Source organism: Porphyromonas sp. COT-290 OH3588 (genome assembly GCF_000769075.1).
In the GTDB taxonomy this organism is placed as follows: domain Bacteria; phylum Bacteroidota; class Bacteroidia; order Bacteroidales; family Porphyromonadaceae; genus Porphyromonas.
This window is the reverse complement of record NZ_JRFC01000014.1, coordinates 115344-173014: the sequence shown is the minus strand read 5'-3', so window position 1 is coordinate 173014 and position 57671 is coordinate 115344. Positions and strand designations below refer to the sequence as shown.

Annotated in this window: 44 protein-coding genes and 3 tRNA genes (2 of these 47 cut by a window edge); 34 read left to right on the top strand and 13 right to left on the bottom strand. The window is 49.0% G+C overall.

Translation table 11 applies throughout. The features are described from left to right. The 8 genes from HQ48_RS02520 to HQ48_RS02485 all read left to right on the top strand — a co-directional run. A protein-coding gene (locus tag HQ48_RS02520) for an outer membrane beta-barrel family protein (protein WP_081969693.1) crosses the window boundary here: on the top strand, positions 1-1040 show its final stretch. 1237 nt of this gene lie to the left of the window's left edge; the window shows 1040 of its 2277 coding nt (coding positions 1238-2277); its start codon lies beyond the left edge, outside the window; it ends in the stop codon at positions 1038-1040. A 1492-nt stretch (positions 1041-2532) separates the two neighbouring features. Next, positions 2533-4125 carry a thiol-activated cytolysin family protein gene (locus HQ48_RS02515; RefSeq protein WP_044231538.1) on the top strand — a complete coding sequence of 531 codons (1593 nt, stop codon included), beginning with the start codon at positions 2533-2535 and terminating at the stop codon, positions 4123-4125. A 304-nt stretch (positions 4126-4429) separates the two neighbouring features. Next, on the top strand, positions 4430-6343 hold the full coding sequence (gene dxs, locus HQ48_RS02510) for a 1-deoxy-D-xylulose-5-phosphate synthase (RefSeq protein WP_044231537.1): 1914 nt from the start codon (positions 4430-4432) through the stop codon (positions 6341-6343). A 4-nt stretch (positions 6344-6347) separates the two neighbouring features. After that, on the top strand, positions 6348-7703 hold the full coding sequence (trkA, locus tag HQ48_RS02505) for a Trk system potassium transporter TrkA (RefSeq protein ID WP_044189094.1): 1356 nt from the start codon (positions 6348-6350) through the stop codon (positions 7701-7703). 51 nt (positions 7704-7754) lie between these two features. After that, positions 7755-9161, top strand: a complete 1407-nt coding sequence (locus tag HQ48_RS02500) for a TrkH family potassium uptake protein (protein WP_044231536.1) — start codon at positions 7755-7757, stop codon at positions 9159-9161. 315 nt (positions 9162-9476) lie between these two features. Beyond that, entirely contained in the window at positions 9477-10691 is a 1215-nt protein-coding gene (locus HQ48_RS02495) for a hypothetical protein (protein ID WP_152568293.1), read from the top strand. A 159-nt stretch (positions 10692-10850) separates the two neighbouring features. After that, positions 10851-12527 (top strand): OmpP1/FadL family transporter, encoded by a 1677-nt coding sequence (locus HQ48_RS02490; protein WP_152568292.1) that lies wholly within the window; start codon positions 10851-10853, stop codon positions 12525-12527. 129 nt (positions 12528-12656) lie between these two features. Beyond that, a complete protein-coding gene (locus HQ48_RS02485) occupies positions 12657-13433 on the top strand; it encodes a transporter substrate-binding domain-containing protein (RefSeq protein ID WP_044231534.1) in 777 nt (258 codons plus the stop codon). A 200-nt stretch (positions 13434-13633) separates the two neighbouring features. Here HQ48_RS02485 and HQ48_RS02480 read toward each other — a convergent pair whose 3' ends face one another. Together HQ48_RS02480 and HQ48_RS09480 are read right to left on the bottom strand one after the other, a co-directional pair. Then, positions 13634-14956, bottom strand: a complete 1323-nt coding sequence (locus tag HQ48_RS02480) for an McrC family protein (RefSeq protein WP_044231533.1) — start codon at positions 14954-14956, stop codon at positions 13634-13636. Then, positions 14934-16700 (bottom strand): McrB family protein, encoded by a 1767-nt coding sequence (locus HQ48_RS09480; protein ID WP_052408938.1) that lies wholly within the window; start codon positions 16698-16700, stop codon positions 14934-14936. The genes HQ48_RS02480 and HQ48_RS09480 overlap by 23 nt, the downstream gene beginning before the upstream one ends. A gap of 1036 nt (positions 16701-17736) precedes the next feature. Here HQ48_RS09480 and HQ48_RS02465 point away from each other — a divergent pair. The 5 genes from HQ48_RS02465 to HQ48_RS02445 all read left to right on the top strand — a co-directional run bounded on the left by HQ48_RS02465 (position 17737) and on the right by HQ48_RS02445 (position 23963). Further along, complete coding sequence (locus tag HQ48_RS02465; RefSeq protein ID WP_044231529.1) at positions 17737-18570, top strand: 1-acyl-sn-glycerol-3-phosphate acyltransferase; 834 nt, start codon at positions 17737-17739, stop codon at positions 18568-18570. Positions 18571-18574: 4 nt separating this feature from the next. Next, complete coding sequence (locus tag HQ48_RS02460; protein WP_044189108.1) at positions 18575-19579, top strand: GNAT family N-acyltransferase; 1005 nt, start codon at positions 18575-18577, stop codon at positions 19577-19579. Beyond that, positions 19537-19938 (top strand): YraN family protein, encoded by a 402-nt coding sequence (locus HQ48_RS02455; RefSeq protein ID WP_044231528.1) that lies wholly within the window; start codon positions 19537-19539, stop codon positions 19936-19938. Before HQ48_RS02460 ends, HQ48_RS02455 begins: the two co-directional genes overlap by 43 nt. 24 nt (positions 19939-19962) lie before the next feature. Further along, entirely contained in the window at positions 19963-22065 is a 2103-nt protein-coding gene (locus HQ48_RS02450; RefSeq protein ID WP_044231527.1) for a putative porin, read from the top strand. A 242-nt stretch (positions 22066-22307) separates the two neighbouring features. Continuing rightward, the gene (locus HQ48_RS02445) at positions 22308-23963 is read left to right on the top strand and encodes a leucine-rich repeat domain-containing protein (RefSeq protein WP_044231526.1); all 1656 of its coding nucleotides are present in this window, start codon (positions 22308-22310) and stop codon (positions 23961-23963) included. A gap of 73 nt (positions 23964-24036) precedes the next feature. Here the strand turns inward: HQ48_RS02445 and HQ48_RS02440 are convergent, their stop codons facing one another. Genes HQ48_RS02440 through cdd form a run of 3 tightly spaced genes read right to left on the bottom strand, consistent with a single transcriptional unit; the run spans position 24037 to position 27527 of the window. Beyond that, positions 24037-24948: an exopolyphosphatase gene (locus HQ48_RS02440; RefSeq protein ID WP_044231525.1), complete on the bottom strand. Its 912-nt coding sequence runs from the start codon at positions 24946-24948 to the stop codon at positions 24037-24039. Continuing rightward, positions 24945-27023, bottom strand: a complete 2079-nt coding sequence (locus HQ48_RS02435; RefSeq protein WP_044231523.1) for an RNA degradosome polyphosphate kinase — start codon at positions 27021-27023, stop codon at positions 24945-24947. The genes HQ48_RS02440 and HQ48_RS02435 overlap by 4 nt, the downstream gene beginning before the upstream one ends. Positions 27024-27059: 36 nt before the next feature. Beyond that, on the bottom strand, positions 27060-27527 hold the full coding sequence (cdd, locus tag HQ48_RS02430) for a cytidine deaminase (RefSeq protein ID WP_044231522.1): 468 nt from the start codon (positions 27525-27527) through the stop codon (positions 27060-27062). 1268 nt (positions 27528-28795) lie between these two features. Between cdd and HQ48_RS02425 the strand changes: the two genes are divergently transcribed. From HQ48_RS02425 to HQ48_RS02415, 3 genes are all read left to right on the top strand, one after another. Beyond that, a tRNA-Met gene (locus HQ48_RS02425) sits at positions 28796-28867 on the top strand. 23 nt (positions 28868-28890) lie between these two features. Beyond that, positions 28891-28963 (top strand) — tRNA-Gly (locus HQ48_RS02420). 110 nt (positions 28964-29073) lie between these two features. After that, positions 29074-29147, top strand: a tRNA-Arg gene (locus HQ48_RS02415). 106 nt (positions 29148-29253) lie between these two features. Here HQ48_RS02415 and HQ48_RS02410 read toward each other — a convergent pair. Beyond that, positions 29254-30165 (bottom strand): tetratricopeptide repeat protein, encoded by a 912-nt coding sequence (locus tag HQ48_RS02410; protein WP_160225887.1) that lies wholly within the window; start codon positions 30163-30165, stop codon positions 29254-29256. Between the two features lie 76 nt (positions 30166-30241). Here HQ48_RS02410 and HQ48_RS02405 point away from each other — a divergent pair, with 76 nt between their 5' ends. From HQ48_RS02405 to HQ48_RS02335, 15 genes are all read left to right on the top strand, one after another. Beyond that, entirely contained in the window at positions 30242-31165 is a 924-nt protein-coding gene (locus tag HQ48_RS02405; protein ID WP_081964779.1) for a mechanosensitive ion channel family protein, read from the top strand. A gap of 123 nt (positions 31166-31288) precedes the next feature. Next, positions 31289-32506, top strand: coding sequence for a phosphoserine phosphatase SerB (gene serB / locus HQ48_RS02400; protein WP_044231520.1), 1218 nt, complete (start codon positions 31289-31291; stop codon positions 32504-32506). Between the two features lie 15 nt (positions 32507-32521). Further along, complete coding sequence (locus tag HQ48_RS02395; protein ID WP_044231519.1) at positions 32522-32827, top strand: Dabb family protein; 306 nt, start codon at positions 32522-32524, stop codon at positions 32825-32827. A 48-nt stretch (positions 32828-32875) separates the two neighbouring features. After that, entirely contained in the window at positions 32876-33583 is a 708-nt protein-coding gene (locus HQ48_RS08975; RefSeq protein ID WP_052408936.1) for an outer membrane beta-barrel protein, read from the top strand. 178 nt (positions 33584-33761) lie between these two features. Then, positions 33762-34565 carry a 3-deoxy-8-phosphooctulonate synthase gene (gene kdsA, locus HQ48_RS02385; protein ID WP_044231518.1) on the top strand — a complete coding sequence of 268 codons (804 nt, stop codon included), beginning with the start codon at positions 33762-33764 and terminating at the stop codon, positions 34563-34565. Positions 34566-34574: 9 nt separating this feature from the next. Beyond that, the gene (locus HQ48_RS02380) at positions 34575-35198 is read left to right on the top strand and encodes a DUF3256 family protein (protein WP_044231517.1); all 624 of its coding nucleotides are present in this window, start codon (positions 34575-34577) and stop codon (positions 35196-35198) included. 30 nt (positions 35199-35228) lie between these two features. After that, positions 35229-36134 carry a hypothetical protein gene (locus tag HQ48_RS02375; RefSeq protein WP_235300185.1) on the top strand — a complete coding sequence of 302 codons (906 nt, stop codon included), beginning with the start codon at positions 35229-35231 and terminating at the stop codon, positions 36132-36134. Positions 36135-37085: 951 nt separating this feature from the next. Continuing rightward, positions 37086-37832 carry an ABC transporter permease gene (locus HQ48_RS02370; protein ID WP_044189141.1) on the top strand — a complete coding sequence of 249 codons (747 nt, stop codon included), beginning with the start codon at positions 37086-37088 and terminating at the stop codon, positions 37830-37832. Positions 37833-37849: 17 nt separating this feature from the next. Next, positions 37850-38584 carry an ABC transporter ATP-binding protein gene (locus HQ48_RS02365; protein WP_044189144.1) on the top strand — a complete coding sequence of 245 codons (735 nt, stop codon included), beginning with the start codon at positions 37850-37852 and terminating at the stop codon, positions 38582-38584. Positions 38585-38612: 28 nt separating this feature from the next. Next, a complete protein-coding gene (locus HQ48_RS02360) occupies positions 38613-39275 on the top strand; it encodes a PASTA domain-containing protein (protein ID WP_081969689.1) in 663 nt (220 codons plus the stop codon). Between the two features lie 26 nt (positions 39276-39301). Then, positions 39302-40411, top strand: coding sequence for an RluA family pseudouridine synthase (locus tag HQ48_RS02355; RefSeq protein ID WP_044189215.1), 1110 nt, complete (start codon positions 39302-39304; stop codon positions 40409-40411). Positions 40412-40446: 35 nt separating this feature from the next. Continuing rightward, positions 40447-41538, top strand: a complete 1092-nt coding sequence (locus HQ48_RS02350) for a TlpA disulfide reductase family protein (RefSeq protein ID WP_044231515.1) — start codon at positions 40447-40449, stop codon at positions 41536-41538. A 479-nt stretch (positions 41539-42017) separates the two neighbouring features. Next, a complete protein-coding gene (locus HQ48_RS02345) occupies positions 42018-42758 on the top strand; it encodes a (Fe-S)-binding protein (protein WP_044189150.1) in 741 nt (246 codons plus the stop codon). Then, positions 42755-44122: a lactate utilization protein B gene (locus HQ48_RS02340; RefSeq protein ID WP_044231514.1), complete on the top strand. Its 1368-nt coding sequence runs from the start codon at positions 42755-42757 to the stop codon at positions 44120-44122. Before HQ48_RS02345 ends, HQ48_RS02340 begins: the two co-directional genes overlap by 4 nt. A 5-nt stretch (positions 44123-44127) precedes the next feature. Next, positions 44128-44721, top strand: coding sequence for an LUD domain-containing protein (locus HQ48_RS02335; RefSeq protein WP_044231513.1), 594 nt, complete (start codon positions 44128-44130; stop codon positions 44719-44721). Positions 44722-45254: 533 nt separating this feature from the next. On the opposite strand, the gene cas2 is transcribed toward HQ48_RS02335, so the two are convergent. The 7 genes from cas2 to HQ48_RS02300 form a co-directional block, all read right to left on the bottom strand. Continuing rightward, positions 45255-45545: a CRISPR-associated endonuclease Cas2 gene (cas2, locus tag HQ48_RS02330; RefSeq protein WP_044231512.1), complete on the bottom strand. Its 291-nt coding sequence runs from the start codon at positions 45543-45545 to the stop codon at positions 45255-45257. A gap of 4 nt (positions 45546-45549) precedes the next feature. Beyond that, positions 45550-46578, bottom strand: coding sequence for a type I-C CRISPR-associated endonuclease Cas1c (gene cas1c / locus HQ48_RS02325; protein WP_044231511.1), 1029 nt, complete (start codon positions 46576-46578; stop codon positions 45550-45552). Further along, positions 46575-47255 (bottom strand): CRISPR-associated protein Cas4, encoded by a 681-nt coding sequence (cas4, locus tag HQ48_RS02320; RefSeq protein WP_044231510.1) that lies wholly within the window; start codon positions 47253-47255, stop codon positions 46575-46577. Before cas4 ends, cas1c begins: the two co-directional genes overlap by 4 nt. Positions 47256-47267: 12 nt before the next feature. Continuing rightward, on the bottom strand, positions 47268-48140 hold the full coding sequence (gene cas7c, locus HQ48_RS02315) for a type I-C CRISPR-associated protein Cas7/Csd2 (protein ID WP_044231509.1): 873 nt from the start codon (positions 48138-48140) through the stop codon (positions 47268-47270). Between the two features lie 113 nt (positions 48141-48253). Continuing rightward, entirely contained in the window at positions 48254-50140 is a 1887-nt protein-coding gene (cas8c, locus tag HQ48_RS02310) for a type I-C CRISPR-associated protein Cas8c/Csd1 (protein ID WP_044231508.1), read from the bottom strand. Continuing rightward, positions 50137-50808, bottom strand: coding sequence for a type I-C CRISPR-associated protein Cas5c (gene cas5c / locus HQ48_RS02305; RefSeq protein WP_044231507.1), 672 nt, complete (start codon positions 50806-50808; stop codon positions 50137-50139). The genes cas8c and cas5c overlap by 4 nt, the downstream gene beginning before the upstream one ends. Before the next feature lie 39 nt (positions 50809-50847). Continuing rightward, positions 50848-53151: a CRISPR-associated helicase/endonuclease Cas3 gene (locus HQ48_RS02300; protein WP_052408934.1), complete on the bottom strand. Its 2304-nt coding sequence runs from the start codon at positions 53149-53151 to the stop codon at positions 50848-50850. A gap of 905 nt (positions 53152-54056) precedes the next feature. Between HQ48_RS02300 and HQ48_RS02295 the strand changes: the two genes are divergently transcribed. The 3 genes in view from HQ48_RS02295 to HQ48_RS02285 are tightly spaced (at most 43 nt apart) and all read left to right on the top strand, a layout consistent with a single transcriptional unit that may run on beyond the window. After that, positions 54057-55601, top strand: a complete 1545-nt coding sequence (locus HQ48_RS02295; protein ID WP_044231506.1) for a DUF4301 family protein — start codon at positions 54057-54059, stop codon at positions 55599-55601. 34 nt (positions 55602-55635) lie between these two features. After that, positions 55636-57420 (top strand): aminopeptidase P family protein, encoded by a 1785-nt coding sequence (locus HQ48_RS02290; RefSeq protein WP_044231505.1) that lies wholly within the window; start codon positions 55636-55638, stop codon positions 57418-57420. A 43-nt stretch (positions 57421-57463) separates the two neighbouring features. After that, positions 57464-57671 carry the 5' portion of a hypothetical protein gene (locus HQ48_RS02285; RefSeq protein WP_044231504.1) on the top strand. The gene runs 77 nt beyond the window's last position, so 208 of the gene's 285 nt are visible here — the first part of the coding sequence; the start codon lies at positions 57464-57466; the stop codon falls past the right edge of the window.

Genomic DNA, 57671 nt, shown 5'->3' with positions numbered 1-57671 from the left:
AGTTGCGTGTAACCTACGGTGGCATTGCCCAGCTCAGCCGTAGCCAAGACAGCCAAACCTCTCATACCCTCAAAGGAGCGCTCGTTTCCCTCCCCGACCTATCAGCTCTAACCCGTGAGCAGATATACGAGGTGTACGCAGGCCTATCGTACAAAATCGGCAACACTTGGATTGCGGGGTCGGTGACGGCAGAGTACTACCGTCAAGGCAATCGTAGCAGATGGCACGTCTACCCCAGCCTGTCGCTCAACTATATGAAGACGCCAACCCATATCGTACAGTTCTCTCTTAGCTCAGACAAGGATTACCCGCCTTACAAGCAGATGCAGCACAGCATCTCTTACCTAGATGTGTATAGCCAAATTCACGGCAATCCTCTACTCACACCGATGCGTACACACAGAGCCTCGCTCAACTACCTCTACAAACAAGACTATGCCGTACAGCTCTTCTGGACCTATCAGCCCAGCTACTTCCAGCAATCGGCCTACCAGTCTACCGAGCAGCTAATCCTCATCTACAAGACACTCAACTGGGACTATGCTCTGCGTATGGGGGCTAATCTCGTTGCTCCTATCAAGCTAGGCCAGATACTCGACTCAAGGATTACGCTTGGCGTGATGCAAACACGTCTAAAGACGAATGACTTCCACGGGCACCAGTTAGACCGACAGAGGCTCAACGCCTATCTATACCTAGACAATAGTATCATGCTCCTAAAACGGCCTAAGCTCTCGCTAGACCTCTCGAGCTACTACGTTAGCCCCTCGATCCAAACCAACTACGACCTCTCCTCTCTCTGGGTCGTGAATGCAGGTCTACAATGTGTGCTCCTAGACGACCGCCTAACACTTAGCCTCAAGGGCAATGACCTATTGGAGCGTGGAGCTCCACGCCCGACCGCTGAGCTTGGGGGCAATCGCCTAGTTATGCATGTAGATAAGCACCTGCGCAGCGTTGTGCTCTCTCTGTCCTACCGCTTCGGCCAATACAAGCAGCGCAAGCACAAGCAGGTCGACACCTCTCGCTTTGGCGGATAAAGAAAGGTTCTTTATTTCGGAGGCTTGACGCCAAGCTGTTGCAGTAAATCATAGGTAAACTTCGCCAATGGCCGTTTGCCGAAATTCTCAGGATCGGGCTAATTACCATGCATATTAGAGGAAGAGATAGCACCTATTAATTAGACTCTCTGTAAGATTTTCGATGTAGAAGTAGAATCGGTCTACTAGATCTCTCTCTTCTAAATCTATGGCACACTCGTTATCATTTTTCCTTCTTCGGTTTTCTCTCTAGGAATGTAGTTATCTATTGTGTCCTTATAATTGAAGTATATTTGTCTGTATTTGCTTTTCTCCCCACCCTCAATAGTGGAGATGTTTTTTCAATCTATCAATAGCCTCACCGTATGACACTTTCGGAGAGTGATAAATGTCTTTGACTAAGACTCTCTAATGTCGTTATCTCCCCATCTACACTGAGAGAGCCTCTCCACTCCTTGTAGTATAATCAGAGTTCAGCATAGACATCATTATCCGCTCCGCAAGCTCTTTTGCTAGCTCTTCTTTTATTCTGGTGGTTAATCTTAATCATGATTGTTTACCTTATTGTTGGTCGAGCTCTTTTTCGGGTGAGCCAATGCAATCTTTTAGAGATTTAATTCTATCAAGGATATCCAACTGTCTATATATCTGTTAAGGTGTGTAAATGTATTACCCTCGAATTTTATGAAACGAGTCCTCAGTTTATAAAGGTCTGTGGAACATTGGCGGGAAATTGATGGGAACGTTTTTGCGGATTGGTGGACTAACCCTCTGCAATGTGTCCATCAATTAGCCAAGATTGATGGGAAGAAATATCCCGAAATGAGGCATGAGTGCGCTAGATGACAGGTTGTTTTGTTTTATGATGTTGATTATTAGTTGTTTGTGTTGTCTTTGTTTAAGGTGGGTGTTTTTGTTGCTCCAAGGGGGAAGAGCCCAAACCGTGTCGGACGCAATCTAGAGCCTCCTAGAGGCCAAATACGAGGTCTGCCTCCTTTGGGCTGAACATAGAGGAACTCACCCACCGATATCTAAAAGTTGATCCAAAATTGATCTGCGCTTAAACATTTATTTTCAGTTTAGGAGGTCTTATAGTGGCTGGGTAGTACAGCTCCATTGGCTCGGGTAGGAGGGAGGAGCCCCATCGAGCGGGCGCTACTCAAGCTAATTGGGGGCATAATCCTCTCCCAAATCTATTATCGAGCGCCCAGCGTAAGTCCATTTAGTGCGGATATATCCTTAATGATGTGGAATAAAGTTTGGATTTTTACTTAATATGCAGCCCTGAGATAAAAAAATAATTTTATATTAATATTTTGATTTTCAGTGATTAAGAATGGTTTTTTCTGGAAATTCTGCTACATCGTGTCAAATATTTATTGCGGAAAAAAGATGGCTATTCAATTTGCTTGACTTACTTTTGCACCCCAAGAAGTGAATTAAGGGGCGTATTTGACGCTCACATTGTTGTATCAATTTTAATTTAACGTTTATGGATTTCACAGGATTTAAAGGCTTCTTGGCTGTGGCTCTCGTAGTAGGGGTTTATTCGTGTTCGACCAAAGATGAGCCAAACCTTAAAAACCAAAATGGCGCTGAAAAACAAGGCAATATAAGTGCCGCTTATGCCAATCAGCTAAACACGTTTGTGACCAATCTCCCAACCGTAAAGCAAATTGAACCTTTCGCAGAGCGTCCGTATGATGCTTCGAAGCCACGAGCTTTCAGAGCAGATGAAATTTTGCCAGTTGCAGGGGAAAGAAAAGACTATGAACAAGCAGTCGCTCTAGAGGAGCAGCTTCTGTTTTCGGACAATCATGAGCTTTTTTACCCCGGGGCTCTGATCAAGGCTACGAGCGTAATTAATGGGGACTATAGCCCAGTGGTTGCTCCACGTAAGCCAATTACCATTTCTGTTTCTCTGACAGGCTCCAATCCTACCATTGTAGTACCAGATCCTAAGCTCTCTACTGTGCGTGCTGGTGTCAATGAGTTGCTTGGTAGAGGATTTAACCCTCCTCCAGCCAACATCTCTTACTCATCAGAGGAGGTACATGACGAGCAGCACCTCAAGATTGCTATCGGTGGTGGCTATAATGGTACATCTACTTCTGTTAAGGCTACAGCTGGCTTTTCTTATAGCTCCGACAAGAAGTACTTCCTCGTGAAAGTGCAGCAGGTGTTCTATACCATGGATCTGGATACTCCACAGAAGCCATCAGACTTCTTCGCTGGCGAGTTCGATTATAAGAGTGCTTTCGGGACTAATAAGCCTCTCTACATCTCTTCGGTTAAGGTTGGACGTATCCTCCTTCTAGGTGTTGAAACTAGCCTAACTAAGAATGAATTAGATGCAAAGCTGCAGACAAGCTTCCTTGGCGGCTCTTTCACCGCAGAGGCAGAGGCTAACTTCAAGTCTATCTCGGAGAGATCTTCTATCAGAGGACGTGTTCTCGGTGGTAGCGCTAAGCTTGCTGGTCAGAGCGTTGTAGATGTGCAGATGATTAAGAGTTTCCTTGCCGAGGGGGCAACATGGAGTAAGGATAATCTCGGAGTACCCATCGCTTATAAGCTCAGAGAACTGGAAACGAATCAGACATTCAAGACGGTCATCTACTCTAGATACACGCGAGAAAAGCAGCCTATTAAGCGCATTTCATTTGATGTCTTCTTCAATAATGACTCATTCCATACAGGCCTTGGAGAGAATATTTACAATGCCTATGATGTGTTTGTGAGGAAAGAATATAAGAGTGGGAATCAAGAGGAAGTTAAGATTGCCTTCAAAAAATTTGGTGCAGACCCTAGGATCTATGGGGATATCAAGGTTTCTAACTACGAAGAGGGAGAAAAAATCACGTTCGTGTTAAAGCCTAAGAATAATCTAGAAGATAAGGGTAAACATTTGCTTTTTGAGTTTCCTGAAGCAGATGCTCTGATCAAGAGAGCCGAAGTCAAGGGGTCTAGAAAGAGTGATCACCTCTATGACAACAACACTGGTGAGGCTCTAGTCTTGAAGGATAAGGTAAACCAGTCTTATACTGCCAAGTTTGAGTTTGAGAACCAGAAAGTCACAGTATTCTAGTTAGACGAATGCGTGTGGGCCTCATACTTTGTATTCTTCCTTTGAGGCCTTGTATATATTAGGGAGGGGCTACACCTATTATTGCGGTGTGGCCTCTCATGCTTTTGCAGGGGATACACCATAATATTATATGGAAACCCTTACCTTTGTTTATGTGTTTAATGAATGATATAGTAGGAGGTCAGGGTGATGCCTATGCGACCGCAGAAGCCGTTCGATGCAGATCTAGAGTAACCACATTTTGATGCAGCGCCCATGCGCTTGCTATATCTGAAGTGAGATTTATACGATAACGATTAAGTTTATGGAACATAGCCCCGAGGGGACAATCCTCTATCCGTTGCTCGATAGGATCAATACCCCTAGCGATCTCAAGCAGCTTGCCCTAGAAGATTTACCCAAGCTCTGCGCGGAGCTCAGGCAGTACTTATTGGAGGCTCTGTCGGTTAATCCCGGGCACTTGGGGTCCAATCTAGGAGCTGTCGAGGCAACAGTGGCTATGCACTATGTTTTCGATGCTCCGTACGATCAGATTGTCTGGGATGTGGGGCATCAGGCCTATATTCATAAGCTCTTGACGGGGCGCAGAGGGGAATTCCACACGCTACGCAAATGGGGTGGGTTATCGGGTTTCCCAAGCCCCAAGGAAAGTGAGTACGATACCTTCGTGGCTGGACACGCCTCCAACTCTATCTCAGCAGCCCTCGGTATGGCGGTAGCTGCCAAGAGCAAGGGGGAGCGTCGGCGTGTGGTAGCCTTCATCGGCGATGGCTCGATGACGGGAGGCATGGCCTTCGAGGGGCTGAACAATGCCTCCTCCGCTCCCAACAATCTGCTCATTATACTCAACGATAATAATATGTCTATCGACAAGAATGTCGGTGGACTTAATAAATATATGGTAGATCTGCTTACCTCTCGTCCCTACAACTGTGTTAGGCGGGACTTCTACCATGGCTTGATGAAGCTACGCCTCATCGAGGAGAAAGACAAACGAGATATTCTTGGCTTCAACAATAAGCTCAAGAGCCTCGTGTCGAGGCAGAATAATCTGTTCGATAGCTTTAGCATTCGCTACTTCGGTCCCGTAGATGGCAATGACGTGCTGCGCATGGTACATGTGCTCAATGGGCTCAAGAATATGCGAGGCCCCAAGATCCTGCACATTAGTACAGTCAAGGGCAAGGGCTACGAACCAGCCGAGAAATCCCCTACGATTTGGCATGCCCCCGGTAAGTTTGACCCCGCTACAGGGCAACGACTTGCTGCACCAGCCCAGCCAGAGCCCCCCAAGTTTCAGGACGTATTCGGCGAGACACTCGTAGAGCTGGCTCGCATGGACGAGCGCATTGTCGGTATCACACCTGCTATGCCCTCAGGTTGCTCGATGAATAAGATGATGGAGGTCTTCCCCGAGAGAGCCTACGATGTGGGTATTGCCGAGGAGCATGCTGTTACTTTCTCCTCGGGTTTGGCTTCGGGGGGCATGATCCCTTTCTGCAACATCTACTCGACATTTATGCAGAGGGCCTACGACCAGCTCATACACGATGTGGCTCTACAGGGTAATAAGGTAATTTTCTGTCTAGACCGAGCGGGTCTAGTCGGTGAAGATGGTGCGACGCATCAGGGTGCGTTCGATCTATCATACCTGCGTAGCATCCCAGATATAGCTGTCTGCTCTCCTATGGACGAGGCGCAGCTACGCCACCAGATGTACTCGGCCTACAAGACTTGGCCCATTAGCGTAGCTATTCGCTACCCACGAGGTCAGGGCTCTATGGTCGATTGGCGCCAGCCCATGCAAGAGATTCCCTTTGGCAAGGGGCGAGAGCTGCAGAGAGGTAGTCTGCTTACCTATCTCTCTATCGGCCCGATTGGCGTCAATGTAGCTAAGGTTGTCGCTCAGTTGCGCTCCGAGGGGATTGATGTAGGGCATATAGATATGGTATTCGCCAAACCCCTTGACGAGGAGCTACTCGAGGACCTGCTGGCACGTTGCCCCAATGTCGTGACGGTAGAGGAGGCCTCCATCTGTGGTGGCCTAGGCTCTGCAGTGGCAGAGTTCATACTGGATAGAGGTTATACAGCTCGGCTCAAAAGGTTGGGGATCCCCGACCGCTTTATCTCCCATGGCACACCTAGCCAGCAGCGCCTAGACTGTGGCTTGGATGATGCTTCTATTAGGGAGGCAGGCGAGCAACTAATAAATCGTTAGAGATATGCGTATAGTGATCGCAGGGGCTGGGGAGGTTGGTACTCATCTAGCCCAGATGCTTGCGAGTGAGGAGCAGGATATCGTCCTCATGGACGCTGACGAGAAGCGTTTGGAGGAGAAGAAATCGCACATAGAAGCCTTGATGACAGTGGGCGACCCCGTGATTCTAGACGACCTCAAGGAGGCTCGTGTGGTAGGGGCCGATCTATTCGTGAGCGTAACGCCAGACGGAGCGACCAACCTGCTGGCTTGTAGTCTAGCCAAGATGCTAGGTGCCAAGCAGACGATAGCTCGAGTCAATACGCACCTCCATCTAGAGCCTAGGTATGCAGATCACTACGAGTCGATCGGCATCGACCACTTGATTTACCCAGAGGAATTGGCCGCCAATGAGATTGCCTCCACAACGCTCAACCCATGGGCTAGGCAGTATGTGGAGCTGTTTAATGGCGCTCTGATACTGGCGGGCGTCAAGGTGCGGGACAATGCCGAGATTGTGGGTAAGCATCTCTACGAGCTCAAGCAGGAGTCTTCAGCGGGGAGTGACAAGTTTTACCACATCGTTGCGATCAAACGAGATTTGCAGACCATTATTCCTACGGGTTCGACACGCATCGAGGCCAATGACTTGGTATTCTTCACTTGTCCGGTGGGGCAGATTGATGAGATCAGACGGCTAGCAGGGAAGCAGTGTCCCAAGGTGCGCAAGATGGTCATCATGGGGGCCAGCAGAGTGGCCATGCAAACGATCAAGAAGCTCCCTGAGAGTATTCGCATCTGTGTCATCGAGAAGAGTAAGGAGAAGTGTATTATGGTTTCGGATCATAAGTTTCCCAACGTTATGGTCTACCATGGGGACGGACAGAACCCAGATCTGCTCAGAGAGGTAGGGCTCGATGATGCTCAGGTCTTCGTCGCCCTGACCCAGAACTCCGAGACGAATATCTTGGCATGTCTGGCAGCCAAACGCTACAACGTCTATAAGACGATCGCCAAGGAGGAGAATATCGACTATATCCCACTAGCTTATCGCCTAGATATCGGTACGCTCATCAACAAAAAACTGCTTGCAGCGGGGTATATCTATCAAATGCTGCTGGGGCAGAAAGCAGGCTCGATAGTCTGCCTCTCCCTGCTCAACAATGCCGAGGTCGCAGAGCTCATCGTCGGGCGTCAGTCGCCTTTGGTTGGTAAGCGCATCATGGATTTGGAGTTGCCAGACCACATGACGCTTGGTGGCATGCTGCGCAACGGAGTGCCTCGAATGATTGGGGGCGATACGGTGATTGAGCCATACGACCACGTCATGGTTTTCTACCACGATGTTTCTCTCAACGAACTCAAACGCCTCTTTAACTAGCCAACCGTGAAGACAATCAACTTCCGATTTATATCTCGAGTACTAGGGCTGATGAGTCTTGTCCAGTGCGTGATGATGCTCATCTGCGTGGGTATCTCTTTGTATTTCGGCGAGGTGATCATGCCTTTCGTCATCGGAGTACTGGCATACGCTGGCGTCGGAGGGGTGTTGTTTGGTTTGGGTAGAGATCTCAAAGACCAGAGAGTAGGGAGGCGTGAGGGCATGCTTACCGTGACCTCTACGTGGCTACTCCTCTCTCTACTCTCCACGATTCCGATGATGCTCAGTGGGGCGACGCCTCGTTTTGTCGATGCATTCCTAGAGTGTATTTCAGGCTTTACCACCACTGGCGCTACAATCTTTAGTCGGGTAGAGCATCTATCTCATGGGATTTTGTTTATGCGTAGCCTAATGCAGTGGCAGGGGGGGATTGGTATCGTCGTTTTTACGGTGGCTTTGGTGCCGATGTTTGGTGGCGGAGCGAGCCAAATCTTCAACGCCGAGACTACGGGCATCACGCACGAACGTTTTTTGCCACGTATCGCCGATGTGGCTCAGCGGTTGTGTATCGTCTATGTAGTCGAGACTCTGGTACTGATTGTGCTCCTTGTCCTTGGGCCTATGGGGTTATTCGATGCCGTGTGCCATTCGCTTAGCTGTGTTTCTACGGGCGGTTACTCCACACGAGATGCTGGTATCGCAGCATACGACTCTGTCTACATTGAGTATGTGCTCAGTTTGTTTATGTACATAGGAGCTCTCAATCTTACGCTTATCTATTTTGCCTTCGCTGGTAGCCCACTCAAGCTGTTGCGTGATGAGGAGTTTAGATGGTTTAATATCTTCATCGGTGCTACCGTGATCGTCACGGCCATTTGGTTGTATTCGCAGGGTTTCTACCAAGATGTCGAGGAGGCAATACGCAAGTCGCTATTCCAAGTTATATCCTTGGGGTCTAGTACAGGGTTCCTTACTGCCGATATTACAGAGTGGCGCCCTTTCTTTTGGATGCTAGGGCTACAGATTATGTTCATCAACGGCTGTGCAGGCTCTACCTCTGGGGGGCTCAAGGTTGCTCGCTTCGTCTTGCTGATGAAAAATCTATATACCGAGTTTAAGAAGCAGATCTACCCTCATCTCTTTACTCCTGTGAAACTAAACGGCAAGCAGCTAAGCATCAGTACGGTGCATCAAGTTTTGGCTTTTTGTGTGGTTTACCTGATGCTGATCTTTGCGGGTAGTTTGCTCTTCATGCTCGACGGCAACGGCTTTATCTCCAGTCTAAGTATCGCTTGCTCGGCTGCGAGCAACTCCGGTCCCGGCATCGGGGAGTATATGTCTACCATAGGCCCTGCTGGCGACTTCAGTAAGTATCTGATGGCTTTCTTGATGCTTACAGGGCGCTTAGAGGTTTTCACCGTTTTGGGTATCCTGACGCCTCACTTCTGGAAGAGGTAGCACTTAGCCTTTTCGCTACCACAGCGGCTCCTAGCTTATGCGAGCGGAAAAGGGTATGGAAGCTCATTAGCTTCCGTATCCTTTGTTTATTTGTGTCAGATTGATCGGGGCACTTGTTCTCTTCTGTGCTAATGTCTGGATCTTCTAGTCAGATCTATCAAAATGATTGTTTTGAGTGTCTGTTTTGTTTTAATGTGTAAAATTGGTATCTTTACACACTAGAGGCAATATGTTTTATGCTTGTAGCGTTAGACTAATGTCCTCGGATAACGTAGAGATTATAGAGGTGTTTCACTTAATTGATTGAAGAAGATTATGAAACTAGTGAAAATTTTGCTCCTTGCCGCAGGGACATTTTTGGTTAGCCATGGCGTATCTGGGCAGAGCGATGATAGGTATCTGGACGATGCCTACCTCAGTCGTAAGGATATAGAGAAACGTGAGGCTCAAGCAAGAGCTGAGGCGGAGATACGCTATAGAGAAAGACAGGCTGCTCTGGAACGTGAACGTGCTGAGCAGGCTAAGCTACTAGAAGCTTATAAGAAGCGCCAGCGAGAGCGTGAGATTGATGCTTACAATGGCCGCATCAGCCCAGAAGACGAGCAGGAGATGCAGTACGACTTGCGTGAGCGCTACGACGAACGAGGCCGTGGCTATGACAATCGAGGTCGTAATCGTGATAGTGAGGTGCGTGTCTATGGGCCATACTCCGAGCGTCTAGCCCGCTTCCATGGCGATGGTACCATTGTGATTAATAGCCCTAGCTCTGTCTATGTAGATACGGACTATCGCTATCATGATGGCAGACCCTCTACACATGTCAATATATCCATGGGCTGGGGCGCTTCGTCTTGGTATCCTTGGTACGACTCATGGTACGATCCTGTCTATTACAATAGTCCTTGGTCTGGCTACTACTATCGACCCTATTGGGGTTACTCTTCATGGAATTGGGGCTATCCCTCCTTCCGCTATCGCTATGGGTACTACTGGCCCTACTACGATCCTTGGTACCACAGGTACTATGGCTATTATGGCGGCTACTACAATGGCTACTATGGCGGTTACTACGGTGGAGGCTGGGGCGGCTATTACGATGGCTACTATCAAGGCCGTCGAGATCGAGCCTACAACGAGCACTACTACAATAATAGATATAGTGGCTCGTCACGCAACAACTACGACTACTATTCTCGTCCATCTCGTCGCACCTCTTACGGCTCCTACTCTTCTGCTCGAGCAAGGGCTGAGGCCTCGGAGGGGTATTACTCTGGTGGCGACCGCTCGTACCAAGGCTCTAGCCGATCTGGTAGCAGCTATCGGGGCTCAGCCCGTAGCACCTACAGCAGTTCACAAGGCGACTCTGGTTACAGCTCCTCTCGCAGCAGCTATGAGCGCTCGCAGGCTCGTAGCTACGACTCTGGCTCCTCTTCAAGTAGCCGTGGAGGCTACGACTCCGGTAGCTCCTCAAGGAGTAACAGCTCTTCGTCTTCTTCTGGTAGCGGACGCTCTACTCGCAGTCGTCGCTAAGCTGATGAGGTTGTTTGGCAGTCCCTAGATGATATGAAGGGCTGAAGTAGAATTGGATTGACATTTACCCCCTAAGCAGAGCCTGTGCCAGAGGTCATTCGTGTACGGCTTTTGATGCAGGCTTAGCTCTAGGGGGTATTTTATATAAAGATTATAGCAATGAACAAGAAAATATGTGTGTGTTTGGCCGCTCTGCTTGCAACAAGTGGGGTACAGGCATGGGGGCAGAGCGAAACGCTCGCCGTAGGCATAGCTGCTCAGCAGGAGTCACGTGGCTCTGCCCGCTATCAAGCGCTCTCTGGAGCTCTAGGTGCTGTCGGGGCTGATTTCAGTTCTGTTCATCAAAACCCAGCGGGTATCGCTCTATTCCGTAGGGGGAGCAAGCTGAGCTTGACTGGGGCATATACAGGAGCCCTTGGCCGCTCTATGTGGGGAGGGAATACTTTCTCAGAGCGGAACAATCTATACACGGTCGATGAGATGAGCTACATGAATAGCTGGACTACAGGTTCGGGTATGAGCTTTACTTTCGGCTTCGGCATACAGAATGGGGGGCGCTTGCGCCGAACTCTTGATGCTAGTCGTTCCCTATCGCATGAGAAGGGCTTCTCTCTGGCCGACTATGCCGCTGCCGTGCTCAATGGGGGCGATCCGTTCGTCGAGAAAGGGGAGATCATGAGCAAGGGATTTAACTCCCGTGCGCCTTGGATTGGTGTACTTGCCCACGAGGCTGGTTGGGTAGACTTCGATGACAAGGATAAGGTCTACGGCTCGGCTTTTGCTTTCGACGACAAAGACGGTCGAGGCTTACTCAACGAGGGGCCACGCAGCGTAGGGCTGAGAATGGAGGAGAGCGGATCGCTCACGCACTATGATATTGCTTTTGGCTTCCGTCCTTCTAGCCTTTTTAGCCTAGGTATGGTGCTTACCATTAGTGATCTCGACTACTCTATCTACTCCTCTTATAGTGAGGGGTTCCGCAAGCGCCAGCAGTTTAACGATACCTATGGCCTTAGCCTAGACAACACGATGGATGTACACGGCGGAGGCGTACGCTTTGCTCTCGGAATGCTCCTTGAGCCAATTGACGGACTGCGCCTAGGTGCTTCTGTCTACACGCCTATGGCCTATAGCCTCAAGATAGACCATTGGTCACGAGCGACGGGTGTTAGCCCCTCTTTTGCCGACAAGAAGGGAGCATTTGATGTTAAGACCCCAACGAGCGCAGCCAATGCTTTTGGGGTACGTACTCCATGGCGTTTCGGCCTTAGTGGAGCCTATGTGCTAGGTCGTCGTGCCATTTTCAGTGCCGATTACGAATACTCCACTCTCTCTGGTACACGCCTCTATGCTGTCTATGACGAGGGCTATGACGGCGGGGACGACACATATAAGATGGACAATGACGCCATCAAGTCGGACTTTGGCGGTTCTGGTCGCCACACCCTCCGTCTAGGGGTTGAGGTCAATGCAACCAATCGTCTAGCCTTGAGAGGTGGTTACCGCCTCACTACGGCACAGGGGATAGATGCGGCTCTATCAAGTGAGGTGCCCAAGATAGAGGCTCTCGTGCCCGGGACTTTGGTGCACTATAGACTGCCCGGAGCAATTAACTCGTATTCCTTGGGTCTTGGCTATCGTCTATCTCCTAGTTGGACCCTTGATGTAGCATACATGCATCACAGACAGAGCAATATGGTACAGCCCTTCCCCTTCATCATAGATCAAAGAATCTATAATGACAAAGGGGAGAAGACTGCAATCAATCCAGTGCCTCGTATCGACGAAGAGCAACTTCGCAATCAGGTCGCTGTAACGCTCAACTATCGCTTCTAGCTCGAGGAGCCAAGTATATAGGAGGCTATGTATCAATCCCACTTGAGTGGGGTTATGCTTAGCCTCCTTTTTGTTTCGCTAGGTTAGGCCCTAGACTACAACTATTACCCAATCGCTAATGATACTAATATGAAGATCCGCAGACGTACATTCATCTATCTGGGGCTGCTGGCTCTAGTTCTGGGGGCTATGCTCTACTTGAGTCAGCTGAGGTCCCAGAGGCATGAGCAGTCGGCTCTCACCGAAGTTGTGCGGGACTATCCTGAGATAGCTCACGAAGGAGTGCTGAGGCTGCTCGCCCCATACAATGCGCACAGCTATGAGGGAGAGTCGCAACAGATGATGGGTAGTGTCTATCGTTTAGCCCAAGAGCTCGACTCTCGCACAGGCCTCAAGGTAGAGGTCGTTCTAGAGAATGGACAAGATCGAAGTCTGCGTATGCTCCTAAGCGGAGAGGTCGATCTGATTGCTTCGCCACGAGTACGTACTACGGACATTGATACGCTTCGCTACCAATGGGTACAAGATCGTACCTCTGGGCCTATCTACTTGGTTGGGCGTAAGGATAGTCTGAGCACTGTAAGCAGCCACCTTGACTTGGCTGGCAGGGTTATTACGCTCCCCAAGGCAAGCGCTCTAAGGCTATTTGTCGATCATCTGCAGGAGGAGATCGGCGAGGGGATTAGCATTGAGCTAGATCCTCTGTACAGCACTGAGCAGCTGATTATCCTAGTAGCCTCGGGCAAGCGTGACTATACACTCTGCACTTCTCAGGAGGCGGAGTATTATCGTCAGAAGTTTCCCGATCTTGATATTACCTTCCCGATGAGCTATAGTCTAAGAGAAGGTTGGCTGGCACGTAGGAGCTCGCCTGTTCTGGTGGATAGCCTCAAGGTTTGGCTCTAGATCTTTCTGGGCTTTGCTCCTGACTGATACAATGAAGAAGGGGGGCTGTGTCAAAATTCATTTTTGGCGCAACCCTTTTTTAGGTGTCTTAGAGTGTGCAAAACGCAAGTGCTAGCTGGGCTGACGATAATGCCTATGCCGAGTAAATGTATTGCTGGCTGTGTAGTAGCTCCACTGCTGCTTGCTTTTTTGATGTCTGCTTAGATGCCCAACTCTTGTAGTAGACTCCTTTCGTACCCTGCCATGAGAGTAGCAAAGTCCTTGGTGTCTTGAGGCTGCCTCGCTATACTCAAGCGGTGCAGAGCTAGAGTACCGCCGTAGCCAGCGAGTTTGTAGATTTCGTTATGTGCCATTTCCTCGTCGCTATTTTGAGGCGTGTCCTCTGCCTGTGCTTCGGGCATGATGAAGACGCCTTTTTGAGCTTGTAGGCGATACATATAGGCGATGACCTGATGAATATCGTTTCTGGAGGTTGTCCGTTTGTATTTGGCGTCTATAACCATAGAGCCAGACCTGTGGTAGAAGTCTGGGTATCTGGGGAATTTGCTCGTTTGGGACAGGTGTATACGTCCTTGCCCTGTCCTATTATTCGGGTGCTCGAAGCCCTTGGGAGTAAGTAGAGTGCCCAAATACTCCTCCCACAGTACAGCGCCGTCGAAGAGGATACCATGCACCTGCTCTGTCGATGAGTGATACATGAGCTTATCATGCCGTAGGATCTGTACACAGAGCTTCTGTAACCCTCGGTAGGCTTGGTAATAGGGGTGGGATAGAGGTCTTAGGTTACGTCGGACGACTTGGTTTCTTTCTTTGGCGTCGTACCGAGGAGTATTCTCGATAATTCTAGAAACAGCCGTACGCATCTCATCACTGCTCGAGAGTATGCTGCGTCCGAGCTCCGTACGCCCGAGATACTCGATCGTGTGGCGGATAAGCTGTGTCACGGTATTGTCGTAGCTATACTCACGTGTGTGGTAGGCTATGCGCCCGTTGGGTGGACTATTGAGCTTGAGGTGTCGGCCGATGTCGATCACACCTCTGACTCGAGCATCGTTGTAGCTTCGTTTTTGATACTCTTTGTATAGTCCTTGGCTAAGGGCTTGTAGTAACACCTTTGGGAAAAGGTAAATCAAAAAGTCGAATGCTTCGTCACGACAGAGGCCGTGATCTAGGTTGAAGACATGGAGATCAAAAGCCTTCAAAAGCATATAGTGCAGGAAGTAATCCTGCTCCGTACTCGTAAATCTTGAAGTAATAGCAAGCTCGGTGGCTTGGTAGCCAATAAACCCCATCAGGTTACCCGTTTGGATCACTGCCGTATCTGTGCGCTCTGTAAGGGTAAAAAGCGAAGCATCTCCCTCACCATTTCGGCTCTCGGCGAAAGAATGTGGCCATATCAGAAGTGTATCTCCATGCTCCTTGAGGAGCTGCTTGAGCGAATGCCCTGCCAAACACCTCACCACGGAGAGCTCTTGGCTCTGGAGGCTAAGCTCTTTTGAGCTATTGTCCTTTAGCCTGATCATCTTCTTGATGCTCGTTCTTGTGCGTGTACCCGTAGGCCTCTTGGAGCTTCTGCATACTAGCCTCTGCATGCGGCATACTGCGCAGATACTCGTATAAAATGCCCTGCAGATGGTACTGCCATAGCTGCTCGAATGCTTGCTCGGCGTTGCCTCCCGTGTAGTAATGGGCTAGCTTCTTGAAGTAAGCAGCTCCGATGTGGTAGGCAGAGCTTAGGTCGGGCGTTTGGCTAATCTCTTTGTTGAGTCGGCGCATACGTGCTTTGGCCTCCTCCACTATATTGGCGATTTCCGTCGTTTCGTCAAGCATACAGATGCGCTCCTCTGCAGTAATTGCCCTGAAGGCGAAGCGTCGCCTAATGGCAAAGTCCATACTCTCGATGCTTCGGTCAATGTCGTTCATCGTACCGATGATATAGACATTCTCGGGAATATAGAAGCCATCGGCAAACTCGTCGTCTACCATATTTTGGTATTGTGTCTGTACCTTGCCCTTCTCTCCTCGATAGCCGGGGTCAATAGCATAAAAGAGTTCTCCGAATATCTTCGAGAGCTCTCCTCTGTTGATTTCGTCTATGATGAAGACGAAGGTTTTGAGCTCCTCTCTGGGCTTCTTCTCTTCCTTATATCCTTGCCTATATGCGTGCTCTTGCCCCATAAAGTGCTTAAACAAACTGAATAGGTAGGAGTCCGATTGGCTATTCCCTCCACGATTGAAGAATAGAGTGATGTCTTTGACCTTTTTCATCTCTAGTCCCTCCGTAGTGAGTAGGGCTTTTAGTTCGGACTTCCGGCAGCAGATGGTCGAGGTAATGGGGTTGTTGGGGATATGTACTTTGATTGTATGATTATTGTGCTCGACGACGCTAAACGGGTTGCCCGATGAGTGTGTTTTGAGTCCAGCTTTCTCTCCCAGCTCTTGTAGTCTGTCGAGTTCTTCCTCGATAAATTGGTCGATATAGGCCTCTCGATAGAGCTCCTCTTGGCTCTTCTCTGCATTGCGGCTGTTGATGAGTGCCTTGCGGCAAAACTCTTTGAATATCCCATTTTGCCGCTCAAAGGCCACCTTCCCGTCCTCTGTAATTGGGCGAAGCCCCTCCATGAAGTCCGTATAATCGAACGAAGGGTGAAACTGCACGAAGCCAATTTGATCATCTGTGTCTGAGCCAATCATGGCTTTTGCTATTTGGCGGGCTAGATAGGTTTTCCCTGTGCCGGGAGCACCAGATAATATGAGATTGTGATTGTTTTTGAGTAGGTCTGCGAACTCATTGATTGAGTTGGTAGGCATCGAGGCTTGAGCGTTATTAGCCATGTCAAGTAATTCGTAAATGTTGTTTAGGTCTATGGTGTAGTCGATCAGAAACCTCGCATTCGATTTTATCTTCTCAATTCCATAGGTTTTGATAGTTTTTATGCAGAGCCTTAGCAGTGCTTCATGCTCTTCGGAGTCTACTTCACACTCCTTGTATAGTTGTTTGAGTATGGAGTTCGTTTCTCTTCCATCTCCACGATCGGTATCGTGCCTTGTCCTGTCATTGCTCCAATAGCCAACAAATCGGCTAGGGCCAAAGTAAGGTTTGCCCTCAATAAGCTCCATGACAAACCACTGCCCCTTCTGGAGGAGCCCCCTAGCATAGGCGGCATCTTCTTGGTTATCTCCCTCAAGGTACAGATATAGGGTTTGGATATTTTCTATGACTTGATGTCTGTTGTTTACAAGTTCTTTATCTCTTCTCTTGGGCATAAATAGAAGGTGTTATAGTTAGGGAGAGTTGCAGAGTATATCTATTATAGTTGGGAGCGTGAAGCCGCTAGAGTAATGCCTCGGTGCACAACCCTTGCTCCTAAATGGATATAGTCAATCGTGTTCGCAAGTGCTTGAGGTATGATACTCTTGCTAGATGAGTTGTAGTCGTTTGTAGGCACGATGATTTTCTTGTTTATAGAGTTTTTTAATTCCTTTGCCAAGACCACAAAAATACCTCAATTAACCCTCCTAGTCAAGCCCCCCTCTCCGAGAACTAGAGATCGGGATTTGCCTATCGTCGCTCCCCTAAATGCTGAATCTAAATTATGGTTTGAGGTTAGTGCAAAAGAACTTAGGACCTACTCTCTATTGCGAGGGAGCATAGAGGTTGCCCTTTGATGTACTAAAGATCGAGAGAGGAAAGTGATTTTTTCGCTTTTGGGGTTAAAGTATGTAAAGGAATTGGGCTGCGATTTGAGCTAAGGAGCAAGGATCTCTAGAGGCGAAGTCGAGTTTTGGGGAAAAATTGATGGGAAGACCTTGGAGAATTGGAGGGAAGATGTGGAGCGATGTGTCCGCTAATCCGAGCAGATTGATGGGAAGAAATGCTGCAATTTGCTCTTCTTTGAGATCAAATTGTTTTGAAGTTGATTTTATCTTGTTGTTTACTAGTCTATTATGATTGTCTTGTTTGAGAGGATATTTCCGTCCTTCTGGGGTTAAGTGCCAAAACGAGGGAGCATGCAGCCTAGAGCCTCCTAGAGGCCAAATACGAGGTCTAGCTTGGTGTGCCCTCTCGTGCGTAGAGTTTCCCATCAATAATCCCGAAGGTGATCGAAAATATAAATTTGGCTATCTCTACATCTTAGAGAGTATCCATACCGATAGGATACTGGGCATACGCTCGATAAAGGGTAAAAGATGCTATATTTGTGTATCGTATTGGCACATTTCGCTCTTGCCGTAGGGCTATTTGTACATGCACATCTCCCTAGGGTAAGCAATGTGGCACAGCGAAGCAGATTACAGATATATGGAGATCAATATAGCCAAGGTCATAGAGAGTAAAACAGGCAAGAAACTTCCTCGGTGGATCGCTAGGCTCTTGCAGCGACTTATACACGAGCGAGAGATCAATGCCTTCATTCGCCGCCACGAAGGAGAGCAGGGGCAAACCTATTTGGCCGCCCTGCATCGGGACTTTGATGTGCAGGTCGAGTGGCTGAACCCCGAGGCTCTGCCAGAGGACGGCCGTTGCATCTTCGTCAGCAACCACCCACTTGGGGCTTTCGACGGCATCGGTATCTCATATCTTCTGGCCCGTCGCTATGGCGATGTGCGCTACATCGTCAATGATATGCTCTACCATCTGGACGGCTTACGGTCGGTTTTTGTGCCTGTGAATACCTACGGCTCCCAGTCGAGAGGTTCGATACAGGCTTTGCATAGCGTGCTCGAGAGTGATCTGCCCGTTGGGTCCTTCCCAGCAGGCTATTGCTCACGTCACTACGATGGAGCGGTACAGGACCGCCCGTGGCAGAAGAGTTTTATTTCTCAGGCTATTCAATATCGGCGCAACGTAGTACCTTTGCATTTTGTAGGTCGCAATTCAAAACATTTCTATTGGATAGATCGCATTCGCCGTGCCCTTGGGGTCAAGTTCGACATCTGCACGGCCCTGCTCCCCGATGAGATGTTTCGCAGTAGTGGCAAGAGCTACCAAGTCATCGTCGGTGAGCCTATTGCATGGGAGGAGCTCAGAGATGCCGAGGGCTCGATGCAGGAAAAAGCTGCACGGGTGAGGGCCATGAGCTATGAGCTGCCCCAGCGGTATACCGACCGCATCAAACAAAAGAATAAGAGGTAAATCAATGAGTAAAGAGATCGAACAGCCGATCATACCCCCCGTAGATGTGGCGCTCATTCGCAAGGAGCTTAGCCAAGATCTATTTTTGCGCACGACCAATAAGGCCGGCAACGAACTTTATCTATTCAAGGCGGCCGATGCACCACACACGATGCGTGAGGTGGGGCGTTTGCGTGAGGAGGCATTTCGATTCTATGGCGGAGGAACGGGTAAGGAGGTAGATATTGATGATTTCGACACAGATCCCGATGGCTATACACAGCTGATCGTTTGGGATCCGTCGGAGCAGGCTATCTTAGGTGGCTATCGCTTTATCTTTGGCTCGGATGTTAAGGTTGGAGCCGATGGGCGTCCGCATTTGGCTACTGGCGAGATGTTTCACTTTAGCCCTCAGTTCATGACCGAGTACCTGCCCTATACCATAGAGCTAGGCCGCTCGTTTGTTTCTTTGCCCTATCAGTCTACCCGTATGGGCTCGAAGTCAATGTTTGCCCTAGATAATCTTTGGGACGGTCTGGGGGCTCTGACGGTCTTGAATAAGGAGATGAAATACTTCTACGGTAAGGTGACGATGTACTCGGACTACAACAAGGAGGCCCGTAACCTAATCCTCTACTTCTTGGATAAGCACTTCCACGATCACGAAGAGCTAGTCGTCCCAATCAGTCCGCTACCTATCGAGGTGGATCCCGAGCGTATGGCCGAGCTATTCCCAACAGACAACTTTCGCATTAACTACCGCGCACTCAACAAAGAGGTGCGCCGCCTTGGGATCAATGTGCCTCCGTTGGTGAGTGCCTACATGTCGCTCTCGCCAGAGATGCGAGTCTTTGGCACAGCGATCAACCACGAGTTTGGTGGCGTTGAGGAGACGGGTATTCTCATTGCCATAGACAAGATCTTGGCGGAGAAGCGTGAGCGGCATATCTTGAGCTTCCATATCTCTCGTGAGCATAGTAGAAGACTATGGAGTCGCATCTTGCGAAGGGTCGGATTGGCGAGGAAATAGCCTGCCGTCTATTAGAAGAGGCTGGGCTACGCATTCTCGAGCGTAACTGGCGTCACCGGCATAGTGAGGTCGATATCATCGCTCAGGAGGGCGATGAACTGGTGTTCGTCGAGGTTAAAGTGCGCTCGCTCTCAGCCTATCAGACGGCTACGGAAGCTGTCGATGCGGACAAGCAGGGCCACCTAATCAAGGCAGCTAATGCCTACATACGGCTCTATCAGTGCACGCTCTCGGTGCGCTACGATATTATTGCGATTGATCTGGCCGAGGACAATCGATATAGGCTGGAGCATATCCGCAGCGCCTACTATCCGATGCTGCGAGGCAAGCGATCCTCCAGCCGCCAGTCGAGGCAATAAAGACTGTACTCAACATAAGCAACGATGAAACTCTATCATATATATATATGCTGCCTCGCGCTAGTGGCGCAGACTACGCTGTGGGCACAGGGCTATGAGGTGCAGCGCGAGAAGCGCATCAGCGACGAGGAGCGTGTCGTGCGGGGCGACAAGCTACGAGGCTACCGCATACTGCCAGAGATCAGTTTGCCAGAGCAAATCAATCTCACCGATACGATCACGATCGGGACACATCACTACCTAACCCCCGAGCATCGCTCGCTAGGCGTGGCTTATACGGGTAATTTTAATAGTCCGTGGCAGAGCAAAATCTTTTTTGACCGTGTAGCTCGCCCTACGGACTTTATTTATTTCTCCAGCTTCCAAGGTATGGAGTATCGTCCCGATCAGGCTATATTCTACGATACCAAGACGCCCTTTACCTTCGTACACTACCACAAGAACTTCAAGAATGTAGAGGAAGAAGAGGTACTCAAGGGGACGCTGTCGCTCAACCTAGGGAAGAAGATTAACCTCGGAACGGAGTTTCACTATGCTGGCGCCGAGGGGTTCTACAATGCCAATCGAAGCAAGGACGCACGTTACCGAGTCTTTGGGAGCTACCGCAGCGATCGCTATGACCTATGGGCCTATGTGGCCAACGACTACTATCGGATCAGTGAGAATGCAGGTATTGCCAATCTTGACTATCTGCTCAATCCCGACAACTACTCCAATGGTCGCCTACGCCTCAGTAGCCGGGACATTCCCACTCGTATTCCTCAAGATATCCTATACAACCGCCTCAGATCGGGGCACGCTTTCGTTTCGCATCGCTACAAACTCGGTTACCGCAAGAAGGTAGAGCCCCCGACCGATAGCCTCAAACTAGAGGAGGAAGCCAAGCCGATGATTAAGGTTGAGGATGCAGATGCCCCCGAGGAGCCTCAGGAGAAGCCTAAGAAGGTACTAGGCGAGTTTGTACCTGTGGGTAGCCTTGCTCATACGGTCTACTACAACAAGCAGAGTCGTAGATTTATCTCGCGAACCGAGCATGAGGTCTGGAGTAATCTCTTTGGTACACCTAGCGTAGAGCTCGAGAAGAAAGACTCCAAGGGTAATGTCACGGGCAAGTATGTGCTCCCAAATGATACGGCAGCACTGACTACGCTGCATAATACACTGTCGCTATCTCTGCTGGAGAACTTCCGCCCATGGGTCAAGTTTGGCCTCTCGGGATATCTGCGCACGGAGAATACATGGATCTCACTGCCCAATAGAGAGACGGGAGCCTACAGAGATACCGATAGCTATTTCTCTACATTTGTGGGAGGGTATCTCTCTCGCCTAACGGGGCAGGGGCTGAACTTCCGAGCCAAAGCTGAGCTCGGTATATTAGGCAAAGACCTCGGCGCCTTTACTATAGAGGGAGATGCTTCTAGTAGCTTCAAGCTATTTGGCAAGCAATTCGGATTATCTGCCGATGCCAAACTGCTCAATATGCGTACGCCCTACTTCATCAATCATCATCATGGCACCTTTGGCTGGTGGGATCATAGCTTCAACTTCTCTCGACGCTTGGAGCTCGCAGGTCGGGTTAATCTCGATAGCTGGGGGACATGGGCAGAGGCACGCACGGCTACTTTGCAGAATTATGTCTACTGGGGTACGAACGCTCGTCCTCATCAGCATGAGGGTGTGATCCAAATGACGATGCTGCGTGCAGGACATCGCTACAAGGTTGGGCCTCTCTGCTGGGATCTAGAAGCAGCCTACCAGATCAGTAGTCACAAAACTGCAATCCCTGTACCAGAGCTTACCGCCCGTGCCGATGTGTATGTGGATTTGTTGCTTTTCAAGGTCATGGGGCTACAGCTAGGGGCCGAGGGTTACTGGCATACGTCCTACTATGCTCCCTACTATCATCCCACACATCAACAATTCGTCGCCCAAGAGGAGATGCGCATAGGAGGTGAGGCACCTCTGCTCAATGCCTACGCCAATTTTCGCCTCAAGGGGATCCGCTTCTATCTGCGTATGTACAATGTCGGCGAAGCCTTCATGGACAATAAGCGCCTCTCGGCTCACCTCTACCCATATGCTCCGATGAATATGCAGGCTGGGATCTCTGTAGACCTAAATAATTAGCCAAGCTCTTCGTTGAGTGCATACTATTCTTTATATATAGTGCTCTTGAGGCTAGATAAAGTGCTATATTTGTGGTGCTGGAGCGGTGTGCAGACCTTAATACTTTAGCCAGACCTTGCATCCGCTACTAGTTCGAGTGCACGGGCTTATCCCTCCTATTTAGGTTAGGGGTTGCAGGTGTTCCTATTCTTAATAGATATAAGTTGTCAATACATAACTTAGTATTCAAATCATTTAGTTTTATGAAGAGAAATGTGCTAGCAGTAGCTCTGTTGAGTGCAACGATGCTACTAGGCTCTATTGGTTCGTTGCAGGCCAAGGAGAACTCTGTAACAGTTAAAAATGCCTCGCGAACTGAGGCTGCTGAGTCAAAAACATTCTTTGTCGCCCCACTCAGGTATGCAATCATAGACGAGGATGCCAAGAAAGTTGAGGTAACGAAATGGGATAGTAAAGACAAGGTAGCTCCCGATCTGCTTAAAAAACTTGAGATTCCCTCAACCGTAGAGCATGACGGTAAGACTTACACGGTCGTAGCGATTGGAGCGAGAGCCTTCGAGCATGCGAGCCATTATATGAGAGAATGCATAATGCCCGAGACAATCGAGGTCATCAAAGAGGGAGCTTTCGTAGGGACAATGCTGATAAGTATTTCTATTCCCGATAATGTCGTAGAGCTTGAGGACAATGCCTTCTCTGGTGTGGAGAATGCTACGACTCTTTATATCGGAGCCAAGCTAGAGAAGGTCGGTAAGAATGCTTTTTTCGACATCCTCTATATGGAGCAGATCAAGGTAAGTGAGCAGAATAAGCACTTTGCTTTAGAGGGAGGAGTACTCTATGATAAGGATATCAAGAAGATGTATTTGGCCCCTTGCCACAGCAGATCCTTCCGTACCTATGTCGTACCTAGTACGGTAGAGGAGATCCTACCTGCCGCAATGATGCATAGTAAGTATCTTAAAGCCATTACACTCCCGTCGGGGTTGAAGAAAATCGGGGCTAATGCATTCTTCGGTTGTGCTGCTCTTCTAGAGCTAGAGCTACCCGCTAGTCTAACGGAGTTTGTGAACATCGGCTCTAATAGTCAAATGCCATCCCTAAAAAGCTTTAAGGTGGCAGCTGATAACCCTAAGTTCTCCACCATTAACGGGGCATTGTACTCCAAAGATGGGAAAACACTCTTGCGTCATCCAGAGGGGCATCCCGATAGTCTTAACGTTGTTTTGCCTAGTGGGCTAGAGCGTATTGCTGAGTCTGCGTTTGAGGGAGGTGTTAGGGTAAAGCGAATTGTAATCCCCTCGACGGTGACGGAGATTGGTCACAGTGCTTTTGCTCGTACTGGTATTAAGAGTTTGAGGCTCCCAGACAAGCTAAAAGAGCTAGCACCATATCTCTTCTATAACACTAAACACCTCCAGGAGCTCCATATCGGCTCACAGCTCAAGATTGTAGGTACTAGTGCTTTTGATCTCTGCCCTGCACTCAAGCGAGTATTCATCGCTGCTCCAGAGCCTCCAGTATTCTATGTGGAGAATGAAGATGACTTCAATGAGTTTCCCATGGAGATCGAGGCAGGGAGCACGCTCACAGTGCCAATTGGTGCGGCAGAGAAGTACCGTAAGGCTTCTGAGTGGAAGAGATTTGCAGAGATCGTGGAGAGTGCTACGGTAGGCGTTTTAGATATTCTAGAGCAGAGCACGCAGATCAAAATCTCTACTGATGGCTCTGTACTGCACGTAAATAGTGCTACTCCAGTGACTATTGAGGTGTTCGATATGTCGGGCAAGAGTGTATTTGCAGCCGCAACGGCTCAGACGGAGTTTGCACTCACCCTATCAGCTGGGGCCTACATCGTCAAGCAAGGTCAGCAGGCCGTTAGAGTTATGATTGAGTAACGGGCCACAACGTATTCTCCCAAAGTAAATCGGGGGCGCCAAGATTGATTCTGGTGCCCCCGATTTCGTATTGCTAATCGTCTAAACTTGAAACCCTCTTGCGGTGTAGCGAATCGACGATGCCGTCGGATAGCCCCTTGGTTGGTACAATGATGCCGTCCGAGCAGAGGATCTCTCCGACAAGAAGGAAGATGTCGGAGGCGGGTATGATCACATCGGCACGGTCTGGCTTGAGGCTAAAGCGAATCATACGTTCCTCACTGGTGTAGCGTTTGAGCTCATCGGCTACTTCTTTGAGTCGCTCCATGGGTAAGAAATTAACCTTGCCACGCTCTGCTGGTGCACCCAAACGAAGGAGTTTGTTGATGTTCCCTCCCGAGCCTACGATACGTACGCCTTGGTATTCTTTGGCGACTTCCTCCAGATAGCACTTGAAGGCGGCAAGCTCTTCGGGCAATACCTTACCGCTGAGCAGGCGGATCGTACCGATATTGAAAGACTGTGCTTGTACGAGTGTCCTCCCTTTGAGTAGGTTAAGCTCTGTACTACCTCCTCCGACGTCTACATATAGAAAAACATCGTCTTCTGATACCGAGAAACCATTAATCAAGTCGAAGGAAATAAGTTCCGCTTCTTCTCGCCCTCCTATGATCTCAATCTTGATGCCTGTTTTGTCGTAGATCTCTTGGGCAAGCTCCTCACTATTGCTAGCGTCACGCATGGCACTGGTAGCGCAGGCACGGTAGTCTACTACGTCGAAGATGCCCATTAGCTCTTTGTAGGCTTTCATTAGGCTGATGAGTTGTTTGCTTTTTTTCTTGCCGATACGCCCCTTGACGAATGCATCTTCTCCTAGACGCAGAGGGATACGAATGAGCTGTACCTTGGAGAGCTCTTCCTCGGCTTCCTCTGTGTTGAGGCATTTGATCAGTAGACGAACGGCGTTGGAGCCAATATCGATCCCAGCGTAATGTATTTTACTCATAAATTAGTTTTATTGACGATCCTCCAATAGTATTCGTATAATGTGCGCTGAGAGTCGAAGCGCTCGCCCGGATCTATGAACTCTCGCTTGGCTCTGCCTTCCATAGTATTGACGTTGTAGCCCTGCGCCGTATCGGCAATGCCGTACTCGACGATCATTCTTAGCTCTTGCTGTATGTCGGGGTCGTAGATCGGAGCCATAACCTCGATGCGCTTGTCTAGGTTGCGGGTCATCCAGTCTGTGGAGCCTACGAAGTAGCAGGGGTTGCCTGCGTTGGCGAAGATGTAGATACGAGAGTGCTCGAGGTAGCGGCCGATGATGCCGTTGATCGTGATGCGTGAGCTACAGCCCTCCACACCCGGTACGACGGAGCAGTTTCCCCTAAGGCATAGCTGTACATCGACACCAGCTTCTGATGCCTCGTACAGCTTGAGTACCATGCGCTCGTCTACAATATGATTGAGTTTGAGTTTGATGTAGGCCTCTTTGCCTGCTTGAGCATTTCTAATCTCTCGATTGATCAGATAGTAGAGCCTTCGGCGCATATCGTTGGGAGCTACGAGTAACTCACGGAAGCGGACACTCAAGAATGGGCGCTCGATGAAGTCAAAAACTCTAAGTACATCGGCTGCGATGCCCTTGTGGGCAGTCAGGAGCATATAGTCGGTGTAGAGCTTGGCAGTACCCTCGTGCATATTGCCCGAACCGATGCAGGCAATAGAGCCTTGGCGCATCATGATGTGCGCCATCTTGGAGTGTATCTTGAGCTTCTCGTGCCCGAAGACCACATTGACCCCCGAGTCCTGCATCTTTTTGCTCCAGTTGATATTGCTCTGTTCGTCGAAGCGAGCCAAAAGCTCTACCACGGCTGTAACTCGTTTGCCGTTTTGAGCCGCTGCCATCAGAGCTTTGACAACCTTCGAGTTCTGTGCCACTCGGTATAGAGAGATGCGAATCTCTGTAACGTCGGGGCTAATAGCCGCCTCACGTAGGACACGCAAAAAGTGGTCGAAGCTCTCGTAGGGGAAGTGAATACCAATGTCTTTTTTGAGGATTTGATGCAGAATACTGGTCGAGTATTGGAGTTCGCCGCTCTGTAGTGGAGGCTGAGTGGAGAAGCGTAGTCCCTTGCGCTCACAGTCGGGCAGGTGCATCAGATCTCGCATATTGTGGTAGCGCCCACCTCCGATGCGTGTATCTATCCCACCCAGCTCAGCAATCTCCGAGAGGCGATCTAGTGCGATCTCAGGCATAGCGGCATCGTAAACCAAGCGGATCGGCTCACCTCGTTTACGGCGCTTGACCCCTTGCGAAACTTTCTCGATCACGCTACTGCGCAGATCCGCCTCGATCTCAATCTCCGAGTCTTTGGTAAACTTAAACGTGTAAGCCTCATACTTGCTGTATTTTAGCCCTGCGAAGATGTAGGGTAAGCAGTAGCGGAGCACATCGTCTATGAACATCAAGAAACTCTCGCCCGCCCTATCCGGTAGGCGAATGAAGCGCCCGTGCTCTCGTGTCGGGATCTCGATAATCGCTAGCTCGGTCGTGTGGTTGGCTTCCTCTGGGTGTAGCAAGACGATCAGATAGAGTGACTCCTTGAGGTGTTGTTCGGGAATGAAAGATGCACTGTTGAGAAAAATCGGGTTGGTTGATCCGCTCAGATGATTGATGTAGTAGCGACGTACTTGGTCGCCCTGCTCGTGTGTGAGCTCATGTTCGTTTACGATGTGTATGTGGGCTGCATCTAGCTCGCCAATGAGCTGGCTGAGTGTTTGCTCAAACTGGGTAGAGTACTCCCTATTGAGGCGGCCAATCTTCAGTAGCGTGCTACGGGCCTGTAGTCGTTCGTTGTCGGGCGCTCCAGACGAATACTCGGCAATGCGCCTAAGCGAAGCGATGCGCACCCGAAAGAACTCATCTAGGTTGTTGGAGTAGATACCTAGATAGTTGAAGCGCTCCAATAGAGGTATATCGGGGCGTTGAGCCTCGATGAGTAGACGGCGATTGAAGTACATCCAGCTCTCGTCACGAGGAATATAGGGGCATCGCCCCCCAATCTTACGATGAGGCATAGGTTGTCGTGTGAGGTTAGGTTCGTTGTTGGTCCACTAGAGATCCGATCCGTCGAAAGCAAAGGGGAGCAGAGAGCGGCAGTCCTCCAAGACGAGTACCTCGCTCTGCCCTGCCAGTAGGATCTTATATGGAGCAAACCGTGTAGCAGTTTCTATAATTACTTGTCGGCATGAGCCACAAGGGGTAATCAGTGGTACGCGTCCCTCTTGGTTGAAGGCCACGATCATCAGCTCTTGGGGGGCTACATCGGGGTACTGTGCGCCTGCATAGAATAGAGCTGTTCGCTCGGCACAAGTGCCAGAGGGGTAGGCTGCATTCTCTTGGTTGGAGCCCGTGATGATCTGGCCATTCTCTAGCAGAACGGCCGCCCCTACATGGAAGCGACTGTATGGTGCGTAGGCTTTGCGAGCGGCCTCTATAGCCAAGCGCTCCATCTCTAGTCGAACGGGGCTAAGCGCCTCGTGTGGGATAATCTCGTAGGGTATATTGAGTTCTTTTTTCATAAAGCACCTGCTTAAACAATCTTTTCTACAAATATAGTCAATCCCTAGTATAGTTCTGGTTTGATGGCTGAGCCCTAGGCATTGATCGTCTACGTGCGACGAAAGATAATAGCCAAGCCTAGGTGTAGCTCAATGCTTCTTGACTATTGGTCTTCGGCAATGCGATCTTGAATGGGGCTGTGAGAGCACGCCTAGTCTGCTCGATGTGCTACTAGCTCTGCCAAAGGAGGGGGGAGGGGCTAGGTTGGTCTGCTTGTGGAGTAGGACAGAAGTGTATGGTAGTTGTTAAAAGATGTGTATGAAAAAACAGGACGCGTTGTGTTTAGTGAGGCGGTTGAAGCCTATGAGGTTAGTCTTGATTGGCCAAATTGATGGGCATATTCTGGAGGATTAGTGGATCAATTTATCGAGATATCTCCACCAATTCGGACAGATTGATGGGAAGAAATCCTACAATATCGGCCATTTGAGTATAAATTCTCTCCTTGATTGTGTTTATATTATTGTTTATTAGTGAGTTATGCTTGTGGCGTTTTTGAGGGTTGTTTTCTTGTGGCTAGACTTAGGTGCCTAAACGAGGTCAGACACAATACAGAGCCTGCTAGGGCCCAAATATGAGATCTGATGTTTTTGCTCCTAGTAGTCATGGACTTTCCCATCAATACTCTAAGCAATGAGCTAAAATATAAATTTCGAGGTTTACAAGGTTGTTTGCTGTCGTAGGCTTCGTCTGCCTTGTTGTTCCATTGGCTTGTAAGCTAAATGTCAATGCCCAAGAGATGAAAGATGCTCTTAGGGATAAGTGGCACCCGAGATTGCTCAGGCCCATAAGGAGATGATTTCAGTTGAGCAGCGAGCTGTCTATGTGGTTAGAGTAGTGGCTGGACAAGCTACTTCCGTACACAAAGTGTAGATGAAGTAATATAGTGGTAAGTGCTTCTACCTAGTCTAGGCATTCTGTAAATAAGAGTAGGGCTGTGTCTGAATGTAGATTCTGGCACAGCCCTACTTGTTTGTGGTAAATATCGCTCCGGCGAGTTATGGTTGGCTCTCTATCCGGCTGCATCTATGAGGCATCGGGAGGTAAATCAAAGGTCAATACAATGATTTTATTTGATCTAGGGAAGGGCTATTGTGGTGCTGGATAGAGATTTAGCGAGGTTTTCTTTGTTCTGTGTAACAGCAATTTGTGAGGCGTTGGTGTGAAAAAAGTTGCGTGGGGGCTTGTATATTCCAGAATAATGCCTACCTTTGCATCGTCAAAACATCGCGGAGTGGAGCAGTGGTAGCTCGTTGGGCTCATAACCCAAAGGTCGTAGGTTCGAGTCCTGCCTCCGCAACTAGGGCGAGTTTTACTCGGTTTGCGGAAGTAGCTCAGTTGGTAGAGCATAACCTTGCCAAGGTTAGGGTCGCGGGTTCGAGTCCCGTCTTCCGCTCAAGCTTAGATTGACTTTATCCACTTGGGGTAAGGTCAATTTTTTTGTTTAGGCAGAGGCTTAGGGGGCTGGCTTAAATCGAATAAAGTTGTACCTTTGCCCCCTGTAATGGCTGAGTAGCTTAGTTGAATAGAGCGTCAGATTCCGGTTCTGAAGGTCGTGGGTTTGAGTCCCACCTCAGTCACTTATTTTTCTTCATTTTTGTGAGAGAGGGCGATGTGTCGAAATGCAAACTTCGGCATATCGCTTTCGTCTTCTGGGCGGTCTTGCTCCCTTATTCTAGAAGGCCTCTATGGGGTGCCTTGCTTTCCCGTAGGATCTAGTTTGTTGGCTGTCTTGAGGTCTTGGCTTGCTGCTTGGTTATCTCCCATCGCAAGGGCTATTTGCGCCCTCAGTCTATATAGAGGCGCCGATGCCGATGCGCCTGCTAGCTCGAAGGCTTTGTTGATGTCACGTACGGCATAGCCTCTCATGCCTTTAGCTAGATACAGTCGGGCTCGTCCTTCGTAGACTTCGGTCGACTTGGGTAGGCGTATGAGTAGATAGTCGTATAGGCGCTCAGCCTCATCGTACTTGGCTTGCTGGGTTTTGAGTAAGGCAAGGCCTATACGTGGTTTTAGGCTCTCTGGGTTGCTGTCAATGATCGTGTTTAGATCCGCCTCAGCCAGATCATACTCTTTAGTCAGCATATAGGTCATGGCTCTTTGGTAGCGATGCACCTCATTGGTTGGTTCCATAGACACCAGTAGAGAGTAGTCTGTGAGTGCTGCTTTGAGGTTGCCTAGGCTAACGAATAGACGAGCCCGATTGGCTCGAGTCGTTGTTTCTGTTGGAGCTAGCTCGAGTGCAGCACTGTAAGAGAGTAGCGCCTCTCTCGGTTTTTGCTGTAGTTCTTGTAGGCCACCGAGATTGTTTAGTAGCAGCGTATTGAGTGGGTGTTTTGGTTTGAGCTTAATGGCCCGTTTGAGGGTTTGCTCCGCCTCGCTGTACTTCCCTAGGTTGCCGTATCGGAAACATGAGTCTATAAGCGCTTGGTAGAGATCTACACTATCTTGCTCTAGATTGCTCGCTTGGGCTATGGCCACTTGAGGAGGGCATAGCAGTGCTACGAGTACGGCAGTGAACCATACGTGTACTACGAGCTTGTATAGGGAGCAGTGGGTGTAGCCCACATAGTCGTTGATTTTTTTTAATTTTGTCAAACTATTCATTAGTTGTGGTAATTTATATTGTATAAAGGATTTTACTGTATATAACGAAATAAAGGTATTGATAATTATGAAACCTATTCTCCTAGCAGGCGGGCTACCCACTATAGACTCCGCAACGAAGCATAGCACAGATTCGCTGTTGCATAATCTAACACGCCCTTTGATGGGCACTGGTAATAGCTGGGAGCAGATTGGGCAGGAGTGGCTAACTGGATTTATCAATTTCGGCATTCGGGTAGTACTGGCTGTCGTATTGTTTTTCTTGGGCCGTTTGGCCATCAAGTATCTTACCAAGTTTTTTAGGGCAACCATCGCCAAAAGAGCGGTTGAGGGGGTGGCTGCAACTTTGCTAGATTCGCTTTTCGTAGCTATTCTATACATCGTATTAGGTATTAGCATAGCAGTCCTTTTGGGGGTTAAATCTGTTTCCTTTGCTGCGGTTTTGGCTTCTATGGGTTTGGCCATTGGTATGGCTCTTAGTGGTCAGCTCCAGAATTTGGCAGGAGGTGTGATCTTGATGGTGACTAAGCCCTTCCAGATAGGAGATTTTATCGAGGCACAAAATGAGAGTGGAACGGTTCAGGCCGTAACGCTCTTCCATACACGTATCTCTACGCCCGAGAATAAAATGATTTTTATTCCCAATGGTATCTTGAGTTCGGGCGTTGTGATTAACTATTCGCATGCCTCTACTAGGCGTGTAGAGTGGATATTCGGCGTAGAATATGGGCAAGACTTCGAGGAGGCTAAGCAGCTTCTAGAGCATTTGATCAATAGCGATACTCGTGTTTTACAAGAGCCCGTACGTCCTTTCGTAGCTCTCAAAACACTCAATGCAAGCTCTGTGGACTTGGTTGTCAGAGCTTGGGTGAAGAGTGAGGAGGTGTGGGACGTCTTCTTCGACTACAATCGTAGAGTGTATGCCGAGTTTAATAAGGCTGGCATAAACTTTCCGTTCCCTCAGCTTACGGTGCATCAAGCCGGTAAGTAGGAGTTTTTAGAGGCATAGGTCAAACTATGTATTTCTGTAAACTTGGTTTAATATATCTGAGAGATTAATTTTACCTTTGCTCTCGAAATAATTCATATTCAATTACCAAAAGGGTAATATATTATGGATACAACGAAAATTATTCTAGCTACCATACAGGGAGAAGACAGACCCGGCGTTACGGCCTCCCTGACAGAGATTTTGGCCATGTACGATGCCTTTATCCTAGACATCGGTCAGGCCGATATTCACAATAACCTAAACCTTGGAATTCTCTTCCAGACAACGGAGGAGGCATCAGGGGCGATCCTCAAGGATTTGCTCTTCAGAAGTTATGAGCTTGGGGTCAAGATTCGTTTTCGTCCCATCACAGAAGAAGCCTATACCCACTGGGTTAGTATGCAGGGGAAGAACCGCTATATCATAACGCTAGTAGCTCGTAAGATTACGGCTCAGATGATCGCTAATGTTACTCGTATCAGCGCAGCACAGGGATTGAACATAGATGATATTAAACGTCTAACTGGGCGCATCTCTCTTCGCCCAGAGGAGAATGCTCCTCTGGCTAGTGTGGAGTTCTCAATGAGAGGTACTCCGTCGGATATCGTTGGCTTGCAAAAGGCTTTCGTAGAGCTATCGGCAGAGCATGCTATGGATATATCTTTCCAGAGAGAGAGCATGTATAGACGCACCCGCAGACTTATCTGTTTCGATATGGACTCTACCCTGATCCAGACCGAAGTCATAGATGAGCTGGCCGAGAGGGCTGGCGTAGGTCAGCAGGTGCGAGAGATCACAGAGAGCGCAATGAGAGGTGAAATAGACTTTACCGAGAGCTTCCGTCAGAGGGTCGCTCTTCTTAAAGGCTTAGACATCTCAGTGATGCAAGATATAGCAGAGAATTTGCCCATTACCGAGGGTGTGGAGCGATTGATGAAGACACTCAAGTTAGTTGGCTTCAAGATTGCTATCCTCTCGGGAGGTTTCACGTTCTTTGGTAATTACTTGAAAAATAAGTTTGGTGTGGACTATGTTTATGCCAACGAACTAGAGGTTGAGAATGGTAAGCTAACTGGTCGATACTTGGGAGAGGTCGTAGATGGCAAACGTAAGGCAGAGCTTCTGCGCTTGCTAGCTCAGGTTGAGGGGGTAGATCTACAGCAAACAGTTGCTGTCGGTGATGGAGCCAACGATTTACCTATGCTCTCTATCGCAGGGCTAGGTATTGCTTTCCATGCCAAGCCCAAGGTCAAAGAAGGCGTTAAGCAGCACATTAGCACGGTTGGTCTAGATGGCCTGTTGTACTTTTTAGGCTATAAAGACTCTTTATTGGATATGTAAACAAAAAGATTAGTTATGCTCAAACACGTAGTTTTATTTTCGCTTGATGGTTTTGAAACACAAGAGGAGAAGTTGATTGTTTTGGCAAAAATCAAGGTAGAGCTAGAGCGTTTGCCTGAGTCAATTTCTGCACTCAGATCAATGAAAGTAAGTGTAAACGAAAACCCCAAAGAGTCCTACGACTTTATGTTGGAGGCTTTGGTTGAGAGTATCGAAGCTCTTCCTTTGTATGCTGATCATCCAGATCACGTTGAGGTGGTACGTAGTTTGATTAAGCCCTATCTCAAGGCTCGGGCTTGTGTAGACTATTCGGTAGAGTAGGAGTGTGATTTGATATTAATGTATCGGTAATTCTAAATAATCAACAACATGAATTTTTTTTCTAAAATTATTGCATCGGTGCTTCTACTAGGAGCGTCGGTAGCTAGTCTTAGTGCTCAGTTCGATCAGCTACGCTATCGAGCAGAAGGAGGGGTGACAGCTTCACGAGTATCTGGAGTGGGGCATCCTTCCAAACCATTCTTGCTCGGCTTTAGGCTGTCTGGTCAAGTGGTACTTCCTTTTAGATATAGCAATTTCGCTCTGCAAACGGGTCTGACACTTACGAACAAGGGGGAGAACTCGAACTTCTATGTCGAGGACACCTCGATTGGGTATTCTGGGGGTAGGTTTACTCTCTCCGAAGAGAGCAGCCTAGGTTTTATGTATCTTTCCCTCCCATTGGAAGTGTCGTATAGACTTAATATCAATGCGCTAAACAAGATCTACTTGGCTGTTGGCCCATCGTTCAACTATGCTCTGTCTGGCGCAATCAATGGCCTTAAAGCTCCCGGGATCAGTAAGAGCTATGATGTGTTTGGTCAGAAATTATTCAAGAGATTTGAAGTTAGCCTTGGTGCCAGCGCTATGTATGCATATAGAGATTTCTATATCAAGGTTGGTGCCGAATATGGTCTTACTACCATCGACGATAAGCACCGTGTGCTGATCCTTAACGATCGATACAGAGTATCTCCGTTTGCTAACGATCGTTCACGCCATGCGCTTGTCTACGCTACTCTAGGTTATCAATTCTAGTCGATAGGTAAGAGAGGCTCAGTCATATCTGAGCGATATGTCACAGAGGGTCTGCACCGCAATAAAGATTGCGGTGCAGACCCTCTCTCTGTTTCTTGGGAACAGAAGCGAATAGCTGTGAGCTATAAATAATTATCTTTGCGGAAAGAAGATTGTATTATCTAAAGACTTAAAGAAAATGATCAAGTATCAAGATCTAACCTCAGGGAGCAACTTCTTCCTTATGGCTGGTCCCTGTGCTATAGAAGACGAAGCTATGGCACTACGCATAGCAGAGCATATTACACGCATCACAGAGCGTCTTGGTATTCCCTATATTTTCAAAGGTTCCTACCGCAAGGCCAATCGCTCTCGCGTAGATTCTTTCACGGGTATAGGCGACGAGCGGGCCCTGAAGATATTGGCTAAGGTGCGTGAAACCTTCGATGTGCCAGTGGTGACGGATATCCACGAAACGGTAGAGGCCGATATGGCTGCCGAGTATGTAGATGTCTTGCAGATCCCTGCATTTCTATGCCGTCAGACCGACCTAATCGCTGCAGCTGCCCGCACAGGCAAGATGGTTAATATCAAGAAAGGGCAGTTCCTCGGAGCTTCGGGTATGGAGCACGCCGCACGCAAGGTTACTGATATGGGGAATAATCAGGTTATCCTCACGGAGCGAGGCAATAGCTTCGGCTACTCGGACCTTGTTGTGGACTTTACCAACATTCCTGCTATGCGTGCGACGGGCTTCCCCACGGTGATGGATGTGACGCACTCGTTGCAGAGGCCTAACCAGTCTAGTGGTGTGACGGGAGGCAAGCCAGAGTTGATAGAAACAATTGCCAAGGCCGCTATCGCAGTGGGAGCTGATGGCTTGTTCATCGAAACACACCCAGAGCCAGCCATTGCCAAGAGTGATGGTGCTAATATGCTTCGTTTGGATCTGCTCGAGGGGCTACTCGAGCGCTTGGTTCGCCTGCGTCAGGCTATTATTTAGGTTAAGGCGATGAAGGTATTTCGTATTTTGTCATTGGTCTGTGCCTTGGGGCTTAGTAGCCTCGCTACAGCTCAGACGGATCAGCTCTCTAGCTACATCAAGAGCTGCCCACTGATTACGGACGCTCAGCGTACTGAAGCCTTACAAGACTTAGAGCAGAGAGAGCTTTTGCCCAAAGGGGTGACAAGCTATACCATAGCTACGAGCGATCTGAGCCGCTTGTCGATTAAGCTATTCCCTATGCTCAACGGTACGCCGCTAGTTCTAGTGATTGAGAGTGTAGATGCGCCTATTAAGGATAGCAGTCTACGTAGCTATTCGCCTAGCTGGCAGGAGCTCCCTCAGGTTAAGCTTTTCGATCGAGAACCTCTGCGCCCACTGATACTTGAGCGTTGGGGTATGCGTGCAGGGCAATATGTAGAGCAGCGCCTAGGGCAGTTGCTCTATCCCCTTCATCTAGAGATGTCTTGGGTCGAGGGTGAGCAAGATTTGCTGAGCGTTAGGCCTATTCTGCCGCTTACTCTGAGCGACAAGGAGCACGAGGAGTTGGTATCTGTGGCAGAGCAACGCCCCGAGCTACTCTATCGGTGGAATGGTTCGCAGATGGTACTACAACCTGCGTTACCTAAGTAGCAGGATTAGCAAACTCAAACGGAGATGAAGATGAAAGTAAAGTATGTAGTCCTAGGGGCTGTTCTGCTGATCTTGGCTCTGATCGGTGGTTTCTGGCTGATGCTCGACCGTGAGCGAGAGCAGTTTGAGCGAGAGAAGGAAGAACTGGCATTGCTACAGAAAGAGGCTATGCAGGAAGAGCTGGACAACCTCTCGGACGAGTATGAGCATCAATACAATAAGCTTACGCTTAATGGGCGGGAAACCTCGTTTAACCTAACCAATGATTCGCTTATTCGGCAGCTCAATGGTGAGCGTGCCAAGGTGGATAGACTGCTGGAGGAGCTCAATCAAGTCAAGACGACCAATGCTGCTCGTATTGCTCAGCTAAGTAGGGAGGTGGGTACACTGCGCAAGGTGCTCAAGACTTACGTTGTGCAGATCGACTCGCTACACGCAGCTAACCAGCGACTCAGGGAGGAGAATAAGGCTGTCAAGGCAGACTTCCAGCGAGCCACGAGTGAGGTTAGGCAGTTAGCATCGCAGAGGAGCGAACTGGCCGATAAGGTCACATTGGCTGCTAAGCTTGATGCGACAGCAATACATGTAGCACCTCTGGATAAGAAAGGTAAGGTGACTAAAAAGATTGGTCGTGTGGAAACCCTGCAAGTGAGCTTCCGTGTGGCCAAGAATATAACGGCAGAGGTTGGCGTGAAAACCTTCTATGCTCGACTTGTGATGCCTAACGATGAGGTTATGCTCAAGGCTGGAGCAGGTAATTTCTCTTTCGAGGGCAAGTCAATTCCTTTCTCAATGCGCAGAGAGGTTGAGTACAATGGCGAAGAAACTCCCATAGTCATGTACTGGAATGTGGAGGAAGCTCTCCAGCCGGGTGCTTATCGTCTGATGCTATTCGAGAGTGGGAACTTGATTGGGTCACATACATTCTCTCTTTAGAGAACCAATTAACTAGAAAAGGGGGCTGTGTCAAAATTTATTTTTGGCGCAGCCCCCTTTTAAGATATCTCAGGCTGTGCAAGCTACAAGGTGCTAAGAATGAGGCTGACGAGGAAGTCCGTGCGGAGGAAAGGGAGCATACCAAAGTATGTGATTGAAACCGAATGTCGTGGCAACACAGCAGCTTGTTTATTTTATTATGACACAGCGCCTCTAGCGTATGCCAGAGTGCGAAGCGCATATGCTAGTGTGTAGTATCAGAGACCAACCATAATATATTAAGTGAGGCCTAATGTGCATGGAGAGCTTAGGCTTCTTTCTTCTTTTTAGTTAAGTAGTGTAAAATATTCGTGGTGATATTTCGTAGTATGGGTCAGTCGTTTGTAGAGGGTGAACAGAGTGCATTGGGGAAATTGATGGGAAGGCTTTTGAGGATTGGTGGGCTAATCCTCGGCGAAGTGTCCGTCAATTCTCAAAGATTAATGGGAAGAAATCCTCAGAAGTTGGCTGCAAATACTTGACGTCTATTTAGTGGTTTATTTATGTGTTTGGTTTTTAGTGCTTTGTGATTGTCCTGTTCTAGGCAGTCTTTTGTGCCTATCTAGGGCGAGGCACCCAAGTGCCAGCGGACGTAACCTAGAGCCTGTAAGAGGGCAAATACGAGGTTTAGACTTTTGGCTCCTAGCAGTGAGTGGGTTCCCATCAACATTCTGAAAACTGACCTAAAATATAAATTTGGGGGTTCTTGAACAATCCTGTCATTGCTGGAGTTTTGTCTCCTGCCGATCTCTGATCGCATCGCCCGAGTATCCCCAGTGGCCTAGTCGTAGGTGAGAGTCGTACCTAGCCCTATCACACTTGTAAACACAAGTGGTCTAGGCTATAGTGCTACATTTACCTTATCGAAAACCTTCTTATCTTTGTGCTAAATAAATTGAATAAAGTAAATAGATGCAATACAAGATGCTCGCTCAGATGGGCGAATATACAGAGCTTATGAAACGAACGATTGCGGTCCCGGGTCGTTGGCGTATGTTTTATCGATCTCTCGTGAGAGAGATATACGAACTTGGGGTCAATTCCCTTGGCATCGTTTTTATTATATCGTTTTTTATTGGTGCAGTTATTACCATTCAGTTATCCATCAATATCTCAAGTCCGCTTATCCCTAAGTTCACGATTGGTTACTCTGCTCGTGAGATTATCCTATTGGAGTTCTCCTCAACGGTGATGTGCCTTATTTTGGCTGGTAAGATTGGGTCAAGTATTGCCTCGGAGCTAGGGACTATGCGTGTCACGGAGCAGATAGATGCTCTTGAGATCATGGGGGTAAACTCTGCCAATTATTTGATATTGCCCAAAATCACAGGCTTGATGCTCTTCATACCCATTCTCTCCATCTTCTCCATGATTACGGGGATAGGGGGAGGCTACTTGGCGACCTATGTAGTGGATAGTTTGCCGACGAAGGATTTTATTTATGGGCTACAACTGATGTTCAATGCCAAGTTCATCGGCCATTCGATCATCAAGTCGCTCGTGTATGCTTTTATCATTTCGTCAGTAGCTTCTTACCATGGCTATTGCGTCAAGGGTGGAGCACTGCAGGTAGGCTCGGCGAGTACGCAGGCCGTAGTGCGTAGCAGTGTCCTTATTCTGCTCTTTGATGTTATCCTCACCGACTTGATGCTCACTTAATCTAGCGGAATACAACAATGATAGAAGTTAAATCACTACATAAGAGCTTCGATGGTAAGGAGGTCCTCCGGGGTATTGATGCAGTTTTTGAGGCAGGTAAAACCAATCTAGTGATTGGGCGTAGCGGAGCAGGTAAGTCTGTTTTTGTCAAGTGTATGATTGGGCTCTTCCAGCCTAGTAGTGGGGAGATCCTATACGATGGGCGTAACATCGCAGCGATGACTAAGCAGGAGCTCGTACAGCTACGCCGTGAGGTGGGTATGCTCTTCCAAGGGTCGGCTCTGTTTGATAGTATGACGGTGCTGGAGAATGTAATGTTCCCTATGGAGATGTTCTCTACCGACCCTGTGCATGTCTATAGAGCCAAAGCAATGGAGCTACTCGAGCGTGTTGGGCTTACCGAGGCTGTGGGGCGTTACCCGAGTGAGATTAGTGGAGGTATGATGAAGCGCACGGCCATCGCTCGAGCCTTGGCACTCAACCCTAAGTATCTATTCTGCGACGAGCCCAACTCGGGTCTAGACCCTAAGACAAGCAAGGTAATTGACCTGCTTATTCGGGAGTTGACTCAGGAGTACGGCATCACGACGATTGTCAATACCCATGATATGAATACTGTGCGTACCATTGGTGATAAGATTATCTACATCAATAGAGGGCGCAAAGAGTGGGAGGGAAGTAGTGAAACGATCGAGAGTACTGGTACTCAAGGACTGCTGCACTTCATCAATGCAGGCTTGGATACCGAGTAATCGGCCAAATTAAAGTATATAGACTAAGATGACTAAGAAAACCTCAATAATTAAGCACTTGATCCTCATGGTTGTGGTCAGCATACTGATTTTGCTGGGGACTATGTGGGGGCTCAAGATCTACACCCGACATCAAGACAATGTGCGGGTCCCTAACATTATCGGTAAGAGCCTAAGTGAGGCATACAGCCTATTGGAGGGTACTAACCTGCGCTACGAAGTCGTAGACTCACTCTATGACAAAAACTGTAGGCCAGGGACTATCGCAGAGCTAATCCCTGCAGCAGGAGCTTCGGTTAAACCTGGGCGTATCATCTTCCTTAAGACTTATGCGTCGTCCCCTATGCGTTACTCGGTGCCATACGTCAAGGATATGTCTGTACGTCAGGCTCGAGCCCTACTCCGAGGGTTGGGCTTTGAGAATATCACAGAGCGCATCGTGCCGGGCGAGCATCTTGAGCTATGCGTTGGCCTAGAGCTCAAAGATGGGCGACCTATCGAGGCGGGAACCATGATCGCCAAGGAAACGCCTATCGTGATGCTCATCACGGGTGTCGTACGCGACACGCTCTCGACTCGGGACCTGATCGAGGACTACGAGTATATGGGAGAGCTTTCAGGTACCGATAGTACCGTTCGGGTCAAGCCAGCCAAGAGAGATACAACAGACACTCCCGACGACTGGTGGTAATGATGACGACAGACAAGGCAATGTCTATGGACGATGAGTTGCAAGCGTGGGCCGATGAGCTGATTGAGCAGGATCTCGGGCTTGATGATAGTGAGGACGAGGCCGAGTACCTAGGTCTAGAGGCTAGCGATCAGCTCTACGAGCACTATCGTGTAGTGGCAGATCCGGGGCAGAGCTTGCTGCGTGTGGATAAGTTCTTGGCCGACCGAATGGTCAAGACAACCCGTAGCCGCATCCAGCAGGCCGCAGAGGCTGGTTACATCTTCGTCAATGGCAAGCCCGTCAAGAGCAACTATCGGGTTAAGCCCTTGGACGTAGTGACCCTACAGCTACGCCGGCCACGTAGGGAGATCGAGATTATAGCCGAGGATATACCACTGGATATCGTTTATGAAGACGCAGACCTATTGGTCATCAACAAGCCTGCGGGCCTCGTGGTGCACCCCGGGCATGGCAACTATACGGGTACGCTAGTCAATGCTCTGGCCTATTACCTCAAGGACGACCCGCACTATGACCCCAGCGATCCTCGCCTAGGGCTTGTGCATCGTATAGACAAGGATACGAGTGGTCTGCTTGTAGTGGCTAAACGGGCAGAAGCCAAGGCACATCTGAGCCGCCAGTTCTTCAACAAGACGACACATCGCTCCTATCGTGCCCTCGTTTGGGGGCGCTTCGATCAGGACGAAGGACGCATCGAGGGGAATATCGGTAGAGATGACCGAGATCGCCTACAGATGGCTGTTTACCCCGTAGGGAGCGACAAAGGGAAGCCTGCTGTAACGCACTACAAGGTGCTGGAGGAGCTGGCCTATGTGAGCTGGGTGGAGTGTAGGCTCGAGACGGGCCGCACGCACCAGATACGTGCTCACATGAAGCATATTGGGCATACACTATTTGCAGACGAGCGGTACGGAGGGGACAAACCTCTATGGGGCAATCAGTTTAGCAAATACAAACAATTCGTCGCCAACTGCCTCTCTATCTGTCCTCGTCAAGCTCTGCATGCTAAGACTCTTGGCTTCGTGCATCCCACAACGGGCGATGAGCTGCTATTCGATTCCGATTTGCCAGACGACTTGGCTACTCTGCTTGAGCGTTGGCGTGTCTATGCTAGAGGGGTCGATGAGGTCTAGATAGACGGTATCAACAATGTAAATTATATACTTAGATGAGAAAAGAAAGATTAGTTTATGCTTGCTTCGTGACTTTGCTTCTGGCGATGGTCGCTTGCAATACGAGTAAGCCAGTTGAGGGGTATGTGATTTCAGGAAGCATTTCGGGTGCCAAGGATGGAGATAGTGTTTTCATCGAAATCATCGACAATATGGAGCTTACTCGTTTGGATACAGCTATTATTCAGAGTGGGAAGTTTACCTTCTCGGGGCGTCAGGATTCGATCGAGCTACGCTACATATCCTGCATTACAGATGAAGATGCTTTCAGCGTACCGTTCTTCTTGGAGAACGGAGAGATCTCCATGTCTATCTCTTCTGATGAAGTGAAGGTAACTGGCACCAAAACCAATGATATACATCAGACCATACGCAGTAAGATGACTCAGGCTCTTAGACAAATGAATGCTGTTGCTTCCGATACTACACTCAATGAGGAGCAGTACAACGAACGGATGGATTCGGCGGAGATGATGTATGACCAAGCTATCAAGCAAGGAATGAAGGAGAATATGGACAACCCTGTGGGCATATACTTCTTTAAACAACAGTATTTCGATAACAGTTTTTCGGAGAACCTTCTTCTATTTGATATGATCCCCGACAAATATCTCAGCGATCCTGACCTCCAGGGTATGAAGCAACAGATGGAGCAACGGAAGAAGACAGATGTCAATGTCCGCTTCACAGACTTATCCTTGCAGACGCCCCAAGGGCAGATGGTTCAACTATCGGATTATGTAGGCAAGGGCAAGCCCGTCCTTCTAGACTTCTGGGCTAGTTGGTGTGGCCCATGTCGTCAGGCTATGCCAGACTTGGTACGTATTTACAAGGATTATGCAGGTAAGCTAGAGATCGTAGGCATCTCGCTGGATGAAGATACTGAGTCTTGGCAGAAGGCTATTGAGAAGCTAGAGATCACTTGGCCACAAATATCCGACCTGAAGGGCTGGCAGAGTGAAGCAGTGCTAAAGTATGGTATTCACTCTATACCACATACCTTGCTTATTGATGGTAATGGTATCATCATTGCACGTGATATACACGGAGATCCGCTAGTCAATAAGCTAAGAGAGCTATTCGACTAGGCGTATATTGCAGGGTTTATCAACAAGGGGGCTGGGTCAAAATTATTTTTTGGCTCAGCCCCTTTTAGATGTTTCAGAATCTGTAAAATGCAAAGGACCAAGGCTGAGGCTGACGACGAAGTCAGTGCGTAGCAAAGGGAGCATACTAGAGTATGTGACCAAAGCCGACGCCTCAAGCGATGTCGTTGCTTGTGTGAGATGCTACACGGTTTATTTACCTCGGTTTATGGCGATATCCTAGGCACCTATTGTTACATCTTCATGCTATCAGCCTCGTAGCTAGTAAAGTATTTGCATATCCCCCTTCCTATTTCTAGATAAATTTTAGCTGTAAATAAATATGCAGGATCAGATTTATGTTGGATATTAAAATTGCATGGCGTTTGTTTTGCTTATTTTGCCTATTGTTGGTAATTTAGCTCTCGGATAATGAGAGAGTTTGTCTCTTGTAGGTATTTACTTAAACAGAGTTACAGAGTATGAAGGTAGGATTGTTTATTCCATGCTACGTCAATGCGGTGTATCCGCACGTAGGCATTGCGACGTACAAGCTGCTCACCTCGCTAGGCTTAGATGTAGAGTATCCCCTCAACCAGACTTGTTGTGGCCAACCTATGGCCAATGCAGGCTACCAGCATCAAGCACGCAATTTGGCTACCCGTTTCGAGAAGCTATTTGAGGGCTTCGATGTGATTGTTGGCCCATCTGCGAGTTGTGTGGCGTTTGTCAAAGAGAATTACCCGAATATTTTGGGCAAAGAGGCGCATCTGTGCCAGACACCGGGTCTTATCAAAGACGTTATTGAGTTCCTCCATGATGATCTCAAAATCAGTTCCCTAGCATCTTCATTTCCGCACAAGGTGAGCATTCACAATAGTTGTCACGGCGTGCGAGAGCTGCATCTCTCTACTCCGAGCGAGCGCAACCTGCCCTATATGAATAAGATCAGGGCACTGCTTGAGCTCGTGCAGGGCATAGAGGTAGTGGAGCCAGAGCGTATAGACGAGTGTTGTGGCTTTGGTGGTATGTTTTCTGTCGAGGAGCCAGAGGTTTCGGGCTGTATGGGCCGTGACAAGGTACTCGATCACATGAAGACGGGCGCTAGATACATCACTGGGAGTGACAGTTCCTGTCTGATGCATATGCAGGGCGTTATAGACCGAGAGAAGTATCCGATACAGACTATTCACGCAGTAGAAATCTTAGCAGCTAACCTATGAGTACTTCACATGCCAAGGCGGCAGCTCGATTCCTAGAGAATATGCCGCGCGCTCAGTGGCACGACCAAGCATTGTGGTTCGTGCGTCAGAAGCGAGATAATATGAGCAAGCAGGTCCCCGAGTGGGAAGATTTGCGTCAGATGGGGCACGACATCAAGAGGTATAATGTGACGCATCTGGCAGATTTGCTTGAGCAATTTGAAGAGAATGCCAAGCGCAATGGTGTTGTGGTGCATTGGGCAGCAGATGCTCACGAGCACAATCGCATCATTCATGGTCTGCTCAGTAAGCATGGCGTCAAGAAACTTGTCAAGAGCAAGTCGATGCTCTCGGAGGAGTGTGACCTCAACGACTACCTGCACGAGCGGGGGATCGAGGTCGTCGAGACTGACCTCGGGGAGCGTATCTTGCAGCTTATGGATGCTAAGCCAAGCCATATTGTGATGCCTGCTATCCACATCAAGCGCCAAGAGGTGGGGACGCTTTTTGAACAAAAGATGGGCACGGAACCGGGTAATAGTGATCCTACCTATCTTACCCATGCCGCCAGACACAGTCTTCGAGAGGAGTTTATCCACGCCGATGCTGCTATGACGGGGGGGAACTTCGCCATAGCACAGACTGGCGAGGTCGTGGTCTGTACCAATGAAGGTAATGCCGATATGGGTATGTCTTGCCAGAAACTCAATATCTGTGCTTTCGGTATTGAGAAGGTTATTCAGAGCCTTGATCAACTCGCTGTGTTCACACGTCTGTTGGCACGCTCGGCCACAGGACAGCCTTGTACGACCTACACTTCCTCTTTTCGCAAACCTCAGCAGGGAGGGGAGCTACACTTCGTCATCGTAGACAATGGCCGTAGTGATATTCTAGGCAACCCAGAGCATGATAAGATGCTCAACTGCATACGTTGCGGGGCTTGTATCAATACATGTCCAGTCTATCGACGCTCGGGTGGTTATTCTTATAGCTACTTTATTCCGGGGCCTATCGGGGTGAATCTTGGTATGCTCAAAGATCCTCGCAAATACTCTGGCAATGTTTCTGCTTGCTCGCTCTGCCTATCCTGCTCCAATGTTTGTCCCGTCAAGATTGACCTTGGCGAGCAGATCTATCGTTGGCGTCAGAATTTATCTTCGCTCGGTGTAGCCAACAAGGAGAAGAAGGCTATGTCTAGTGGTATGAAATTTCTAATGGAGCGACCAAGCCTATTCAACACGGCTCTACGTCTAGCTCCCGTAGCCAACAACTTACCTCGGTTTATGCTCTACAATAGCCTAAATGCTTGGGGCAAGCATCGCGAACTGCCTAAGTTTGCTAGTCAGAGCTTTAACGATTGGTGGATTAAGAACCAGAAAAAATAATAGCTATGTCACAGGAAGCTAAAGATAAAATACTCGCCAACATCCGCCGACATACACGGCACCAAGAGCCGCATCCAGATTTGGAGCACTTTAAGGCGACGAGGTACGAGGACAAAGTAGCTCAGTTTATCAAAATTACTGAGGCTGTCGGTGGTAAGGTCGTTCAGGTTAAGCCAGAAGATGAGTTAGGGACTATTATTCGTAGTCTATACCCTGAGGCAGAGCGATTTATTAGTGATTTAACGCTCTCTCCTCTAGTTTGCACCTCACCACGAGATGCTAGCTCGGCGATCGAAATGAATGGCACGGATGTAACGATTACGACCTCACCCCTTGGGGTTTGTGAGAACGCTTGTGTGTGGGTGGAGCAGACCGAGGAGTGGCGTGTTCAGTTCTTCATAGCAGAGAACCTTGTAATTATTTTGGATAGAGCCAACCTCGTACATAATATGCACGAAGCCTATCAGAGGGTTAAGGGGTTTAATCCGCAGACACCTTTTTCAGGGTTCATTAGTGGCCCATCCAAGACGGCAGATATCGAGCAATCTCTCGTCATGGGAGCGCACGGAGCTAGAGGGCTGACGGTGCTATTGCGCTAGTTGCACGGCGACAATCTTATATAAGAAAGGCGGTGCGTCGAGAGCTAATCTCGACGCACCGCCTTTTTATGGTTGTGTATGCGCATTGCAGGCTCCTATGACCATCATTCCTATTCCTCATGCCAAAGCTGCAATCGAGAGACACGTCGTCAGCGCGCCTCCCTCCTGCGGTTCCTATTCACAGGTCCTTGAGGAATATGGCTTTGCCTAGGTTGGCGCAATGCTCTCTGTGTACGTTTCAATTCACGCATCCCGCACGGGATGCGACAAGGTACAACTTATGCGTACGACTATCGTCTCAAGTTTCAATTCACGCATCCCGCACGGGATGCGACAGTATAGGCACAAAGATATAGTATTTATGCGGGCTACAAGCCTATAAAATGCGAATAATCAAATATGTCAAAGAGCGAATGATGAGATGATAATCTGAAAATCTTCTAAGAGGTTGAATCAGAGTCTCTGCGAATTGCCTAGTGTTTTACTGTACACTTTGGGTTCGCAGGGCCTATGATAGACCAATAAGAGATACCCTAAATGATTAGGTCACCCTCAACTTCGTAGGAAGTTACCTTACCAAAGGTAGATATTTGTCGCTGGTAATTCTTGCCTAGTTGATAGATACGCAGACTGTCCAGTTCATTATCAATGATTGAGAGGAGCTGATGCTTGAGTGTCACAAACTGAGCGGGATCGACGAGACACTCAAAAACAGAGTTCTGCACGCGCTGCCCGAAGTTTTGGCATACGCGAGCGACCTGTCGTAGCCGCTTCTCTCCATTGAGGCTAGAGGTGGAAACATCATAAGTAATAAGTAGGTACATAGGACTACTGGATTAGAAAAACAGGATAGTCATCTAGATAGCTTCTCAAGTGGCGAGCAAGTAGTTGTGCCTGAATGTATGGGAGTAACCCTAGAGGCATACGTTCCTTCAAGAAAGGATGAGTGATTTCGTCTTTTTTGCGTTTCTGCCAGAGAGATAGTAGGGCCTTTCGAGTTTCGTCTTTGAGGATAATACCATTTTCGCCTTGAGCAAGGAAATCCTTGGAGGTTACTTGCTTTTTGTTAATCACAGATAGTACGAATCGATCTACTAGGTATGCTCTAAGTTCCTCCATAAGGTCAAGTACTAGGCTAGGTCGTCCGGGGCGATCTACATGCAAGAAACCCACGAAAGGATCTAGCCCTACGCTTTCCAAGGCGGCGCGCACATCGTGAGCTAGGATTGTGTAGAAAAAGGATAGAAGAGCATTGACGATGTCTTTGGGTGGGCGTCGATGGCGTCCAGAAAAAGGGAAATCGGCATTGAGGATTAGGTGCCCGAACACCGAGAAATATAGTTTGGCCGCATTTCCTTCGATACCCATTACAGCCATGCGGTCCGATACGTTTGCGAGTTTCTTCTGCTCTTCCTTGAGCTGCTGAATGACCTCCTTGATTTGAGCCTCAACCATAGTCTCTGGCTGATGATCTCGGCAAAATCTGGAGAGTACCGCCCGTTGATTCATAATCTTGCCTGCGATAAAAATTGAAGCAATGTGCGTGGAAGCAATCTCATCGTCGGCGACTCTGTATTGGGTACGTCGAAGCAATACGTTCCCTCTAATGGCTCCCTCAAGACTGCCGATATATCTACCCGTAGGGGATAAGAAGGTAAGTTTAATTCCATTGTGGACGCATAGATACATTGCTCCCGGAGATGCTCCGACACGTGAAAAGGAAAGTACGCTTTCTAGGTTGTGAATGGGAATACGCATCGCTTCCACATCGTTTATACGTATTACCAGATTTTCTCCATCCTTGCAGAGATAGGCGTTGGGCGATAGTATGTAGAGCGTGTTGAGTAGTCGTTTCATAGCATGAAGAGTTTATGTGCTTCTAGATAGCTGGATGCTGATCCGAAGAGGTTGGCTTTGGGTATACATTGATTAAGTAATGAGCAGGAGCGGCATCGTGATGAGTGTATCGCGGGGATTGGCGTCTTACTCTCGAATGCTTGATGCATCTTTTGAGCCGTTTCAATTAGTTCGGCTCTAAGCTCTGGACTGAAAGGAACCTCTTCCCTTCGTTTGGTTTCTCCGTAGAAGATATAGCCCTTAGGGATGTTGATGCCGTAGGATTCTTCAAGGCAGAGGGCTTGTCCACATAGTTGCAGTTTGTCTGCATTGTGTCGCTTCGGGCGACCTCGCTTGTACTCAACCGGTATAGCCTCCCATCGTCCCGGATATTTGGGATGGACGAATGCAGGTCCGGTGTCTGCAGATGAGGGGTGTAGCTCTATCGCATCGGAGAATCCACATAGTCCTAGCTTGTATGACGCTAGAGGTACAGAGCGGAGCGTAACGACATTGCCACGTCGTTCGCTCTGCTCTGGTTGATGGACACGCTCGTGGAGCAAGCTACCCTCTATGGTGAGGTGATTGTCCTCCCAAATCTGCTCGACAGTCATGAGGTACCATTGTCTTGGACAGAAGCAGTAGTGCTGAATGTCCGAGAGCCAAAGCATCTCTTCCTCTTTATATAACTTGCTCATCGGGCATAGGATTTATAGTAGTTCTATGATCTCAATACCTTTGGGGAGCTGAGTTTTGTCGATTGTGATGCTGTAGTCGTCGAAGCTGCGAGGCGCAGACTCTGGGTTGCGTTTCTCGACCTTCACGAGATCGAAGAGCTTGTGTGCAGGTGCATTCCCGAGTTTGCTGTCGTGTTTGAAGATGATTAGCTTGCGTGCCGACATTAGGCCACGAGCAGCAGAGCGGTCGATGTCGAACATGTTTTGCAGTGCCTGCCAGAGGAGCTCTAGGTCTCTCTCGGAGAATTTGGTATCTTGAGCTAGTGCAGCAGAAACAAAACCCTGTGTGCGATAGAGTCCGTAAGGGATTGTTGCCTTGCGCCCCATCGTGCGGTTGTCGCCTTTCTGCGCTTGAGATTCCTTATCTGTCGCTACTGCCATACGAGTAATGGTGTGCTCGGAGGAGAAGATTGCATCTATTGAGCGAGAGAACGTTAGCTGTACTGCGCCTTTTACTTGACCCGCATTCTTGCCCTTCTCCCCTGTAGACATCACAGCCCCGAAGGTGCGTACATCATAGTAGTACTGGCACATACGATCTCTTGCAGCCTCGACGCTTGTGCCTCCAGCAGCATCGTATTCGTCGGCGATGGTCTGGTTGAGGATAGCTTTCTCACGAATGAAAATCTTGTAGTATGGGCGAATAGCTTCGTCAAACTCTTCTCTTGCTAGCTCCACATAGTTGCGGACTTTGCGCTTGAGGCATACATCCGTTACAAGCCCTTGGCTCGTCTCATAGTCTACACGAGGCAGGTTGCCCGCATCTGGGTCGCCGTTTGGGTTGCCATCTTGTACGTCGAAGAAGAATAGAAAGTCGTAGCGGTTGCTAATGATTGGTGATTCCATAATAATACTTGTTTATTTTGATGATTGTTAATTGTTTGCGATGTGTTTAGGGCAATTATATCAGAGTTCTTGTCCGACTAGCTGTATTCTATGCTATTGCCCTGTCTACGTGCTTATTCACTGTCTGTCTGTTCGCTGTCCTCCGATTTGAGTGGAGCTATTCTTTGATGGTAGTAGCCTGCAGAGAAGATGCTCTGCTGGTCAAGGTTGAAGTACTTGCTAAACTCGGGTTTATTGCCGGGTAGTAGTTCAAAGATTTGCTCTAGTTCTCGTCTAAATAGGACGGCGAGTCCGGGCTTCTCTTTCTTGATTTTGGATAGGTGGTGATTGGAGAGCTGGATCAGTCGCCCGAAGATAATCCCCGGCGTACAACAAGCAGAGCGATAGTAATTATCGGTGATGCTTGTGTTGGCGCCGTTGATAGCAGCTCGCTGAATGTTCTCTAGTACGGCGAAGAGTCTACCGGCTAGATACGCCTGATCGGCATTGGATCTGTCTAGTGCCATAGGAATACGTTCTTGTTTATAGGTTCTATTAATATATGCTTTGAGGATGGCGGCCCTCGTTTCGGATACAGGGCTGGTGGAGGTGTGGTCGTGCAGGATGCGTTCCATACAGGCCTGCTGCAGTGCTTTGGGGTAGGGAAGCCCTTTGACGATACTCTCGACGATGCCTTGTATCATCAAGGCAGACCACTTGTCCGATTTGGCCGAAGACGAGACTGCGGACATGATGTGGAATAGAGAGCGTAGTGGAGGATTGTCGGGATCTGCAATGCCTCCGAAGCGAACGATATTCATATCGTCTAGGTGCTGTAGCGTGTTGCTGACGATCTCGCTGACTGTTCCCTCCATCCATAGCTTCACGCTGATGCGCTTAGCATTGGGAGCAAGCCCCAGTATGTAGAACCGCTCTCGATCCGTACGATCTATGTGTCGCCCCTTGTCGCCTCGGATGCTTTTGAGGGCGGCGAGTACTTTGCGGCTCTCTTCTTCGGGATTGGGCCCCTGTGTCGATTTCTTGCCACTCTTGCTTCGGCGTTTTTTTGCGGGGGCAGTGTCCTCACTCTCCGCCTCGGCCTCGTCTAGGTCAGCCTTGTCTATGATGAGGCTTGTGAAGGTCGCTTTCTTGTAGTTGTCGAGGAGCTCGTCGCTCTGGAGTGTGCTCCAGAATACGAAGGTTGTCTCTCCTATACGATAGTTCGTGTCCTTGCCGAAGGCCAGTAGACTATTGAGCGCTGTGGTGATTGCATCCGATGCTCCAATGGAAATGGGTGCGTTGTAGCCCTGTTCCTTGCCGTATGAGTCGTAGCCCGATCCTTTCTGGAAGCTGATGAGGTTCGCTCCCGGCTGTGCTCCGAATAGCGAGATGCCACCATGCAGACGGGCGATGGGTTGCCTAAGACCCGTGACGAGGCAACGACCTAGGTCTTGTTTGTCGTCATTCGAGCCACTGTCTTTGACATACGACGTAATATCTGGGTGTGAGGCTATGAGACGATGCGGATTGGGCTCAGTACTAAGGCGAAAGCTGATATTGGCGCCGACTTTCTTACGAATAGCATCTAGGTGCTCCTCTTTGAGGGTGAGGTGCTGCTCTCGCTCGTAGAAGCGCTGTATGGCTCGGAGCTCTTGGTTGTTGGGGTATGCGTCTATGAGTGCCTGTAGCTCTAGCTTGAACGCCTCGTGCTGCTTGGGTGCTAGGGCTGCCTTGTTGGGCTCCTCTGCCGTGGGCATACCGAGTACGTAGCCCGAGTGATCCCAAAGGATCTGAGCGACCTCACAGCTCTTCGAACCACTTCTCCCCTTCGTAGCTGCTACTAGATACTTACGCCCGAGTTTATTCTCGTCTTTGTCTCTCGTGTCGATGAAATCGACGAGGTCTCCCTCTTGGCTAATTACGAGGATGAACGGGATGTTTTTGTACTCCATGCCGAAGGGAGCAATAGCCCCTCTAGCCTGCATGGCCTCGTAGTACTGATGTAGTGCTTGTAGTATCATCTGAGTATAGCCTCGCTGTTTTTATCTGGTACAATAATCACTCCGTGCTCCATATGAGCATGGAAGAATAGAGGTGGTGGGCAAGAAGGATTGGCCTCGAAGTCCATATCGTAGAGCATAATACCTAGATCTCGATTCTCGGCTATGCCCATGCCTTCGGGGGCATTGGGGATAAACTCAAATGAGCAGGAGAACTCACGACACCCGAGATAGGGTTGTGTAAAGCATTGGCCAGTGCTGGCTCGACGCTCAAAAATCTCCTGATACTTGCGAGGCGTCTCCGCTTCTGGATGCTCATGCTCGCGTTGCTCTGCAGGACGCTGGTCTAGAGGAATGAACTCCATCTCTGCGAAGATGCGGTAGGCTACATCTTGTAGGATATAGGCTGTGCGTTGCTGTCTGGCCTCTTCGATGAAGACATGCTTAGACTTGAAGCTCATCGTTTTGCCTACCTCATTGCGCCGAATCGAGCATCGCTTGATCGGGTTGAGGATCTCGATGCGCTTGATGTGCCACTGTATAGCAGGCTTCCAGAAGATGGCTTGGAAGATGTTGCGTGCAGCCGAAGGTGTAATTACATCGTAGCTTACCCGCTCTACTTTGAGCTCGGGTCGTGTGAAGCAGGCGTAGTCGCCACGGATCTCCAAACAATAGGTCTTTCTGTCCATTGCGATGGTATTTTATATTTTGAGTTTTGTTTCTAGTCTTTATGCCATAAGATTTTTGTCCAAGAATGGGTTAGTCGTCGTCACACCTAGAGCCTCGTCATATGCATCGGTGGCTAGCAGAAAGATGGACTGCTGGGTGTGTGCATCGAGGGTTAGTCGCTCTATGCACCCCATCTTATGTAGCTCTTCTAGATGATTACGAGTAATGCTGACCTTGTATCTCTGTAGTTTGCGTATAAGTTTGCGGTCGATGGCATACTTGTGTGCTCGGATTTGTGCGATTATAGAGCACCCCTCCTCGTACCCTACGAATATATCGATTTTATTCTGTTCGTCAATCATGACGAACGAATTACTAGCTTCCTCAAATCTAAATAGCCAATGCTCCATATCCTTATCATGCCAAAGCATATCCTCGATCTTGTATTTGTCAAATTGCACTACCGTATTGTAGTATGTATCGTAGTACCTCTCTATCGTCTGCGGAGCATCGATGGTTAGTTCTTTATCGGACTGATAGAGTAGTTGCCGAAAGGCTTGCTGGGCCATGCCGATACTGCCAATAGCCTTGGTGCCGTCCTTGAGCTCGAAACTGATGACCTTGCCTCTCTCTCTGAGCTTACCCTCTCGGTTGCATCTGCCACCAGCTTGGATCAGGGAGTCTAGGCCTGCGAAGGCGCGATAGACTACTGGTAGGTCAATGTCTACGCCAGCCTCGATGAGCTGAGTGCTGATGACTAGAGTTGGCTCTCCACGCTTGAGGCGCCCTTTGATTTGTGTGATGTGCTCTTGGATATGCGCCGAGCACATCATGCGAGATAGATGTATAAGCCCTTGAGTAGAGCCTCTTAGCTCGGCTATTGCTCGGTATAGTCGAGTAGCATCGGCTCTAGAGTTCACGATACATAGCCCAGAGGTAAGCCCCGATAGTTCTCGAGCGAGCGCCTCGGTGTCGTAGCAGATAGGTGTGGGCTGATAGGTTACTCGTGAGAATGGTGCAAAGTCCTCTGCCCGATGAGGTACGACGGGCTCTACGTCGCAACGAAGGGCATAGAAATTCATATCTGGAGTATAGGCATTCTCGATGACTTTGTCGAAAGTAGGTAGAGTTGCTGAGCAGAATAGGGTCTGTGTGCCTAGGCAGAAGTGTAGGCTCTCTAGCGTACGGAGCATGGGGTTGAGCAGATGGTCAGGGAACATCTGCACTTCGTCGAAGACGAGTACGGCATTGGCGATGTTGTGCACTTTGCGGCACTTGGAGGGCTTGTGCGCGAAGAGCGACTCGAAGAACTGGACATTGGTCGTGACGACGATCGGTGCATCCCAATTCTCCGACAGTAGCTTGGCTCTGTCGAGCCGTTCCTGCTCCTTGGGTTCCTCCCGCTCTATGTCTATGTCGGAGTGGTGCTCGAGTACATTTTCGACCCCAAATACCTCCCTGAAGATTTGGGCGGTCTGTGTGATGATTGAGGTGTAGGGTATAGCATAGATGATGCGACTAGCCTTGTGCCGAATGGCTGTCTCTAGTGCCCAAGCCATAGAGGATAGGGTTTTCCCCCCTCCAGTGGGCAGGAAGAGGCTATAAAACCCTTTGTCGCATTTGGCTCCGTGCTTGCGGCAAGTTTGGAGGAATGAGCGACGCTTCTCGTTGATAGCACTGTCACAGACGAAGGTGTCCGTGTGTGCCTTTAGTTTATGGCGTAGCTCTTCTAGAGATGCGTATTGCTCGTTGGCTTGAGCTCTCATTTGCCCTTGGGTTTGGTTCATGAAAGCCTCCGTGTCGAGAAAGTCGGCATCTACTAGAGCAGAGAAGATGCTACGGACGCAGAGCTGTCGATCCTCGGCTTCTATCTTCTTGAGTGCCCTTTCCACGGGGAGAGCATAGGCTCGGATAGACTGATCTATCTGATGCACTATGTCTCCTGCGTGGGCTATCGTGTCTTCCATTCTTAGGCGTGTGTCTTTCGATTCTAGAACCTCAGCAAGGTTGAGGTAGTCCCTTAGCCCTCTGTGGTGGCCATCGATGCAGTAGGCCAATAGTCTAGCCATGCGAGGGGCTTGCTCCCAGAGGCGTGTGTAGCAGAGCAGAGCCCCAGCCGAGCTATGTGGAGCTTTGGGTGCGTCTTTGTCCTCCAGAGCAACCGAGCGTATGTAGTGCTGGAAGGCAGGCTGCACCTTGCCAGCATCATGTTCCCAGCCGAGGAGCTCACCAAGAGGGGCAAGGCTAACGTCAATATCTTGGACGAACTGCCTACATAGCTTAGCCACACCACTAGCGTGCTCTTGTAGCGATTGTATCTGTTTGTCGCCAGATACGTGTGCGATGTTCAGATTCTTGTTCATCGTTTGTCTGTTTTTACGATGCAAATCTAGTGATAAAATTCCAATAACAAAGAAATAATAGTTCCTGATGCAAAAAATCAGATTCTCATTGGGGTTTCTAGATTTGTTGTACTTTCGTTTTACCTTTAATAGCTAAGGGTGAGTTGAAACCAATATCAAAGCAATGATTTGTGAGTTAGCTTTGGGAGGCTATGTCGGATAGATTCTGGCATAGCCTCCGTTTTTATAGGGAGATTGAAAAGGTGGTGAGATTTATATTTTAGCTCAGATTTCAGAATGTTGATGGGAATGACGCCTTCAAGAGGGGCTAAAAACGCCAGCCCTCGTATTTGGCCCTTGGGAGGCTCTAGGCGAGGTTTGCCTTCGTTTGCGTACGTAGCCCCAGCTGTGCAAAAATAACTGCCTAAAACGGAGGTTTTCAATCTTCTGATTTCCAGATTTTTAATTTTTATCCTTGGCTATGTTTTTGAAAATAAGCCACATTTAGAGTCATTTCTTCCCATCAATCCTTTCAGATTAGAGGACATATCTCGGCGAATTAGTCCTACAATACGCAAAGATTTTCCTACCAATTTTTTCGAAAGGATTAACCAAATCGCCAAAATGCTTTGCTTCTCTTCTCAAAAACGATGATAGGTTGTTTACGATATTTAACTTCAAAGAAGAAATTGGTTGGCTCCGCCCAATTGGCATCTGTCTATTGGTAGACTCGGGTAGTGTAGCTAATTGGCTATGGAGTGAGCCAGCTGCCGAGAGGCTGTTGCCTCGGTTCGCTGTGTTTTAGATGGATTTTGTCTAAATTTGTGCGAAGCAGATATATACGTTTAATCTAGTGTCTGAGCCTCCAATCAACATTATTGATAATTAGAGACCTCAGATGCTCGTAATGCAGCGAAGATTTTTCGATGATAGCAGAAGCATTGTTTAGCTCCGCAGATTTGGAGCAACTCAGCCAGCATGGCATTAGCCTAGAAGAGGCTACTAGACAAGTGGAGGATATTCGTTCGGGGTTCCCTTATCTTCACATTTTAGCATCCGCTTCACTTGAGCGAGGCATTATGCGTGTAGAGCGAGAAGAAGAAGCTCGCTATATGCAGGCATGGGAGGACTATCTTGGTGATGAAAAAGCGAATGTGTGTAAGATGGTGCCAGCCTCCGGGGCTGCCTCCCGTATGTTTAAGTCGCTCTACGCTTTCTTAGACTCCGACAGTGCCGAACCGAGTACTCCAGAGGTTCAGCGTTTTTTTGACCACTTACCTAGCTTTGCCTTCTACGATCGGCTAGGGGAGGTCTGTCTGCGTAACTCGTGGAAGAGTATCCCTAAGCTACTCGCTCAGGGGGAACACAAGACTATCGTCAAGAACCTGCTTCTGGAGAACGGGCTCAACTATGGTGCGATGCCCAAGGGTTTGCTTCAGTTCCACACCTATCCCAAGGGGAGCAGTACGGCGGCAGAGGAGCATCTAGTCGAGGGAGCGCTCTATGCTCGCGATGCCATGGGGCGTGTACGCATACACTTCACGGTATCTCCAGAGCATCATACAGCTTTTGAGAGTCATCTGGAGCGAGCTCGCCTCTACTACGAGGATAAGTATGGCGTGACGTATCAGCTCTCTTATAGCGAGCAGATGCCAGCCACGGACACGCTGGCGCTCGATGCCGAGGGCAATCTCTTCCGCCGAGAGGACGGAGGACTACTCTTCCGTCCCGGAGGGCATGGTGCGCTGATTAACAATCTAGCGGCTCTAGATGCCGATATAGTTTTCATCAAGAATATAGACAACGTAGTGCCCGATCATCTCAAGGGGGCTACGGTCATGTACAAGAAGTTTCTTGGTGGTATCCTGATTTATCTGCGCCGACGCATCTTCGACTACCTTCGCCAGCTTGAGCGAGGTAAGGCCTCACATAGTGCCCTCATGGAGATTGCCTCTTTCCTTAATAATACGCTCTGTACATCTGTCCCCGAGGAATATATGCACGATGATAAGGTGCTCCAAGACTGGCTCTATGGCAAGCTCAACCGCCCCATACGTGTGTGTGGCATGGTACGCAACCAAGGCGAGCCGGGTGGTGGCCCTTTCATCATCAGAGAGGCCGACGGCTCGAGCTCGCTCCAGATCCTAGAGAGCACGCAGATCAATATGGCAGATGAGCATCAGCGCACGATGCTACAATCGGGGGGGTACTTCAATCCCGTAGATTTGGTTTGCTCTCTGCGTAATCATCATGGCGATCGATACGACCTGCAGCGCTACATCAACCCTAAGACAGCATTCATCGCAAGTAAGAGCCAAGGAGGCCGAGAGCTCAAGGCTCTAGAGCGCCCCGGATTGTGGAACGGAGCGATGCATGACTGGAATACAATCTTTGTCGAGGTGCCGATCGAAACCTTCAACCCAGTTAAGGAGGTCAATGACCTGCTTCGCCCCGAGCATCAAAGCAAGTAAGTACAATACACAAACAATAATAAACGAACTTACAATGAACACCATTCAGAATAGACTTGCCGCCCTAAGGGAGGCCATGAAAGCAGAAGGTATATCAGCCTACATCATTCCTTCGTCGGATGCACACTTGAGTGAATATACACCTCTTAGATGGACGGGGCGTAGCTGGATCAGTGGCTTTAGTGGCTCCGCTGGTACCATGCTTGTGACCCTAGAGGGCGCTTACCTATGGACGGACTCACGCTACTTCCTACAGGCTGGCCAAGAGCTAGAGGGCTCATCTATCGAGCTCATGAAAATGGGCGTGCCCGGTACGCCCTCTATCGAGGGCTTCCTCGCCAAGAGTCTATCGGCAGGGAGTGTAGTGGCGGCTGACGGTGCTTGTCTGAGCGAGGCAGAGGCCTCGGATAGCCGTGCCAAGCTAGAGGTTTATGGCATTGAGTATCGTCTGGATATTGATCTGCTCGAGCGTATCTGGCACGACCGCCCAGCTATTCCCAATAAGGAGCTGTTCCTACAGCCTGCTGCGTACAGTGGGCAGACAGCTGCCGACCGCATCGCTCTCGTTAATGAACGCCTCAAGGCCAATGGCGCCAATGCTACGATCGTAACTATGCTCTGCGAGTTGGCTTGGGTCTTCAATATCCGTGGCTACGACGTAGAGTACAATCCTGTTGGTGTAGGTTTCGGCTACATTAGTGATCGTGAGGCCGTGCTATTTACACTTCCAGAGAAGATTAATGCAGAGGTGCGTGCCGAACTAGAGAAGAACGGAGTGCGCATAGAGGACTACGGTCAGATTTATCCCTTCATCGCCGCGCTCGATGACCAGACTCGCCTATATGTAGATACCAAGCGTACCACGCACAGCCTCTACACAAATATCCCTAAGCACTGCCGCATCGTAGAGGGTGTATCTATCCTCACGACACTCAAGGCCGTCAAGACGCCTACGGAGCTAGCTGGCCTTAGGACTGCGATGGTGCGTGATGGGGTTTCGCTTACACGTTTCTACATTTGGCTAGAGGATTTGCTCAAGAGCGGTGGCAGCATCAGTGAGTACGACCTCGGAGTCAAGCTCAATGAATTTAGAGCTCGAGGCGAGAAGTTCTATGGCGATAGCTTTGGGACGATCGCTGGTTATCTAGGTCATGGTGCCATTGTGCACTACAAGGCAGAGCCCAAGACTTCATATACAATCAAGGGTGAGGGGGTCCTCCTGCTTGATAGTGGTGGTCAATACTTCGATGGTACGACAGATATTACCCGTACTCTAGCGCTCAGTAAGCCAAGCGACCAGATCCGTACGGACTATACGCTCGTGCTCAAGGGGCATATTGGCGTGGCTCTCGCCCGCTTCCCCGAGGGAACACGAGGTAGTCAGATCGATATCCTCGCTCGTAAGGCGCTGTGGGATCGTGGGCTTAACTATGGGCATGGTACAGGCCACGGCGTAGGCTACTTCCTCAACGTACACGAGGGACCGCAGAATATCCGCACCGAGGTTAATCCCACACCGCTAGAGATAGGTATGATCACAAGCAACGAGCCGGGGCTATATCGCTCGGGTGAGTATGGCATTCGTATCGAGAATCTTGTGGTGACTGAGCTCAAGGAAGAAACGGAGTTTGGGCGCTTCTTTGGGTTCGAGACCGTAACGCTCTGCTATATGGACAATCAGCTAGTGGATAAGTCCTTGCTGACAGATGTAGAGCTGGCGTGGTACAACGACTACCAAGAGCACGTCTATCAGACCCTGTGCCCACACCTCACTGCAGACGAGGCTGCTTGGCTCAGAGAGAAGACTGCCAAAATCTAACTGAGGCCAAAAAAGGTTATATATAGAGAGAGGTTAAGTGTCAATGGATAGAAAGGACTATATCAGCCTCGCCAAGATGATTGGGAGACACATACTGTGGAGCATTCCCATTATGTTTGTCACTATTTTGGCGATTAACTCGCTGTTCTTTGACTACCAGCCTTTCGAGGATACAGAGGGGTGGCTCAGAGATAGTCTATTTATGGCCACTCGCTTCACGATTTACCTGCTACCTTGGGATATATATAGTA

Coding starts and splice junctions, on each gene's coding strand:
- HQ48_RS02515 (WP_044231538.1), top strand. CDS start 2,533: ATGGATTTCACAGGATTTAAAGGCTTCTTGGCTGTGGCTCTCGTAGTA.
- dxs (WP_044231537.1), top strand. CDS start 4,430: ATGGAACATAGCCCCGAGGGGACAATCCTCTATCCGTTGCTCGATAGG.
- trkA (WP_044189094.1), top strand. CDS start 6,348: ATGCGTATAGTGATCGCAGGGGCTGGGGAGGTTGGTACTCATCTAGCC.
- HQ48_RS02500 (WP_044231536.1), top strand. CDS start 7,755: ATGAGTCTTGTCCAGTGCGTGATGATGCTCATCTGCGTGGGTATCTCT.
- HQ48_RS02495 (WP_152568293.1), top strand. CDS start 9,477: ATGAAACTAGTGAAAATTTTGCTCCTTGCCGCAGGGACATTTTTGGTT.
- HQ48_RS02490 (WP_152568292.1), top strand. CDS start 10,851: ATGAACAAGAAAATATGTGTGTGTTTGGCCGCTCTGCTTGCAACAAGT.
- HQ48_RS02485 (WP_044231534.1), top strand. CDS start 12,657: ATGAAGATCCGCAGACGTACATTCATCTATCTGGGGCTGCTGGCTCTA.
- HQ48_RS02480 (WP_044231533.1), bottom strand. CDS start 14,956: ATGATCAGGCTAAAGGACAATAGCTCAAAAGAGCTTAGCCTCCAGAGC.
- HQ48_RS09480 (WP_052408938.1), bottom strand. CDS start 16,700: ATGCCCAAGAGAAGAGATAAAGAACTTGTAAACAACAGACATCAAGTC.
- HQ48_RS02465 (WP_044231529.1), top strand. CDS start 17,737: ATGGAGATCAATATAGCCAAGGTCATAGAGAGTAAAACAGGCAAGAAA.
- HQ48_RS02460 (WP_044189108.1), top strand. CDS start 18,575: ATGAGTAAAGAGATCGAACAGCCGATCATACCCCCCGTAGATGTGGCG.
- HQ48_RS02455 (WP_044231528.1), top strand. CDS start 19,537: ATGGAGTCGCATCTTGCGAAGGGTCGGATTGGCGAGGAAATAGCCTGC.
- HQ48_RS02450 (WP_044231527.1), top strand. CDS start 19,963: ATGAAACTCTATCATATATATATATGCTGCCTCGCGCTAGTGGCGCAG.
- HQ48_RS02445 (WP_044231526.1), top strand. CDS start 22,308: ATGAAGAGAAATGTGCTAGCAGTAGCTCTGTTGAGTGCAACGATGCTA.
- HQ48_RS02440 (WP_044231525.1), bottom strand. CDS start 24,948: ATGAGTAAAATACATTACGCTGGGATCGATATTGGCTCCAACGCCGTT.
- HQ48_RS02435 (WP_044231523.1), bottom strand. CDS start 27,023: ATGCCTCATCGTAAGATTGGGGGGCGATGCCCCTATATTCCTCGTGAC.
- cdd (WP_044231522.1), bottom strand. CDS start 27,527: ATGAAAAAAGAACTCAATATACCCTACGAGATTATCCCACACGAGGCG.
- HQ48_RS02405 (WP_081964779.1), top strand. CDS start 30,242: ATGAAACCTATTCTCCTAGCAGGCGGGCTACCCACTATAGACTCCGCA.
- serB (WP_044231520.1), top strand. CDS start 31,289: ATGGATACAACGAAAATTATTCTAGCTACCATACAGGGAGAAGACAGA.
- HQ48_RS02395 (WP_044231519.1), top strand. CDS start 32,522: ATGCTCAAACACGTAGTTTTATTTTCGCTTGATGGTTTTGAAACACAA.
- HQ48_RS08975 (WP_052408936.1), top strand. CDS start 32,876: ATGAATTTTTTTTCTAAAATTATTGCATCGGTGCTTCTACTAGGAGCG.
- kdsA (WP_044231518.1), top strand. CDS start 33,762: ATGATCAAGTATCAAGATCTAACCTCAGGGAGCAACTTCTTCCTTATG.
- HQ48_RS02380 (WP_044231517.1), top strand. CDS start 34,575: ATGAAGGTATTTCGTATTTTGTCATTGGTCTGTGCCTTGGGGCTTAGT.
- HQ48_RS02375 (WP_235300185.1), top strand. CDS start 35,229: ATGAAAGTAAAGTATGTAGTCCTAGGGGCTGTTCTGCTGATCTTGGCT.
- HQ48_RS02370 (WP_044189141.1), top strand. CDS start 37,086: ATGCAATACAAGATGCTCGCTCAGATGGGCGAATATACAGAGCTTATG.
- HQ48_RS02365 (WP_044189144.1), top strand. CDS start 37,850: ATGATAGAAGTTAAATCACTACATAAGAGCTTCGATGGTAAGGAGGTC.
- HQ48_RS02360 (WP_081969689.1), top strand. CDS start 38,613: ATGACTAAGAAAACCTCAATAATTAAGCACTTGATCCTCATGGTTGTG.
- HQ48_RS02355 (WP_044189215.1), top strand. CDS start 39,302: ATGGACGATGAGTTGCAAGCGTGGGCCGATGAGCTGATTGAGCAGGAT.
- HQ48_RS02350 (WP_044231515.1), top strand. CDS start 40,447: ATGAGAAAAGAAAGATTAGTTTATGCTTGCTTCGTGACTTTGCTTCTG.
- HQ48_RS02345 (WP_044189150.1), top strand. CDS start 42,018: ATGAAGGTAGGATTGTTTATTCCATGCTACGTCAATGCGGTGTATCCG.
- HQ48_RS02340 (WP_044231514.1), top strand. CDS start 42,755: ATGAGTACTTCACATGCCAAGGCGGCAGCTCGATTCCTAGAGAATATG.
- HQ48_RS02335 (WP_044231513.1), top strand. CDS start 44,128: ATGTCACAGGAAGCTAAAGATAAAATACTCGCCAACATCCGCCGACAT.
- cas2 (WP_044231512.1), bottom strand. CDS start 45,545: ATGTACCTACTTATTACTTATGATGTTTCCACCTCTAGCCTCAATGGA.
- cas1c (WP_044231511.1), bottom strand. CDS start 46,578: ATGAAACGACTACTCAACACGCTCTACATACTATCGCCCAACGCCTAT.
- cas4 (WP_044231510.1), bottom strand. CDS start 47,255: ATGAGCAAGTTATATAAAGAGGAAGAGATGCTTTGGCTCTCGGACATT.
- cas7c (WP_044231509.1), bottom strand. CDS start 48,140: ATGGAATCACCAATCATTAGCAACCGCTACGACTTTCTATTCTTCTTC.
- cas8c (WP_044231508.1), bottom strand. CDS start 50,140: ATGATACTACAAGCACTACATCAGTACTACGAGGCCATGCAGGCTAGA.
- cas5c (WP_044231507.1), bottom strand. CDS start 50,808: ATGGACAGAAAGACCTATTGTTTGGAGATCCGTGGCGACTACGCCTGC.
- HQ48_RS02300 (WP_052408934.1), bottom strand. CDS start 53,151: ATGAACAAGAATCTGAACATCGCACACGTATCTGGCGACAAACAGATA.
- HQ48_RS02295 (WP_044231506.1), top strand. CDS start 54,057: ATGATAGCAGAAGCATTGTTTAGCTCCGCAGATTTGGAGCAACTCAGC.
- HQ48_RS02290 (WP_044231505.1), top strand. CDS start 55,636: ATGAACACCATTCAGAATAGACTTGCCGCCCTAAGGGAGGCCATGAAA.